Genomic DNA, 57,671 nt, shown 5'->3' on the forward strand with positions numbered 1-57,671 from the left:
GAAATCTTGCAATCCATAGCGGCTGTTGTTGCGCACAACTACCCCTGGCTCATAGCGCACTATATCGCGAATATCTTGCACTAAGTTGCGATCCAGATTCTGCCGGGTAATGACGGTAATGTTGGCAGGAGCATCTTGCAACTTGCGGGGGGTTCGAGTTCCAGTAATGGTAATTCGCAAGCGACCATCGTCTTCGGCTTCACCTTCGGCTTCAGTTGGGTCGAGGAAAACTTGAGCGAGAGTGTCGCTCCTGGTCTCGCTTGGCTCGATCTGGCTCAGGCGAGGAATTTGTGCTTCATTTATTTGTGCTTCAGTTACTTGTGTTTCGTTCATCGGAGTCGATGCTGGATGAACCACAAATTCGGGTGAGCTATCGCGAGATGCCAAGGTTGATGCAGCAACGGATGCCGTATCGCCTGAGGTCAATAATGGGCTTGAGGCAGCGTCAGAGAATGCTTTCGAGGGCGATCGCCCCTCGGAAGATACAGCACCGCCAGGAACAGCAACAAGAATAGCGGTGAAGCTCAACAGGAAACTAGAAATCGTAAAACAATAGTTCATATGAATGGTAAGAACAATGAAAGCGTGAATGCGTGTGAAATCAGTAAAAAAGACAAGCAGATGTGAGAAGCAGAACAAACTTGAAGATTGGCGCATGAAGCGATCGCAACCATCGCCAAAACGCTTTTTTACGGCTAAGTCAGCACGGTGCGATTGGACAAATTTGCAAACCTACAGGGGTATGCAACACACACACCTGCACTCCAAAAACCTGACTGAGATGGCCAGGGGTGAGCACTTGCTCTGGCGTACCTACCGCCCACAGCGTGCCGCGCTTCAGCAGAGCAATGCGATCGCTGTACCGCGCCGCCAAATTCACATCATGGAGCACAGTAATGATGGAAAGTCCCTGCTGGTTTAGCTGACGCAGCAAGTCCAAAAGTTGCAGCTGGTAGTGAATATCCAGGTAGGTGGTTGGCTCATCCAGCAGCAGTACCGTAGGATTTTGGGCCAACGCTAGCGCCAAAAAGGCTCGCTGCCTTTCGCCGCCAGAGAGCTGGTGGACTGGGCGATCGCTCAGCGTTTCTAATTGAGTTTTGGCGATTGCCGCATCGATCTGCTGCCAATCTTCTGCACTGGGCTCAAGCTGCCACCACGCCTGATGGGGCGATCGCCCCAAACTTACCAGCTGTCGTACTGTAAGCCCCTCTGGCAAGGGATGATGCTGGGGCAACAGCGCCATGCGGCGAGCAACGAACTGGGGCGGCTGAGAATGAATTGCAGCCCCGTCTAGCCAAACAGCCCCCGATTGCAGCGGCAAAATACGGCTCATGAGCTTGAGCAGAGTAGATTTGCCCGAGCCGTTGGCCCCGACCAAACTCAACCACTCACCAGCCTCGAGTGACAGGTCAACATCCTGAACAATCGGCAAACTGCTGTAGCCGCCCGTAACCTGCTGCGCCGCCAGGGATGGGTTAACCACAGGCTCAACTGACATCGCTGCGGTTTGCCAGCTCGGGTGAGAAACGGAGGTATTGTGGGCGCTCATCCCATCCCTCCTAGCGATTGATTTTCCTTGCGGCGGTACAGTAGCCAAATGAACATCGGCGCACCCAGCAGGGCTGTTACCGCACCCACCGGCAATTCCACACTGCCCAACCGAGACATTAAATCTGCAAGCGTGAGCACCCAGGCTCCACCCAGGGCCGATAGCGGCAGCACCCAACGATGATCGGTACCCACCAAAAGGCGCACCCCATGAGGCACCACCAGTCCTACAAATCCAATCAACCCGCTAATGCTGACGGCACAGGCAGCCAGCAGCGTGGCACAACTGCCAATCAACAGGCGCGATCGCCCCAGCGACACCCCTAGCCCCACGGCCAAATCATCTCCCAAGCTCAGCAAGTTCATTTGGCGAGACAGCAACCCACCCACCACCAAGGCCAAAGCCATGTAGGGAAACACAACTCCCAATTCCGCCCAGGTTCGTCCGTTAAAGCTACCAATCAGCCAGTTGAGTGCCTGCTGAATTCGCCCATCATCCGACAGCAGCAACAGCACCGTCTGCAACGCCCCAAACAGCGAATTCACCGCAACGCCGGCCAAAATGAGCCGCTCTACCGCAATTCCGGTTGGGGTGCGCGCCAGCAGGTACACGAAAACCGTAGTAAGCACGGCCCCAAGCCATGCAGCGGCAGGCACCCAGGGCAACAACACCCCAAAGGCAACCAGCACCACGACCACCAAGCCCGCTCCAGCCGAAATTCCCAGTAAAAAAGGAGACGCCAAACTGTTGCGGAGTAGGCCTTGCAGCAGTGCGCCCGACATCCCTAATGCCGCACCCACCGTCATTGCGATCGCAATGCGAGGAAGACGTAGATCCCAAATGATTGTTTGATTGATGCTGCTGCCCTGTCGCCATAGCGCTTGCCATATTTCGGTGAGGCTAAGCGGAACAGAACCATAGATGAGAGCGATCGCAGCGGTACACACCATCAACACCGTTAGCAGAAGGGTAATGCGAACGTTATGGGTGATGGAGAGCGATCGCCAAAAAGACTTCAACGTGAATGAACGGGTGATGGTCATAAATCAATTTCCATAGGAAATGAGAGCCCCCTCTCAAGAGAAGTACTCAATACTCGATCATTGGTGTACCAATACCTAGAAAACCCCAGGGTTTCCGCAGGCCAATAGACCCACTCAATATGGAGCAGGTAGGTTGCGCCTAAGAGCAACACTCCAAACGCAACATCAGCAGGTCAGTCCTAGAAAGCAACTGACCCATGCCATGTAAAAACTCGTATCCCAACTCAAACGGCTTGAATCAATCTTGAATTCGAGCTTGAAATGGGCAACTGAATTCAAGTGAGATTTTATAACTTATTGAGATATATTTGCAAGAAGAGCATTTAGAATTACTTTAAATTGATACTGACTCTCAACTACGAGGGAGATGAGGGAGGTTAAATTTCCGTCGGCTCCAAAGTGAAGGGATCGCAGTCGGTCGAACTCGCGTCACGTTAAGATAGCCTTCGATAGCGTGACACAGCAGGCCACAGGTATGAAAAAGCGGCGCAAACAGCAAAACAGAAGATTCATTGCTGTGGTAGTAGGTGGAGCAGCGATCGCGCTCATTGCAGGCGGATTTATTGGCTATTTGTTATCCGATCGGCAGGGCGTTGGCGATGTGAAGATGCCGCCCGGAGCCGATGTACTGCCACAGGATGTGGTGATGGCGGTCTCCGTAGCGACCGATACGACACAGTGGCGGCGGTTGCGCGCTCTGGGTACCCCCGCATCGCGGGCTCAGCTTGAGGCACAAGTCGCGCGGTGGCGCGATCGCTTCTTTACTCAAAATGGCGTGGACTATCAGCAAACGATTGCGCCATGGGTTGGCTCGGAGATGACCCTGGCGATGCTGCCATTACCCGACGATGCAGCGGTAGAGGCTCCAACGCCGCCCCCCACTGCCGAAACTCCGGACGCCGAGGACGATGCAGCCCCTACAGAAGAAACAGCCCCTACAGATAATTTTTTGGCCTTAAATGCGCAAAGGCCCATGGTGATGGTGTTACCCATTGCCGATGTTGAGCAAGCCCAGCAACGTTTGGCCCAGATCGCCCCAGGCAATTCCCCACCCCAAACCCGGGAGTACAAGGGCATTGAGGTGCGCGAATTTACAGGCGTGGGCGATCGCACCACTGCCGCAGCGGTCATTGAAGATCGGTACGTGGTGCTGGCTACAGAATCGCAGGCCATCGATCAAGTGATCGACCACTATCGGGGGGCGCCTCCGTTAGAGCAGGTGCCAACCTACCGCGAAGCATTTCGCGACATTGCCACCAGCCAATCGGTCGCGCGAATTTATCTCAATGGCCCACAGGTCAAGCAGCTTGTGAGCGAAAATTCTGCCCAGCCTGCCCCACTGTTGGGATTGAGCCCCATTCAGCGCAATCAGGGTGTGGCGTTGAATATTGCCCTAGAGCCAGAGGGATTGCGCATTCGGGGTATGGGCTGGCTCCCTGTGGATTCCGACTATCGCTATTCGGTCGCAAATCGGGCAGGGGAGTTGCTGTCGCTCTTGCCTAGCGATACGCTCATGGTGGCAGCGGGTGGCAATTTAAAGGAATTTTGGGAAAGTTACAGCCAGCTCCCGGTGGTCAATCCGCGCAATCCATTCAATCCCAATACGCTGCAAGAGGGACTGCTGGCCACCACGGGCCTTAACCTCAATCAAGACCTGCTGAGCTGGATGGATGGAGAGTTTGCGATCGCGCTGGTGCCAGTGAATGCCGGAACTCCCGAAGCACAGACCGGGTTTGTGGTTGCGGTCGAGTCGAGCGATCGCGCCAATGCCGAAAACACGCTCAAGCGATTGGATGACACCATGGGCAATCGCTACCGCTATCAGGTCAGTGCAGCAGAGGTAAGTGGCCAGCCCGTGGTGAATTGGGTATCGCCGTTTGGCTCACTGTCGGTGACTCACGGTTGGCTCAATCAGCGTACAGCCTTTTTGGCTTTGGGGGCGTCGATGGTGAATACGCTGCTGCCCACTCCCCAAACACCACTTGCTAGTAGCGAGCTGGTAGAAACGACGCGATCGCCCGACCTACAAGCTAATAATGGTCAATTTTTTGTCGATCTGGAGCGGTTGCGGGCCTCGGGCGATGCGCTGCCGCTGCCCCAACTGCCACCCGAAGCCGATGCCCTTTGGGAAGCCATGCGTCGCATTGGGGTGACTGCCGCTATCCGCAGCGATCGCACCACCCACTTCGATATTCGCATTCTCATGCAGCGTCGAGGCAACGCATCCTAAACCAACGTGAATTCGGAATAAGCTGGAAAGCCCATTTTTGCGTGGGCAATGCCCACGCAAAAATGGGCTTTTTCAAAGGTCGCGCGACGCGCGACCTTTGAAAAAGCCCTTAACCCGAACTAACGTTAAATAAGAAAATAAGAAGCACAACCCAAATACAAGCAATAGCAGTCGCCCATTAGGGCTAGGGTAAATTCCAAAGGCGAACATCGTTGAAGCCTCGGCCTGTAGCAATCATTCGCCAGTCCGATCGCACCGTAAAGTGATCCAGCGGTACACCCTGCCCAGTGAAAATCTTGATCGCTTCTCCCCGGTTCAGGTCCCACTCCATCAGCCGACCGTGGGAATCGCTGCTGAGCAGGAGTTGCCCATCACCCCTGACGGCTAGCCCATTAATAAACCCCTTATGGCCGCTCAGCGTTTGCTGGATGGCTCCATCGGCCACATTCCAAATGCGAATGAGCTTATCCGTGCCAGCCGCAATCAGCCCAGCCCCATCGGGAGAGTAAATAACCGCATTTAAGGGGCCAGTATGCCCCGAATAGGTGCGAACCAGTTCGCCCGTATCGTGGTTCCACACCAGGATGTCTTCGGCGGTGCCTGCGGCGGCAACCGTTCTAGACACCGGGTTGAGGGCGATCGCATTAATAAACCCGTTGTAGCCCGTCAGCGTGCGTACAGCCTCGCCCGTAGCAATGTTCCAAACGCGCACCGTGCCATCTGCACTACCGCTCACCAGCAGCCCATTGGGGCTAATCGCCACCGCATTCACCGGACTGGTATGCCCCTCCAACGTGTGCAGCAATCGGCCCGTCGCCATTTCCCACACCAAAATGCGGTTATCGGCTCCAGCACTGGCCAACAGTTGCCCGTTGCCGTTCAGCACTAGCGCATTGACGTAGCTTGTATGGCCTTTGAGGATGCGCAGCGCCTCCCCCGTTTGCCGATTCCATACCAAAATCGTGTTGTCGGCCCCAGCGCTAATCACCGTTTGCCCATCGGGGGTAAAGATGATGTGGTTGACAAAGCCCGTATGCCCTTTCAGCTCTGCAGCCAGCGTCAAGGGTTCTTCCTGCACAGGCTGAGGAGCGACCACGTCTGGCGTTTGTCGGGTGTAGAGCTGCCAACCGCCCCAACCCGCCAAGGCCACAAACCCGGCTGCTAAACCTGCCCACAATCGGCGATCGCCCCAGCCCAGGTTGCCCTGGGGCACCGTGTGCTGCGGCTCGGGATAGGTAAGCAATTGCTGAATCGTTTGCACGCCACCGTTCGTTTGCGCACGGCTAACTTGGCGGTTGGTGTGGCCTTGCTGACTGCGATGACTCGGCACCGACCTCTCCTCAGTGGTGGCCGGCGACACTCCAGGCACCGTCGAGGGAATGGGATAAATGCTCTGCTTGATTTGCTCCAGCGTGGTCAAAATTTCCTGGGTATTTTTGGGCCGCTGGGAGGCTTTGGGAGCGATCAGACGATCGATGAAATCTGCTAGCTCGGGTGAAACATGAAGCGCCAACTGCCGCCAATGAAACTCATCATTCAGCGAGTCATACACGTCGGGATCGGTCGGCTGTCGCCCCGTTAGCAAAAAGATGAACGTCCACCCCAACGCATAAAAATCGGATTGGGGAACGGCTTGCCCTTTTTCCTGTTCGGGTGGGGTGTAGCCCGCCGAGCTAATGCGCGTCACGCCTGCCGAGCCACCCAGCTGAGCCAGATAGGTGTAGGTCATTTCCCGCACAGCCCCAAAGTCCACCAGCACCAGCTGCCCGTTCGATCGCAACATGATGTTTTCGGGCTTGATATCGCGATGAAAATAATTTTGCTGATGTACTAAATGCAGGACATTGGCGACTTGTTCTAGCCACTTCAGCGCTTGCTTTTCGCTAATGGGATGGTTTCCCTGCTGCCGCATCCATTCTTTGAGGTTGGGGCCGTCAATTTTTTCCATCACCAGGCAATGCAATGGTTCGGCAGCATTGCGAGGATAAAACTTGAAGTAGCCATCGGCCTCGACGTAGGGCACTCCCGAGGCATGCAAATGGCTGAGTACCCAGGCTTCTTGCTCAAATAGTTGAATTGCTTTGGGATTTTGATTATGGGCATCCTTCAGCACTTTCAACACTTTGGGGCTGCTGCGCTCGTAGGCTTCGTACACTTGGCCAAAGCCACTCTTGTTGTTGAGCAGGCGCATCACCCGATAGCGATCTTGCAGCACCAAATCCGAGCCACAGCTTTGACAAAAGCGGCTGCCATCGTTTCCAGCGTGATCGGGTTGTTCACAATTGGGATTGATGCAGAGGCTCATAGAAGCAGTAGGTAGTTCCCTGAGAAATCGACGGCATTTCCCTCTTTAGAGGGATTGGATGCCTCGCATCTATCAGCATACTCCTTCCCTGAAAAGAGCGAGGCATACCCTTCGCCCTTCATCGGAACAAAGCTGCTCCAGGTGGGATGTGACTGGGGTTGTGCAGGATCGCGATCGCACGTCAGCCTCGTTACACTCCTTAGTAGTGGAGCGTTGCTGAGTCGTGGAGCTTGCCGAAAAGAGGCGCGAACTCATGGCGAGTGGTTGAGCATAATGGATGAAGAGTCTGGTCTTGCAATGGTTGAGATAATGACCGAAACGGGTGGAAACATGATTGGGCATGCGCCAGGGCGATCGCACCTGGGGTTTCAGCGTGACTGGAACTGGCGGGGATGGCGAGTGCGCTACACCTTTTTGCGTCCGGCTCAAGGACTGGAAGCGGGTTCGTATCCCGTGCTGTTTTTGCATGGGTTTGGGGCATCACTGAGCCAGTGGCAGGCTAACCTCAAGCCGCTGAGCCAGCATCACACCGTGTACGCCATGGATTTATTGGGATTTGGCGCATCAGAAAAAGCGCCCGCCGCCTACGAGACAAACCTGTGGGTAGAGCAAGTGTATGAATTTTGGCGATCGCTCATTCGCACACCCATGATTGTGGTGGGGCACTCGTTGGGGGCGGTGGTGGCACTAGCTGCCGCCGCCAAATATCCCGACATGGTGCAGGGGCTGACCTTGCTGACCCTGCCGCCCGCCCGCCAGGAAATGCTCTCGGGTCGCATGATGAAACTGGCACTGGGTGTGGAGGGCTTGTTTGCCACCCCGCTGATTCTTGGCCCCGTGTTTGCGCTATTTCGCAGTCCCAAACTCATTGGCTCTGTGCTGCGCAGTGCGGCCTACCACGATCGTAGCTTTGTCACCGATGAGCTAGTGGATAGCTTTATAGCTCCCATTTTGGATAAGGGATCGTCGCGGGTGTTTTACCGCTTGGCCAAGGCGCGCACCAGTACCACCTACACGCCAGCAGTGCGATCGCTCTTGCCGCAAATTCAGTGTTCCATCCTGTTGCTGTGGGGCGAGCAAGACAAAATTGTGCCCCTGGCCCAGGGCAAAGATTTTCCTCGGCTGAATCCCAAAGTCACGCTCGTGACGCTGCCCAACGCGGGTCATTGCCTGTACGATGAATGCGCCGACCGGGTCAACCAGAAAGTTTTGAGCTGGATTGCCACGCTGGATTTCAACACTGAAATTTAATACTGAAAATCAACACGGGGCTGGGCGATCGCCACCCTGCCAAATCCCGATACAAATTCCCAACACGAATTCCAATCCTGCCGCCTACAATTTAGCTGAAGTGTGGAAGGAGCAAACGGCGTGAAGTCATTGATGCGGCTACCGTTGGGGATCTTTGCGGGAATCATTTACCCACTGCGGGCCATCGGCGTGTTGATTCAGCACCCGCGACTGCGCAAGTACGTGTTCATTCCCATGCTGGTGAATGTGGTGCTGGGCTTTACGCTGTACCTGGGGCTGTTGTACTGGGGGCTGAGTCTGGTCAATGCGATCGCCGCCGACATTCCCAACTGGCTGACCGAAACGCCCCACTGGGCCATTCATATACCCGATCTGCAATTTCCCGACTGGATGACCCACGCTCCCGGCTGGCTCCCGCATTGGAATGTGACGTTGCCGCAGTGGCACATCACGCTGCCCAATTGGGTGCCGCGCTGGCCTGACACTTGGGCGTTGCCCCGTCCAACACTGCCCGATTGGTTGTCGCAAATTCCCAACTGGCTGGCGATCGCGCTCATCTGGCTGATTCGGGCTGTGCTGACGCTGCTATTGCTGATTGTGTTGGGGTTTGTGCTGTTGCAGTTTGGCGTGCTGCTGGGTGCACCCTGGTACGGCAAGCTGTCGGAAGAGCTAGAGCAATTGCAAACGGGGCAAGTCACCATCATTGAGGTGGGAGTAGCTCAGGATATTCGTCGGGCGATCGCCTATGAGTTGAAAAAGCTAGCCCTGGGAATTGGCATTGGTCTGCCGATGCTGCTGTTGAACCTGGTTGTGGGAATTGGTACGGCGATCGCCACGCCCATTAGCATTGCCACAGCGGCCACCCTGGTGTGCATGGACTTTTTGGATGGGGCACTCGAACGGCGACGGCTGCGCTTTCGCGACAAGCTCACGGTCATTGCTAAAACGTTACCCGCCAGTGCCAGCTTTGGGTTGGCCTGTTTGGCACTGGTTAGCATTCCCCTAATCAATCTCGTAGCGATTCCCATTTGCGTTGCAGCGGGAACGCTGTTTTTCTGCGACTGGGTGTATCCAGATATGTCGTTCATCTCAAGCGCAACCGATGCCCCAAAACTGCCAGAAGGAGGCGATCGCCCAGATTAAGCTCAGGCTTTGCATCGAGCTAGTTCAATGACAAACCCAGAGCCTTGGCAGGGTCAACAAAACAATTTGGATTGAGATTTTAGATTGAGATGTCGTCCCAGTGGCGAGATGTGAAAGACTGGTGAGAAGACTGGTTGAGTTTGCAACGATTGGTTTGATGTACGCGATTGATTTTGGCACAAGCAACACCGTCATCTGTCGCTGGAACGCTGCGACGCAACAGCCCGAAACGATTTCTCTACAAGGTTTATCGCTGACTCAGGCACAAAATCCGCCGCTGGTGCCTAGCTTGCTGTACGTGCAAGATGCGATCGCACCCCACGTCATCGCCGGGCAAACGGTGCGCGATCGCGGCCTCGATCTCAGTCAAGATTCCCGCTTCTTTCGCAACTTTAAGCGCGGCATTGGCACCGAGGTGAGCGGCTTTTTGCCCGAACTCGATGGCCGCACGGTCGGTTTTGAAGATGCTGGACAGTGGTTTTTGCAAACGGTGATTCAAGCCTTGCAGCAGCAAGATCCGTCTTGCAACGCCCTAACCATTACCGTTCCAGTCGATAGTTTTGAAGCCTATCGCCTGTGGCTGTCCCAAGTGTGCGACACCCTCAACATTGAGCAGGTGCGGTTGCTGGATGAACCAACAGCAGCAGCGCTGGGCTATGGCCTAGAGCCCGGTCGCACCATACTCGTGGTGGACTTTGGCGGCGGCACGCTGGACTTGTCGCTCGTGCAGTTAGAAGCCAGCGCCTCTGGGGCCAAGCCCGTGGGCTTTTTGCTCAAGTGGGGCCAAAAAACGCTCAAGGAATCGGCCCAGCGGCCCAAAGTCGCCAAAGTGTTGGCCAAAGCAGGCCAAACCCTCGGTGGCTCAGATATCGATAACTGGCTGGTGGATTATTTTGGGCAAACGCAGGGTTTGGCAGCTTCGCCACTCACGCTGCGTCTGGCAGAGCGGTTGAAAATCCAACTATCGCAGCGCGAATCAGCAACTGAAGCCTATTTCGATGATGAAACATTGGACAGCTACGAATTGCAGTTGGATCGCGATCGCTTTCAGTCTTTGCTGCAAGAGCACCAATTCTTCAGTCGGTTAGATGAATCGTTGACCCAGGTATTGCAACAGGCACGGCGGCAAGGCTTGGAACCAGAGGATATTGATGCCGTGCTGCTGGTGGGCGGTACGTCCCAAATTCCAGCGGTGCAGCAGTGGATTCGCCAACACTTTGCCGAGGAGAAGGTGCGATCGCACCAACCCTTCGAGGCGATCGCCCACGGTGCTTTGCAAATTGGTCAGGGCGTGGAAGTTAAAGACTACCTCTATCACAGCTACGGCATACGGTATTGGAATCGGCGCGACAATTGCCACAGCTGGCATCCCATCATTAACGCGGGCCAACCCTATCCCATGGAAAAGCCCGTCGATCTGATTCTGGGGGCTTCCCTGGAAGATCAGCCTAGTATTGAACTGGTGATTGGCGAACTGGGTGTAGAAACGAGCCGTACCGAAGTGTACTTTGAGGGCGATCGCTTAATCACCCGAAGCATCAGCTCAGGGCAACCCACAGTTAAGCCGCTCAACGATCGCGATGAAGGACGCAGTATCGCCAAACTCAACCCGCTTGGCAAGCCCGGAAGCGATCGCATTAAAGTCCAGTTTCTCGTCGATGGCGATCGGTTTTTGCGCATTACCGTAGACGACATTTTGACCGGGGATACCCTTGTTGAAAACCAGCCCGTTGTGCAACTCAGCTAACCCCATCTCGACATCACCTGATAGCCTGATTCCAGCCGTAACAAACATTCGGTCTAATCAGCCAAAAAGCCCATTTTTGCGTCGGCAGTACCCATGGGAAAATGGGCTTTTCTAAGATAGGACTTACGCACTTCGTACGAAAAACCAAGGGGGTTAAATGATGTTTGAGGCGCTAAGCGCCTCAAACATCATTTAACTGCGTAAGTCTGTAAGGGTTGAGCGGCACGCAAGCCCAAAAAGCCTTGAACTGAAGCCAACGTTAACAAGCCTCTTTTGAAAGAGGTTAAGCGCTACATGGCTGCTCGTCAGGCTGATTTATGGCTCTAGCTGCAATAAAAAAATAGAAACATTTGCTACAGTCTCTATCTAAATTGCGATGTTTGCGAAATATCTGCCGGATATGGTGAGAATTAGGAATAGGCGGCGGTAAGGCAGCGCTGAAATCTTTGCCGTTTGGTGCTGCTCTCTGCAACGCGGATCATGCTCAGTGATCTGTCAGGCAATTTTTACTGCGCAACATTGGCTTATCGGTAACCTTCAGAGCAATCCACAGGTTGATGGTCACGCCGTGTTGATGCGTTTTTTTGCAACGCCTTTCTTGTTTTGCCCCCTTAGTTCATCAAGACACGATAGAGGTAGCTATGGACACCCGCTGGCTAACTTACAAACAGTTAGAACTGTTGCCCGACGCATGCCTGCTAGAACCGAAATATCCTCCAGCCCCAATTGTGCAATGGATAGAGCGACTTAAGCGATCGCTCTCTGCTCGGTTACTAGCAGGCGAAGAACCCGCCATTTGGTACACCCGCGATCATCAAGGCACATTGCGCTGCCACATTTTCGATCCCAGCACGGGTCACACATCACAAATTCAGTCAGATGATGAGTTTTGGAAATGGTTAGCAAATCGATTTCCTCAACCGAAGTCAACTTAAAAACACGCCAAGTTGACATAAGATCTTCCCCTTCAATCTAAAGTTCTGACCGCTATCGAATAACCAGCTAACGACAAACCGTTTTATTGTTTTTCGCTTTCAATGCAAGTCATCACTGAACGCCTTTGTATACGTCCGTTGATGCACGATGATATTGATTGGATTCATTTCCTGTGTATTCAAACTCACGTTAAAAAGTATTTGTTTGACAACCGTACGGTATCTCGCAGCTGGGCAGAGGTAGCGATCGCCAATAGTCAACTCAGCTTCACGCGCGAACGGTTTGGATTGTGGCTGTTGTGCCGGCTCACAACTCTGCGACCTCTTGGCTTTTGCGGGTTTTACTATTTTTCTGCGATCGCAGAACCTCAGCTCATTTACGTCATCCATCCGTCCGAGCAAACTCAAGGGTATGCCACCGAAGCTGCCCAGGCAGTTGTGCAATACGCCTTCTCAACCTTGAGGCGCGATCGCCTGTTTGCCAACGTACATGGGCAGAACTTAGCCGCTCGACGCGTTCTGGAAAAATTGGGAGCTCAAATTCAGCAGCACCCTGCAGCATCCCAGCCCAATCCCCATCTTGTGCAGTACTCCATCTCCCACACCGATTGACCATTGAGCCTGTGAGCAGTTGATCCCAGCAATTCTGTTTCCAGGGCAATTTTCAAGCCGCAGACCCAAGCGCCCTGCGTAGAACTCAGATTAAAAAATGTTACCGTTATGGGTGAACAAGTTTGCACACCAACCCTATGCCTGCGTTTCGACTCATCATCGGAATTTTTTTTGCTGCCATCCTGTTGCTAACCGGGCCGTTGCCAGCACACGCTGCTAGCTCTGCCGCCATTCGCGCGATTGACGATGTACAGCCCACCTCTCGCGACTATTCAGGCCAAAGTCTCGTCCAAGCAGAATTTGCCGATGCTCGTTTAGAAGAAGCTAACTTCAGCGGTGCCGATTTGCGAGGAGCTGTGTTTAACGGCTCCAACTTAAAAAATGCCAACCTGCACGGCATCGACTTTAGTAACGGCATTGCCTATATCACCAATTTTTCGGGCGCAGACCTCACCGATGCCGTGCTAACCTCCGCGCTCATGCTCAAGTCCAGCTTTCGCGATGCCAAGGTGGATGGTGCAGACTTCACCGATGCCGTGCTCGATCGCCAACAAATTGTTGCCCTGTGCAAAACAGCCACTGGCACCAACCCCATCACCGGCGTAGATACTCGCGAGTCGCTAGGTTGTTCCTAACTGTTATTCCTAACCGTTGCTCTTACCTTGTCTGAATCTATGACACTCATCACCGTACGGCCCGAGGGATTGTATTGCGAGAGGGGAAACTTCTACATCGATCCCTGGCGTTCGGTTGAGTTGGCTGTCATTACCCATGCCCATTCTGACCACGCGCGATCGGGGTCTCAGCGCTATATTGCAACCCACATTTCCGAGGGAATTTTGCGCAAGCGCTTGGGCGATGATGTCAATTTGCAGGGCGTGGAATATGGCGAAAGCCTCAAGCTTGGCGATGTTTGGGTATCGCTACATCCAGCCGGACATGTGCTGGGCTCGGCACAGGTGCGGGTCGAGTGCGATGGCGAGGTATGGGTGGTATCTGGCGATTACAAGCGCAATCACGACCCAACTTGCGAACCGTTTGAGGTGGTTCCCTGTGATTCGTTCATTACAGAGGCAACGTTTGGATTGCCCATTTACCGATGGGATAGTGGGCCAACGATTTGTCAACAAATTGTGGACTGGTGGAAGGGCGATCGCGATCGCCCTTCCCTCCTTTTTTGCTATGCCTTTGGCAAAGCCCAGCGAATTTTAAGCGAACTCACCCAATTTACCGATCAGCCGGTGTACGTACATGGGGCCATCCATGCGTTAACCGAAATTTACCGCAACGTGGGAGTGCCCATGGTCCCCACAATTCCTACTTCGGACCTGCCGCGCAGCCACAAGTTCAACGGCGACCTTGTTCTGGCTCCACCCTCTGGCCATCGCTCATCATGGATGAAGCGCTTCAGTCATCCTCAAACAGCGTTTGCATCGGGTTGGATGGCCGTGCGAGGAGCCCGTCGCCGCCGAGGCTACGAGCGCGGGTTTGTCCTGTCGGATCATGCCGATTGGCCAGGATTGGTCAACACCGTGCGCGAAACAGGAGCCCAAACAGTCTATGTAACCCATGGCCAAACGGATGTGTTGGCCCGCTATTTAACCGAAGTGTTTGGGATAAACGCAATGCCATTACGAACCCTATTTGAGGGAGAAGGAGATATTTAGGTAATGGTGAAGAGTGCATCAGCTCTGGGAAGTTTAAAGCAGAGTTGATACTTGTGTAATTTTAATGCGTTACCTCAATGGGCTGCAGTCGAGCCATTTAGAGTTTCAGGTTATAGTGACGTATAAAGTTTTACCAAGCATTGCCTCTCATTTCCATACCGTCACCGAATGACTGCCGAACTTCCTTCCGATATTTCTAAAGTTGTGGCTGACCGCCAGACTGCTTCTGTGGATCGCGCAAGCAGGCTCAAGGTGCTGCCTTATCATGTGCTACGTCGGTTAACCATTGGCACCAAAATCGGGCTGGGCTATGCCTTGGTGCTTGGCATGGCAACCTTTGGAAGTTTAGCGGGATTGGCGGTTGGGAACCGAATTCGCTCCCAAGTAGCGGCTCAGCAGGAGCTGTATTCTCAACAAGAAAAGCTGACCAGCGACCTGCAAATGGCTCTGCTCGAAATCCGCTCTCGCGAGCAGCAGCTAATCCGACTCATTCATAATCCTAGACAATTTCAGTTTGAATATTCCTCAATCAAGTTGCGCATCGATCGCGCACGATTGCTTATGGCAGATTTTGAGGAGTTTGCCACTCGCAATCCAGCATCAGTTCAGGATAGCGATACCACCACGTTGGCTCAGCTTTTGCAAAATCGCAGGGCCGTAGACCAATATTTGAGCCAAATCGAAGCCCTACTCACTCAGGCGTATACCCTTGACGACGATAGCGACTTGGTTAATGTGCGCTTACGGGAACAGCAGCTATTTGAAGCGTTTTACCAAAGCCCAACGGTCCTAAAGCTGGATGAGTTCTCGCAACGGCTGAGCCGCGTACGAACCAGTATGCAAATTTTGGAGGATCAAGCGCTTCAAGATTTGGAAGCGGCAGAACTGCTGCGGTTGCACATTGTCTTGGGCAGCGCGATTGTCTCGATTGCTCTGTCTATTTTCATGGCCATTTATATTAGTCGGGCGATCGCCTATCCGCTCATTGCCACCACCCGCGTTGCGCGCCAAGTCACCAGCGACGCCAACTTTGATTTGCAAGCTCCCGTCACGACCCAAGACGAGGTTGGAGTCTTGGCAGATTCTCTCAACCGCCTCATTCAGCGAGTAAAGCACCTACTGCAAGAACAGCAAGCCGCCGCCGAAGCCCAGCAACAGTTACAGCGGCAGCAAATGATTCAAAGCGAAAAGATGTCGAGCCTGGGCCGTATGATGGCTGGCGTTGCTCACGAGATCAACAACCCAGTCAACTTTTTGTATGGCAATTTGGATCATGCCAATCACTATGTTGCCGATCTGCTCGATTTGCTGCGGTTATACAAAGCCGCAATGCCCAACCCTACCATGGCAATTCAAACCAAGACCCATGAAATGGACTTGGACTTTTTAGAAGAAGATTTGCCCAAGTTGCTGCAATCCATGAAACTAGGAGCCGATCGCACTCGCCAAATTGTGCTGAGCCTCAAAAACTTTGCTCGCATGGATGATGCGGAACCCCACTCCGTTGACTTGGCCGCTTGCTTGGACAGCACATTGCTGATTCTGAACAATCGCATCAAGCAAAAAGTAACGATCGTTCGCAATTACAATAGCGTTCCAGCCATTCAAGGCTATAGCGGCTTGCTGTATCAGGTTTTTATGAATCTTTTGAGCAATGCTGTGGATGCGTTGGATGAGAGCCAAGCCTGCTCTACCACTCCCGCCAAGTTGGCAGATGCACACTTACCACCCTGCAACGCCAAAATCGAAATTACCCTCAAGCACGACACAAACTGGGTCACCGTCAGCATTGCAGACAATGGCTGCGGCATTCCAACGGAAAAAATGGACCGCATCTTTGAGGCGTTTTACACCACAAAGCCTGTCGGCATTGGCACAGGGCTGGGCCTATCCATTAGCCGCGAAATTATTGAAGACAACCACAAAGGCAAAATTACCTGCCGATCAACTCCTGGCGAGGGAACCGAGTTTCGCATTCAGCTACCTAACGTCAGTTCGGGTTAACGGCTTTTTGTGTACGGATTGTGCACACAAAACGGGTGTTTCGATTCCTCAAGAACAGACATTACTGCCATGTGCTGACCGCGCGTAGATCCTCGGGAATAGTGGTATCCGTCGGAAACTCCAACGTAGTTTCTCGCAGACCTAAGTACCCAGAGTTTGCAAAAGATAAGAGCACACGCTGCAAAGCGACCCACACCTCGGCATCAAATTCCCAATCTCGCTCATAGGGTGCATGGGCGGCGATCGCCTTCAAAGCCCAAAAGTAGCTGTTGCGGACAATCGAGCCTTTCTTCTTGTATTCGGGTAAGTCCTCTTGCTGGACGTATAAGATATCGTCTTCGATACGGGCTTTCACAACACGTTTGTACCACGCCAAAACAGAGTGCGTGTGTACTAATTTAACCTAACCAGTTCACATCGTCCACCAAAGGAGCCGATGGAGCAGAAGAGGGCGGGCGTTTCTCGGGAACGGGTTGCGGACGAATCGGTTGCGGAGACACCACAGGAGTTGATTTAGAGCGGGCGGACGGCTCTGGAATATGGCCCATGGCAACCTTAGGATTGCGGTTCAGCTGTTCAGCCGCTATTTTCTTTTGCTGCTGTTCCCACCGTTGATAGGCATTGCGCTCAGGCTTAATTACCTTTTGCACAATCCACTCAACGGTTTGCTCTTTTACCCAACCGCGTGCAACCACCACCTCGCCAAACTTCATACCCGTTGCACGTTGATCATTCAGGGCTACATCCACCTGATCGGTTGTAATCAAGCCAGCCTCTAGCAAGTACCCTCCCAATCGCTTGGGCTTAGACGGGGCAGCTACAGCCGAAATTTGGTAGCGATCGCTCCTATCTCGCATGGTTTGCCCAATTCCTACTTACAACAGTTGATATACGGATGTAGATGATGTCTACTTCATCACATCTTCACTCAGCCAGCCGTGCTTCAGGAACATTTGCGATCGTAGAAAAATCGCTATCCCTGGACTCTGTATGACAGTCGTAAATGTTTGCTTTTTTCTTTTCAGTATATCAACTGCTTTACTAGGGCTTCACAAACAGCAACGGTTCTGCGTAAATTTACCCCTTAACCCCGCTACTGGTTTCGGTGGGAACAATGTAGCGCTGCATCACCACAAAAAACAGCAAAATTGGCGCGATCGAAATCACAGAACCCGCCGCAATCAGTCGCCAGTCGTCGCCCGAAAAGGCTCCGGCCAGCTTCGCCACACCCAGCGGCAACGTGTACATTTCCGGCTGATCGAGCAAAATCAGCGGCCACAAAAAGTCACTCCAAGACCCAATGAACACAAAAATGGCCAGCGTTACCAAAGCAGGACGCACCGCAGGCAGCATGACATGCCACCAAATGCCCAGTTCCGAGCAGCCATCCATACGGGCGGCTTCTTCCAATTCTTTAGGAACGCCTTGGAAGGCTTGCCGCAGCAAAAAGATACCAAACGCTGAGGCGATCGCCGGAAAAATCAGCCCCAGGTAGCTATTTCGCAATCCCAACTGCACCGCCAAAATGTACAGCGGAATCATCACGATTTGAAAGGGAATGAGAATGGTAGCAACTACCAGACTGAACAGAATTTCTCGACCGCGAAAGCGAAGCCGCGCCAATGGATAGGCCGCCAGTGAGCAAAACACCAGATTAAGCGTGACCGTGAGCAGGGCGACGAGAGTGCTATTGAACAAATAGCGGCCAAAGGGATTGGTGTTCCAAACCTGAACAAAGTTTTGAACCGTGGGTGCTTGCGGCAAAAACTGGGGCGGAAACGTAAACAGGTTCTCGCTAGGCGATTTGAATGCCGTGCTGACTAACCACACCAGCGGTAGCAGCATGACAAGCGCGATCGCCCCCAGCAGTAGGTAAATTCCAGCCGTTTTAATCCAGGTTTTTGTCACGGTCATCTGCCTACTGCTTCTACTTACACTTGATGGGCCATCATTGGCTCTAGGGTTACTGCCGATGTCGGCTGAGCTGATTCTAAGTTTACGGCGTTGGCTGGGCCGAGGAGTCAATTCCCTTCACCCATACATTCATGCTGGTAAGTGAGATCGGGCCAAACTGAGTTGCCAGGGCCACATCTGCCGCATCACGCCCATAGGCAATGGCAATGCGGTTGCCTCGTGGTTCCGGCTGGGTAGCATCGAAGGTATACCAGCGATCGCCCACAAACGCTTCAAACCAAGCGTGCAAATCCATCGGCTCTAGCTGATACAGATAGCCCACCACCATGCGAGCTGGAATGTTGAGGCTGCGGCACAAGGCAATGCCCAAATGGGTAAAGTCTCGGCACACGCCAACCTGACTTTCTGCCGTATCTGCCGCAGAGGTAGAAGCGTCGCTCGTCCCATATTCATATCGAACTTCGGCATGGATCCAGGCTCGAATGGCCTCGACCTGTGCATAACCGGGCGATCGCTCTGCCACAATTTGCTGCGCCAAACTGCCCAACATATCCGACTGGCAGTATCGGCTTGGCAGCAGAAATTGCAGCGCGTCATTGGGCAAGTGTTCAACGCTTACATAGGGCGCATCTGGTTCCACATCAATGGTGTCGCTGGTTTCTACGCAGGCCAGCGTATACACCTGAAACCGCCCCGCTGGCGCAATCATACGTTGGCACAGGTTGCCGTAGCTGTCGGTGTATTCCACCACGGGCACCGTTGGCTCTAGCTGATACTCTTCTCGCATCACCCACTGCCCCACGCCACTGCGAGGCCGCAGCATCAACACTAAGGGAGATGCCTCCTCGGCTTCAAACACTAACTGACATCCGGCTTCTAGCTGCATAAGGGGGTGCTCGGTACGGCCCAACTGGGTTCATCAATGGTCTTCATCGCTGTAGCCAACTCGCCATCACAGCTACGGCTCAACAGGCAAAGTTTGGCCAATTGTCATCATAAAGGGGAACCATCAACAGACAGTTCCCCCTGAACAACCAAACGAGAGTTTAGACCACCATCAGCTAGCCACCCACAGAGGCGACTTCATCATGCTGAGGGTGCAGCGATCGCCCCGTTTGCAAGCTGGCATAAAGTCGATTCAGCGCATTCATATAAGCCTGAGCCGACGCCACAATAATGTCGGTGTTGGCCCCATGCCCTGAGAAGATGTGGTCGCCATGCTTTAACCGAATGGTCACCTCGCCAATCGCATCGATGCCTGCCGTTACCGACTGCACCGAAAATTCGATCAGCTGGTTGGGAATATCCACCACGCGGTTAATCGCCTTGTACACCGCATCCACTGGCCCCGTGCCAATAGCCGCATCCGTGAGCTCTTCGCCATCGGGCGTGCGCAAAATCACGGTAGCAGTAGGCCGAGCATGGTCGCCACACGACACATGCACATGCTCCAGTCGGAACAACTCGGGCACTTGCTGCGCCTCGTCGTTGACAATTGCCTCCAAATCCCAATCGGTCACTTCCTTCTTCTTGTCGGCTAGCTCCTTAAAGCGAAGGAACGCGCGGTTGAGCTCCTGATCGGCCAGCTCATAGCCCAACTCCTTCAGGCGAGTGCGGAAGGCGTTGCGACCCGAGTGCTTACCCAACACAATTTGGTTATCGGTTAAGCCAATGGACTGCGCATCCATGATCTCGTAGGTGAGCTTGTGCTTCAGCACCCCATCCTGGTGAATGCCCGATTCATGGGCAAAGGCATTGGCCCCGACAATCGCCTTGTTGGGTTGCACCAGCATTCCCGTCAGGCTAGAGACGAGGCGCGAGGTCTTGTAGATTTGGTGGGTATCAATGTTGGTCAAGGGTTCTTCCGAATCAACCGGACGGCCTAAGAACGGGTTGTAAAACTGGCGACGCACGTGCATCGCCATCACCAATTCTTCCAACGCGGCGTTTCCGGCCCGCTCGCCAATGCCGTTAATGGTGCATTCCAACTGGCGCGCCCCGTTCTTCACTGCTTCCAAAAAGTTGGCCACGGCCAATCCCAAGTCGTTGTGACCATGGACGGAAATAATGGCCTGGTCAATGTTGGGAACGTTGTCTTTGATGCCTTTGATCAACGCACCAAATTCGCTGGGGGTCAGGTAACCCACCGTGTCGGGAATGTTGATGGTGGTAGCACCTGCGGCGATCGCCCGTTCCAACACCTGATACAAAAATTCCGGATCAGACCGCCCTGCATCCTCCGGCGAAAACTCCACATCATCCACAAATGACTTGGCATAAGCCACCATTTCAGGTGCGATTTCCAACACCTCTTGGCGGCTCTTGCGCAGCTTGTACTCCAAGTGAATATCTGACGTGGCAATAAAGGTGTGAATTCGAGGCTTGGCAGCAGGGCTCAATGCTTTGGCTGCGGTTTCAATATCTTGCTTGGTGGCGCGAGCCAATCCACAAATGGTGGGGCCATCGGGAGTACCCACCTGAGCTGCAATCTTTTGCACCGCTTCAAAATCGCCCGGACTCGCAAACGGAAATCCAGCTTCAATCACGTCCACACCCAGTCGTGCCAGTTGACGCGCGATCGTCAGCTTCTCGTCTACATTCAGCGTGGCGCCGGGAGACTGTTCTCCATCTCGGAGGGTCGTATCGAAGATGATGATGCGTTCTGGCTTGGATGGTGTGTTCATGGCATGTTCACAAGAGATGTATTTAACAGCTAAAACAAGATCACCTGCCAATGGACAGGTGATGATGTCTCATGATTGAGCAATTTTTGCCAGGAGAATTCCCCCAGCTGGGTTAATTGCTATTTTAAGACGGAGTTAGCGGATTCGGGGAAAGAGGTAGGGGCTAGGGATTAGGGTGTGGAGGCTAGAGTTAGAAGAAAGAACTTCCGCCTTCGGCAGAAATCCAGACCCAAGCTCTCCCAACTCCTGCATCTTCCGTCTAGTTCCTAGCCCCTAGCCTCTAATCCCTCCCTAAGGATCTACCTTCTCAATTCTGGGGCGAATGTCGTTCAGATCAATATAGCGATCGGTGGCATTGCGCAGTTCGCGAGCAATCATTCCTTCCGTAGAAACAACGGTGATATGCGTATTTTTCGAACGGAGCAATTCAATCGCCCGTTCAAAGTCTCCATCGCCGCTAAACAAGACAACGCGATCGTATTGATCGACGGTATTAAACATATCAACGACAATTTCAATATCTAAATTCGCCTTTTGAGAATACTTGCCAGAATTGTCGTCGTAGTATTCTTTCAAAATTTTGGTGCGAACGGTATACCCAAGGCTAATCAGTGCATCGCGAAAGCCTCGCTGATCTTGGGGATCTTTGAGGCCGGTGTACCAAAAGGCGTTGATTAAGTTAGTGTCGGGCTGTTCGTTGCGAAAGTAATCCAGCACTCGTCTGGGGTCAAAAAACCAACCATTTTTTTGCTGGGCATAGAACATATTGTTGCCGTCCACAAATATGGAGAGACGGTTCATTACTGTCATAAAGGGTTAAGCCTAAGAATTTCGCTGGAGCGTTTTATTAAGTGTTTTGAGTATAACGAAGCTATGTGTAGTCGGCAGAGAGCTGGCGATCGCCATCACCGTTTTGCCTCAAGATATCTTTCTCAGTCTCACCTCCAAATATATGGAAAACCTATGAGTTTCTGTTGTCGAAAAGATTGAGAAGAGGTGAACTTATCGTTTTTATAGATTCTACAGATAGGAGCACCAATCACTCCAGCTACCAGGATAGAGTTTTGTGTTAGAAACACCAGCCAATTCCAGAGATAGTAGATTGACACAGGCGGTCACTCCCGAACCGCAATACACAATCAGTTCAGATGCATCTTTTACCGTAGCCCAGCGTTGCTGTTGTGCCTCAGGCGATCGCACCCTTCCAGCATCATCCGTAACCTGTTGCCAGGGATAGTTCACAGCCCCAAGAATGTGGCCTGCCACCGGATCAATCGGCTCTCGTTGGCCCAAATATCGCTCTGCTTCGCGAGAATCGACCAGCACCACACCTGGCAAGTCTTTGCGCGATCGCACCTGCTCAATATCCACAACCATATGAGACTGCACCTGGGGAATAAACGTTCCAGGCTGTGGTGTTGACGGCTCACTTGTCACTGGGCAACCCGCCGCCTGCCACGCCCCAAAGCCCCCATCCAGCAGAGCAACCTGGGTATGCCCCATATAGCGCAGCAACCACCAAAACCGAGCCGCAAAGCCAAATCGAGCGTCATCATAAGCAACCACCCAGGTGCCATTCGAAATTCCGGCGGCAGCCAGCTTTTTTGCCAACTCGTGTGGGTCTGGCAAGGGATGACGGCCCCCATGCACCTCCACTGGACTAGACAAATCGCGGTTAAGGTCAAAATAGACCGCTCCAGGAATGTGTCCAGCGTGATATTTCTGATAGCCCAACGCTGGATCGGCCAGGGAGAATCGGCAATCGGCGATCGCCACACCCGGATGCCCTAAATAACCCCGCAATTCATCTATCGATAAGATTGGTGAATGCAATGCAAGCTCCGCCATATCTACAAATCTCTAAAAGTTCGATAAAAATTGTCAGCCTACCGCAACTCACAGCCTGGCTAGGCCCGTTTGCCCAGAATCAAGTGTCCAGAATCAAGCGCGTAGCATTCTCGCGGCTCATCCCCTTAGGTTGAGTGTACGCAAGAGTTGTCCCTCGATACGCCATTTTTTTTTGGCTCAAAAGCGTTCGGAATCGCGGGAATACGTAAATTTATGAAGAACTGCAGTATCAAAACAGGGCAATTTTTCAGAAAATCGCTACTCTGAGAAGATGGCTTCGTATTAGTAGCTGGGTTGGTTTTAGAGCAATGCTTCTAGGCATCTAGCTTGAGAGTTGACCAAGTCTCAAATTTGACTCAGCATTTATTTGACAGGGGTAATCTTGATTTAAACTACTCACATCAAGTTTTATAAATAAATACTCAAATTTAAATTTTGACTAACCTTAAATCCTTGTGTTCCTGGAATGTTTCGTTTTGCAACGGGCATCTCCGTAAAAAACCGGATTCCCCCCGCCTAGTCTCATCAACATACTGAAGAAACGTTCACTCTGAGTAAACTGTTGAATGTTTTTGGGCATCATCACTAACAGTTGGTTTGAATTAGCAAAACGCGAGCATGATCCATCAACCTTGCAGATTGATGAGGTGAAAACTTCCCCGTGAACGGCTTCGAAACAGACAGACCTAAGGTTCTAGTAGTGGATGATCATCCCTCAAGCCGGATGACAGCCGTCGCGCTGTTGTCGGTTGAGGGCTATGACGTGCTGGAGGCTGAAAGTGGCACAGCCGCTTTATCTTGCGTTGTGGAGTCCGATCCGGATCTCATCCTGCTGGATGTCATGATGCCGGGTATGGATGGCTATGAAGTTTGCCGCCAGATCAAGCAAGACGACCAAACCCGCCTCATTCCCGTGGTATTTGTGACCGCCCTCAACGATCGTCGCGCCAGGCTCCGAGGGATTGAGGCAGGAGGCGATGATTTTCTGTCCAAGCCGTTTGATCAGCTAGAGCTATCTGCGCGGGTTAAGTCGCTGATTCGGCAAAAGCGGCTCAACGAAGATCTAGACCATGCTGGTCAGGTGCTATTTTCCATTGCTCGAACGATTGAGAGCCGCGACCCCAACACAGGGGACCACTGTGAGCGCCTCGTTTCTTTGGGAAAGGCCTTTGGTGAGTTTTTGAACTTATCACGGGCTGAAATTCGCGATTTGATGTGGGGTGGCTACCTGCACGATATTGGCAAGGTTGGCATTCCCGATAATGTGTTGCTCAAAATGGATCGCCTGTCTCTTGAAGAGTGGGAAGTCATGCGTCAGCATGTGAAGATTGGAGAGCGGATCTGCCAACCACTGCGCACCATGCGGGGAGTTTTGCCCATTATTCGTCATCACCACGAGCGGTGGGATGGCTCGGGATACCCAGACGGGCTGGTGGGTAACGATATTCCGTATCTGGCGCAGGTGTTTCAAATGATTGATATCTTTGATGCGCTGACCCATGAGCGGCCTTACAAGCCGGCTCTTTCTGCCGAGGAGTCGCTGCGGATCATGGCTGAAGAGGCAGAAAAGGGATGGCGCAATCCTGAATTGATGGAGAAGTTTGCGGCATTCATTTCGGATCGAGCGATCGCTGCCTAAATGAAACCCTTCTTTTTTTCTGTGGCGTGACCCGGCAAACCTTAAACAAACCCATACAAAAACCAGCACCGAACCGCGATATACTCCCTGATGACCTGTAATCAATCGATCATCAGTATGGTAGCGGTAGCAATTCTGGCAGCCGGTAAGGGCACCCGCATGAAGTCTAACTTGCCCAAGGTGCTGCATCCCCTGGGCGGGCGATCGCTGTTGGCTCGGGTGTTAGAAAGCCTGACCTCCATTCAGCCAGAACGTTGCCTTGCGATAGTCGGCTATGGAGCCGAATACGTACGCGCAGCCATGACCGACTATCCCAATCTGGAATTTGTTGAGCAAATTCAGCAGTTAGGGACAGGCCATGCGGTGCAGCAGCTATTGCCCTACTTGCAAGGCTATGAGGGTGACGTGCTCATTTTGAATGGGGATGTGCCACTGCTGCGACCCGAAACACTCCAGCTTTTGCTGGATACGCATCAGAAACAGGGCAATGCCGCAACCATTTTGACGGCCCAGCTTCCAAACCCGAAAGGTTATGGCCGCGTGTTTTGCGATGGAAACAACATCGTGACGCAAATTGTAGAAGACCGCGATTGTAATACGGCCCAAAAGCAAAACCGCCGCATTAACGCCGGGGTTTATTGCTTCCGCTGGCCAGATTTATCTAAGGTGTTGCCGACGCTGCAATCCAATAATGATCAGCAGGAGTATTACCTCACGGATGCAGTGAACTTTCTACAGCCGGTGATGGCGGTGGATGTTGAGGACTATCAGGAAATTTCGGGCATTAACGATCGCCTGCAATTGGCCGATGCCTATGGCGTGTTACAACAGCGCATCAAAGAACGATGGATGCGGGCAGGGGTCACTCTCATCGATCCTGATACCATCACCGTTGATGACCAGGTTGTGATTGAGCCAGATGCGATTATCGAGCCACAAACCCACTTGCGAGGCGCAACCCGCATTGGCACGGGCTGCCGCATTGGACCAGGAACCATGATTGAGAACAGTGTAATTGGCCCAAACGTAACTGTTTTGTATTCTGTCATTAGCGATAGTGTGGTGCAGGCCGAAACCCGGGTGGGTCCCTATGCCCATTTGCGGGGTCATGTTGAGGTGGGAGAGCGCTGCCGCATTGGCAACTTTGTCGAGCTAAAGAACACGACCTTGGGCGATCGCACCAAAGTAGCGCATTTAACTTACCTGGGTGATGCGACATTGGGAACGCAGGTTAACGTGGGCGCAGGAACCATTACAGCCAACTATGATGGTTATCAAAAACACCGGACAGTCATTGGCGATCGCACCAAAACAGGATCGAACAGTGTGCTAGTCGCCCCAATCACCATTGGCGCAAATGTGACGATCGCAGCAGGCTCGGTACTCACTCAAGATGTAGGGGATGACAGCTTAGCGATCGCCCGAGCGCCCCAATCGGTAAAACCGGGCTGGCGCCCCAAGCATTTGCGCGAAACAACCTAACAGCAGCAGTACCAGACAGAAACAGCACAGGGCTGAAACTGTCCCATGCCGTTTGCAAAATTGGCCGAACCTGATAGATTTCTTTCCATGGGTGTAGGTTGTCTCAAATTGCCTTGGTTAGGATAGCGAGCAAGATACATCCCTTCACAAAGGGCAACAAACTCGGCGGTGCATCTGCTGAGACGGTTCACTACTTCAGGAATTGGTTGAAATTTCGTTCCCCACACACTTAAGCCATCGGGTTCAATCGATAAGCCCCGAATGGGCATTGAATTGTGTGGGGAACAAAATCAGGCTCTCTGTTCTCAAGGATGCTGTTGCCTCCTTGAACCCGTTAGAGCCATTGAGTTAGCAAGATTGGAATCAGGGAACGGAGCGTTTGAGCCAGTAGCACTTGGTGTTGCTGTGTTGAGCCATCTAGCTTTTGGGCAATTGCGAAGAACCATCAGGGTCGAGATTGTCAGCGGAGCTAACATCCAGGCCGCTGGCTAGTGCAAAACGGCAGGCAAGCGTTAAAGCGGAGAACAGTAAGGCGATCGCCCTACTGACCTCCCTATTCCTATACCGATAGAACTTACGCACCTCATCCGAAAAACCAGGAGGTTGAATGATGTTTGGAGCGCTTATCGCTCCAAACATCATTCAATTGCGTCAGTCCTGACCGAATCTTCGGGATTGGTCAGTTCATCGATGGGTATCGATTGGTGCTGTCGTGAATGTGGAGACCGCTGGTTCATCCGCTTCTTGACTTCAACGCGATCGCACGTTGATGCAGGGTGTCGCGATCGCACTGGGGATCTCGAACGTTTGCGAACTTCGCCAGAATTCATTGGAACCCTTGCCCCGCAAGCAAGTCCAAGACAATACCGCCTGCTTTTGCGCTTTTGGCGCACCTTCTCCGCGACCAAGTCTCAACCCTTTTCTATGACGCAACGATCCCTCAGCCATATGGATGTTCAGCCGTCGTCAGCTTTACGAACCTTCAGCCCTGCTCAGTCGGTGTCTGCTTGCAGTACCATCAGCGTCTTGCTCGATGCCATTCCCATCCCGGCGGCTATCGTTCGTCAGGCGGATGGCCGCATCTTGCACAGCAATTCTGCATTTGTGGAGTTTTCAGGATCGGGAAAGCAAGTGATGCTACATTCGTTGCTCGATTTGTGCGATTACCCGACCGATCGGCAGCAGCTTCAGGCAGCGTTGGCCCATGCTCATCCACAGCAGCTTCAAGTCCAGTTGCGATCGCTCAGGGGTGGGCTGCAGGCGGTTGATCTGTCGATTCAGTCGCTGGAAGATCCCGGAAGCGTCTTAGTCATGATTCGGCACATGCCAACCCCACCGCAACCCGAGCCTGCCATGACCACCCCAACACCGCAACTCCCCGTCAATCTCGCTTCGGCTCGACCCGAAACCGAGCTTGAACCTACAGCAGAGGTAGTTCAAACCCAGGCGGTAAACCAGATCTTGCAGGCCATTCATCAATCGCTGGATTTGGGTTCTATTTTTACGGGTGCAACAAAGGCGATCGCTCAGATGCTAGAGGCCGATCGCGTTACGGTTTTGCAATATCGACTGGAGGTAGAGCCAGCGGCAAACCATTGGAGAAAAGCGTGCATCTACCCACCCATTCGCGATGCCTATGCAGCGGCGGACTTGGTGATAATCGATGAGCAGGGTGAACTTGTGGAGGCCATGAAGCAGGCCAATATCCTGATGGCTGCATCGCCGCATTCTAGCCATGAGCGGATGCATCGAGCATTCGTGGGCAATTGGCTGCTAGTTCCCCTGTATGAAGCTGCACCCAAATCGGGCGATCGCACAGGTAAAACGACCGTGTGGGGTGGCCTGGTTCTAGAGCGAGATCCAGCCAGATCATCCTGGCAACCTTGGGAAATAGCAAGCGTGCAAACGGTGGCCCATCAGCTGAGTGTGGCGATCCATCAGGCCAATCTGTATCGGCAGGTAACGCTGCTCAATGCTGAGCTAGAGCGGCAAGTGCAAGCTCGCAATGTGCAGCTACAAGCCGCAAATGATATGGAGGAAACCCTAAAGCGCATTACCGACAAGGTGCGAGATTCGCTGGATGAAGACCAAATTTTGCAAACAGCGGTGCAAGAGTTGGCGATCGCGCTGGGTGCCCATAGCTGCAATGCCGCCCTCTATGACTTGGGGCGTGACACCTCCACCATTCGGTACGAATACACTACATCGGGATGTTCGTTTCAAGGGCAAATCACTCGAATTACCAATTTCCCCCACATCTACGATCAGTTGCTCCAAGGACTGACCTTTCAGTTTTGCTCCATGTTGCCCAATCCGGTGCGGGGCCGTGTGGCGATGCTGGCTTGCCCCATCCAGGATGATCAGGGCGTTTTGGGCGATCTTTGGCTCACGACTCAACAGTTTTCTGCCTTTAGCAAAGAAGACCTGCGTTTGGTGCAAATGGTGGCCAGTCAATGTGCGATCGCCCTACGGCAGTCGCGGTTGTTTCAGGCAGCACAGGCCCAAGTCGCCGAACTAGAACGGTTAAATCGGCTGAAGGATGACTTCTTAAGCACCATTAGCCATGAGCTGCGAACCCCCATGGCCAACATTAAAATGGCGATTCAAATGCTAGAAATTAGCCTGAATCGCGAAGGTTTACTGGATATAAATGCCGATAGCGATGAAAATGCACCCGCGATCGCCCGCTACTTCAGCATTTTGAATGAGGAGTGTAGCCGCGAAACCAAGCTGATTAACGACCTGCTGGATTTGTCAAGGCTAGATGCCGAGGCCAAACCACTCACCCTCACCACACTCAACCTTTACGGTTGGGTTCCTCACCTCACAGAATCCTTTGTGCGACGGGCTCGCGAAGCATTCCTGCATCTTCAGATTGATCTACCACCTCAGCTCCCGACTTTAACCACCGACCTAACCCTGCTGGAGCGGGTGCTAACCGAGCTGATTGATAACGCCTGCAAGTACACGCCAGCAGGTGGAACCATTACGCTTGCGGTTAGAGAAGGGCTGCGGGCAGAAACCTCCGGCATCGAGATCAGCATTATCAACACGGGGGTAGAAATTCCCCAAACCGAGCTAGCCTACGTATTTGATAAGTTCTATCGGTTACCCAGTAGCGATCCTTGGAAGCATAGCGGTACAGGGCTGGGGCTAGCCCTGGTGAAAAAACTGGTGGAGCATTTAGGCGGCGAAATTTCGGTAGAAAGTGCCGATAGCAAAATCGAGTTTTGTGTCTTCTTGCCGGAACTGAGACGAGTGGCTCCGTTGGTGAATCTTAGTCTCCCTACCGATGCCTAAACCTGCCCCACCCAACGGGTATGCACACTTGCAGGAGAATCAGCCTCTGAACCCAACCCACAAGACAAACACGTTAGATTCGGTGGGCTTGCGTTGGCGTCAGGGCTGACACTACAACAGCGCCAGCCCTGATACTCTGAGTACAGCAGCTTAGGAATTGAAGTCAAGCAGCAGATGCAACCTCACATTTCCTACACCCTGCGATCGCTAGACATACTGAATGTAGGGCTGACTGAGGTTGAGGCTGCCCACTCCTTGCACCACTGCAATCAGCTCATTCGGCTGATTGATGGCCTTCCTCAGGTAAATCCCCACCGCAGTGGGGCCAAACCCTAATGCGGTTACGCTACCCGTCACATATTGTTGTGCGGTTCCTCTTAGCCGAATCTTATCCAGTCCCGTTTGAAAATCGGAGATCCGGGCATAGTCATTATTGCCTGCGATCGCGTTGTTCCCGTTGTCATAATAAACGCGCGTTGCGTCACCGAGAACAAAGATATCAGCGCCAGCACCACCAATAAACACATCCAGTTCACCAGCACCGGGCAACGCAAAAGCAGGAGACGGTCTCACGCCCACCAACACATCGGCTCCATTTCCACCCACTAATGTATCGCTGCCCAAACTGCCCTGGAGGATATCGTTACCGTCACCGCCCTCTAGGCGATCGCGCCCATCCTCTCCCAACAACGTATCATTGCCAGCGCCGCCAAATAGAGAATCATTGCCCAACCCTCCATTCAGCAAATCCTGATCGCCTTCACCGTACAGGACGTCATTATCATTCGCACCTAGCAACGTATCATTGCCATTATTGCCGTAAAGAATGTCAATTCCAGCACCGCCATTCAATACGTCGTTGCCAGCACCGCCAAATAAGCGATCATTCCCGGCCAAGCCTACAAGCGTGTCATTGCCGCCCAATCCATTAATTGTGTCGTTACCAGCCCCACCAACTAAATTATTTGGCTGATCTGTTCCCACAATCGTTTGCGTCAGGGTCAGTTCGTACTGAGTCGAGCGATTAGAAAACAAAGGCTGAACCCGAATGAAATAAGTACCTGCTGGCAGTGGTTCAAAGTAGCTACCGCTAGCACCAGACGAGCCATTAATAATTTCACCGCTATCCACAAGGCCGTTAAAGTTGGCATCAAAAATTAGGTCTACATCCACAGACTCAGAGACACCTAAAAAGCCAACGGTGAGGTTGCTGTTTTGGTTGAGCGTAAACCTGTAAAAGTCCGCTCCATCCAAAACACCAACATAGTCCTTAAGGACACGGCTTCCAGAGAGCGCCCCCAGATTGAGAGCCTGATTGATCGTGTTGCCGGGTTGAGGCGCCACATTACCAGGACGAACAGTCGAGGTCAGCGTCAGTTCGTACTGAGTTGAGCGATTAGAAAACAAAGGCTGAACTCGGATGAAATAGGTACCTGTGGGCAGTGGCTCAAAGTAGCTGCCACTAGCGCCATTCGAGCCATCAATAATTTCACCGCTATCCACGAGACCGTTGGAGTTGGCATCAAAAATCAGGTCTACATCCAAAGACTCAGAGACCCCTAAAAAGCCAATCGTAACGTTGCTGTTTTGGTTAAGCGTGAACCTGTAAAAGTCCACCGTATCCAAAACGCCAACATAGTCCTTAAGGACACGAGTTCCGGAGAGGAGGCCCAAATTAAGAGCCTGATTGATGGTGTTGCCGGGCTGAGGCGCCACATTACCAGGGCGAACAGTCGAGGTCAGCGTCAGTTCGTACTGAGTTGAGCGATTGGAGAAAAAGGGCTGAACTCGGATGAAATAGGTGCCGGTTGGGAGTGGTTCAAAATAGCTGCCGCTAGCACCAGACGAGCCATCAATGATTTCACCACTATCCACGAGACCGTTGGAGTTGGCATCAAAAATTAGGTCTACATCCAAAGACTCGGATGCACCCAAAAAGCCAACGGTAAGATTGCTGTTTTGGTTGAGCGTAAACCTGTAAAAGTCCACCTCACCTAGGACGCCAACATAGTCCTTGAGGACGCGAGTTCCAGAAAGTGCCCCCAAATTGAAAGCCTGGTTGATGGTATTGCCGGGTTGAGGTGTCACATTACCAGGACGGGCAGTCGAGGTCAGGGTCAGTTCGTACTGAGTTGAGTTATTGGAGAAAAAGGGCTGAACTCGGATGAAATAGGTACCTGTGGGCAAAGGTTCAAAGTAGCTGCCACTAGTGCCAAATGAGCCATCAATAATTTCACCACTATCCACGAGACCATTGGAGTTGGCATCGAAAATTAGGTCTACATCCACAGATGCAGATGCACCTACAAAGCCAACGGTAAGGTCACTATTTTGGTTGAGTGTGAACGTGTAGAAGTCCACTCCATCGGTTGTTCCTACAAACCCTGACTGGGTATAGTTGCCAGAAAGGATACCGACTTGATTGGCTGTTGCAAGGGTGTTGTCGTTTGGTGAGGGCATAAGTTTGGGAGTAAGTTTTGAGAAGAGCGAAAGACACCTACGAACATGAATTTGAATCATTAGTTTTCAAATTCATGTCATGACTAAGAGATAGAAAAGGCGATTGATGTGAAATCCTGTGAGCCTACACAACATGTATTTCCAAAAAAATCCAATGTAAGATTCTTTTGCAATACCCAGCCTTTAAAGAAGCTGTTTCTCAAAGATTGGCTCAAAATGTGTTCGATAATCTCTTCGATTCAATTCCATTTCCGCTTTTTAAGGCTGAATAGCTTTCTGATCTCATGTGATTTCATCAATATGAAAAAACAAGACTATGAGAATTGCTGTGGCATTGCAGCAAACTAGACGCACAAGATTTGCGGGTTTATCTAAGCTATATCTCTCTTTTTTGCCATCAAGTATTTTTACTTAATTTAGCGATTTTTGGAGCTAAATTATTCTCTAGCTTCTCCAAATTTATACCATTGACTGTCGGGTTCAATCGAAAATTCCCTGAAAGAAATTTAGCTTTTGATTACAACTTGGCAGTAATTATGAATTTTCCGTGAACATTTACACCGAACACCGAAAGAGCAAAAGCATCCTTTTGGGAACTATTTGGAACATATAGATGTCAACTAAACGTCAACAAAAAGAAGCGGTTGTCTAAGTTTGTAATGCCCCGAGCAGCTTTTTCCGGAAGGAAAAAATCCTATTAGTAGAATGTTTAGGGAAAGAGTTCTAAAACTGGCAGGAGCATTCCCCCATGCAGGCCACTGAACGTGCTGTCGATTTGCGATCGCTTGGACATCAGTTAGAGACGTACCTCAGTAAGCGCCAAATCACGCTGGGGGTACGCTGCGCCCTCCAGGATGAGCGGCTCATTATTGTCGGGCACCATCGGGCCGATACTCCGTTGGAGCCGGTGCAAACGTTGCGGTTGCTTCAGCGCTTGGTCAAGGCATTGCATCCGGCGATCGCCCAGCGAGTGCAAATGTATTTGCGCAAGGCCGGGGAGCAAACGCCCTATGCACGATGCCACTTTGTCTTACAATCTCCCGAGTTGCGGTTGGTTCCCGGTACGGTTTCCCAGGATGAAACGGTGCGATCGCCAGCGAATCCTGCGGCTTCGCTGCGAGTGGTCGATGCTGTACCCCAGATGGGAAACCATCAGTCAACTCAAGAGCCCACATCCAATGGAGTGGATGTGGCAGATGCGGCCAGTAAGGGGCTGTGGAATGTTGCCGAGTGGGATGAAAAACTCACCATTATTGGCGGATTGAGCGTCATTGGGCTGGCGATGGGTGGCTATACGCTGGCTCAACCCTGCGTGCTAGGAGATACCTGCAGTGAGCTGCAAACGGCCACGGTGCTACAGCAAGAGTCGTCTCAGATTCTAAAAACAGCGGCGAGCCAGCAGGATTTGATCCAGGCTCAAGCTTACTTGCAGGGAGCGCTGGGGCTACTGGAAACGGTTCCTCAATGGTCGGGGCGATCGCCCGAAGCACGCCAGCTATCCACCGACCTTACCCAACAGCTTGAGCGCTTAAATGCGGCTTTATCAGCGGCCTCGCTCGCCCAAACGGCCTCCCAGCAAAGCCAGGTTCCCCTGTACGATGCAAGCAGTTGGGACCGAGTGTTGGGATTGTGGCAGCGGGCAATCCAGCAGCTAAAAACCATTCCCCAAGACAGCAATTTGTATCGCTTTGCCCAAACCAAACAGGCAGAGTACGAGCAACGTATGGCCCAGGTTCAGATGCAAATGCAACAGGAAACCGAGGGCCGCAAGTTACTGTCTATCGCTAAGCAAGAAATTCAGCTTGCCCAAGCCAAACACGCCCAAGCCAAAACCCCCGAGGACTGGCAGCTGACTCAGGTTGCGTGGCAGGTTGCCCTCAGCCGTTTGCAAAACATTCCTCAGCAAACGGTTGCAGGCATGGAGGCCCAGCGCTTGCTGGATGCGTACGGCAAAATTCCCAAGGATTTGGGCGATCGCCTCCAGGCCCAGGTTTCAGCCATGCAGTATGCGGCATCCAACCATTCCGCTCCGGGCAGTCAAGCAACTCAGGGTGGTCAGGCGGCTACGGTGAATCCCTACAGCAACGATATTGATGCAATGCTGTCTCACTTTTTGCCACCGCCACCGTCGATTCCTCAGTGAACGCTGAGAGCACGACAAAGCACAGGCTGTCGTATAGCAAAGCCATATGACAGCCTGTGGTGGAGACCCATTCAGTTGATGGTGCATTCCGTGATGGTGCGATCGCTATCACCCATGCTTCAACCCGTATTGCGCATTCCAGCGGCAATGCCATTAATCGTGAGCAGTGCGCCCCGCAGCAGCTCGCCTCGGCTGTAGCGCGAGCGAATTACCCCCGAAGCCGCCTGTGATTTGTGCTGGCGCAAGCGCTTCAGCAGCGACACCTGCAAAAAGCCAAGAGGAACAATAGTGCCATTGCGCAGCTGAACTGATTTTTGCAAGTCGGGATCGCCATCGAGCAACCGTTTGTGGCCAGCGATCGCCAACACCAATTCTCGAGTCAGGTGATACTCGCTGGCAATTTGCTCAAACAATCGTTGGAAGCGATCGCGATCCTCGGCATGACTGAGTTCATGCACATAGTACTTGGCGATCTGCAAATCCACCTTGGCCAAAGTCATCTCACACTTAGAGATCACCATCTTGAAGAAAGGCCACTTGTAGTAGAAATAGCGCAGCAGCTTCAGGTTCTCTTCGGGAGCTTCCGCCAAAAATTCATTCAGCGCCGTGCCAACCCCATACCAAGACGGCAGCAAAAACCGGGTCTGAGTCCAGCTAAATACCCAGGGAATGGCTCGCAGGCTGCCCAAATCTTTTTTGCCACCACGCCGCGCCGGACGAGAGCTAATTTGCAATTGGCTAATTTCTTCGATTGGCGTGACCTGATGGAAGAAATCAACAAAATCAGGCTGTTCGTAGATCAGCGCCCGGTAATGAGAGCGCGATCGCGACGCCAGTTCTTCCATAATTTGGTGCCAGGGCTGAATATCGTCAAACCCGTTGCGCAACAGACTCGCCTGTACCACCGCTGCCGTAATGGTTTCCAGGTTGTACAGGGCCAGTTCTGGCAAATTATATTTCGAGGCCAGCACCTCGCCTTGTTCCGTAATCTTAATTCGGCCATCAATACTGCGGCCCGGTTGCGCCAAGATAGCCTCATACGCGGGGCCACCACCGCGACCGACCGAGCCACCGCGACCATGGAAGATGCGGATGGCCACGCCATACTCCTCGGCAATCCGCTGCAAAGACTGCTGAGCTTTGTGAATTTCCCAGTTGCTACTCAAGAAACCAGAATCTTTGTTGCTGTCGGAATAGCCCAGCATGATCTCTTGGAGCGATCGCAGCTGAGTATCAGCAGGTACGTCATAGCCACCCGCTAAATAAGCCCGGTACAGCGGCAGTTCAAATAGCTCTCGCATCACCGCTGGAGCCCGCAGCAAATCTTCCACCGTTTCAAATAGCGGCACAACCGCCAAATCTCCCGTACCCTTGCTGGGATCGTAAAGACCCGCCTCTTTGGACAGCAGCAACACCGCCAGCAAGTCACTAACGTGATGGCTCATGCTAATCACATAGGTTTGGCAAATCTCTGGGCCAAACTCTTGGTGCAGCTTACGCACCATACGGAACGTCGCAATGATTTCGTTGGCTTTTTCTGAAAAGGGCAACTCAGTGGGGATCAGTGGCCGACGCGTCTTAAGCTCTTGTACAAGCCAAGCCGTACGCTCTGCCTCACTCATGTCGTTGTAAGGCTTGGGCAAAAGCTGTAAATACTCCACGATTTCGTGCAGCGTGTCGGAATGGCGCGAACTTTCCTGGCGAATGTCGAGATGGGCCAGGTTGAAGCCATAGATTTCCACCTGGCAGATCAGATTCTCCAGATCCCGACATTCCAGCCCGGTTTCCTTAAGGTTGCGGCGAATCAGCACCAGCTCATGCAAAAACTCCTTACCCGATGCATAGATCGTTGCCGGATTAATTTCTGGAATTTCGCTTTGGAAGCAGTCACCACTGTACAGTTTGAGGCTACGCTCCAGTGTATTTTCCAGCCGCTTTTGAATAAACGATAGCTTGAGGCGATACGGCTCCTGTCGATACCGAATCGAGAGCTGTTCGTACACCTCGGGCATTTGAGCCTGATCCTGCTCCAACGACTCCAGCAAATCGGGCAGCACATCGCTCCAGTGCAGCGACAGACTCAGCAAATCAATCAAATGCCGAACGGACTGAATGTACTTTTCGAGAACCAGGTTGCGCTGGTAGCAGGCCGTTTTCCAGGTAATGTCGGGCGTGACGGATGGGTTGCCATCGCGATCGGAACCGACCCAAGAGCCAAACTGACAAAAGTCGAATTTGGGCGGAGTGAGCCCTGGAAACGTGGTGTGCAATGCCTTACGAAAGCGCTGATAGAGCTGGGGAATGACATCAAACAACACCTCCTGGAAGTAGTGCAGGGTGTAGTCCACCTCGTCCAGCACGGTGGGCTTGAACTGGTGCAGTTCGTCGGTACGCCACCACAGGCGAATCTCTTCGGTCAACTGTTCGCGCAGCATTTCTGCTTCCCAGGAGGAAGAGAGTTCGGCTCCGCTCAGGCTTTCTTCGACGAGATCGAGTTGACGCAAAATTTTGGCAATGCGACGCTGCTTATCGCGGATGGTGTGGCGCACAATTTCGGTGGGGTGAGCCGTAAACACCAACCGGATATCGAGATTGTCGATGAGTTGCTGAATTTGCCGAGGAGGCACGTTGAGATAGTTCAGCTTGGGAAACAGCCCCTGGAATGTGCTGGCTTCGCGAGTGGACAAAGCCACATTGTTTTGCAGGCTGCGCTCCAAATAATCGGTATGCAGGCCGTTGCCCTCCTCCGACTCGGCGTTGTTGGCTGCTTGATGAATGGCCAAGTTGTCGTAGGAGGCGCGATATTGCTGCTGTTGGCCTCGCTGCTCGTAGTGTTGCTCGACGATGTTGATGAGCTGGAAGTACAGCGCAAAGGCACGCGCCGCCCGAATGGCATCGTTGAGGTCGAGATTTTCCACAAGCTTGAGAACACCATCGCCTCCTTCATCGGCGGCTTGGCCTTCGGGAGAAGACATGGCTCGAAGCTGACGCAGCAAATCTACAAGCTGCTGACCGCATTCTTGCTGCAACACCGATTCCCACAAGTCTTCCACGATTCGAAGGCGATGGCGCAGGAACAGATCGGTTGATGAGGCGGTGGTGAGATCTGGCTCTGCGGTGGATGAGGTTGTGGTGCTAGAGGGAAAGGTGTCGTCTGATGGGTGGAGGATCGAGCTCATGGTCTTCCCGGCAATTTTATTCGATAATTCTAGGGTTTTTTGGATACAACGCGTATGGCAAAAGCGCGGTTTGAATTCAAAAATAAAGCTTAAATTTTTTGATGTCGTTTGGGGAGATGCGTGGGAAACACGGTTTTGGTTGGAGAGATGCTGTTAACCATAGGTGTGGTGTGAATGTGAGCGAGGTGAATGTAAATGACAGCGAGGTGCAGTGAGTTGGACAGAAGAGAGGGTGTCTACAATTGATGGTATTGGGAAGCGCTGAAAACGAGTGCCTTTGAGTGTTTTTCTTTAAGTCCGCGGGACAAAAGTTTTCGTCTGAGGGACAGAAGAGCGATCACACCTGTTTGCGAAACGGCTGAAACAGTTTAACGGATTGCGTTTGGGGTTTGGGCGTTGTTAGGGAATCGGTAAACCACCACGACATGAGAATTGTTGCCTATTCATACATCGAACCGATGTTCGAATCTGTACCGAATGCTTCAGTGTGGGGTCAGACAGTGGATCGGGTCTATCAGGATTTGGGCGATCGCACCCAAATGCAGGCATTACTACAAGACTGCCGCACCAACCCACCAGCATACGTTTTAGTTCAGCAGCTTAGCGATTTGGGTGATACAGCCGAGGCCATGAGCGCTCATTTGGCAGAGTTAGAAGCCCTGGGTGTGAATTTGATTGTCCTGGATGAGCCGATTGAAGAATCGCCCAATGAGAACATTTCGCCTGTGCGGCGATCGCACCTGCTGCAATTCATCCACCAACTACAATACAACCAGCGCAGCCACCGCATTCGCAAGGGGCATGCTCAAAACCGAATCAAAGCGTTACCGCCCCCAGGCCGAGCGCCGTACGGCTATCGCCGAGGCAAAGATCGATATGTGGTCGATCGCACAACCGCACCTGTTGTGAAGGCGTTTTTTGAGCATTTTTTGCTGTATGGCTCACTCCGGGGCAGTGTACGGCATTTACAGCAGAAGTACAACAAGCGCATCTCCGTTTCGACGGGAAAGCGCTGGCTCACGAGCCCGGTGTATCGGGGAGATCTCGTCTATCAAACTGGGGATGTCGTGCCCGATACCCATGCCTCAATCCTATCGCGGCAGGAGGCTGCCCAAGTCGATCGGCTACTGCGCCGAAACCGCAAACTGCCGCCCCGCAGCGCCAGTGCGCCGCGATCGCTCGCCGGATTGGTGCAGTGTGGCACGTGCCAATCGGGCATGACCGTCACTCGCGTAACCGCACCTCGCCGCGAGCAGGAATATCTCTATCTGCGGCCGATGCAGTGTCCCAATCGCCCCAAGTGTGGCGCACTCCCCTATCACCAAATCCTGAACCGCATTATTGACCAAATTTGCGATGAACTGCCCCGTGCCGTCAACGGAGCAGACCTACCCGATATCGATCTGGTGAAACAAGCGTTGGAAAGGGAGATTGACACAAAACAGCACATCCTCACCCAGCTTCCCAATCTGGTAGATACGGGAGTACTGGACCAAGAAACAGCGGATTTGAGAGCTTACAAACTGCAAACTGAGACTGCTGCGCTCCAGGCGAAGCTGTCACAGTTACCACCAGTAAACTTGCAGGCGATCGCTCAAGTTGTCTCGCTCCAACAGTTTTGGCTTGACCTGTCAGAGTCGGAACGGCGGTTCTACTTTCGAGAGTTTATTCGGCAGATTCAATTCATCCGAGAGGGCGATCGCTGGGATATTCGGCTGGAATTTATCTTTTGACTGGCACGGCCAACCCTTGATTGCGAGCTGATGGCCTGGGAGCTGATTGAGAGGAGTTCATGCAGCCCTGATTTTAAGTGGCTGCACGAATCGATCGCGCTAGCCCGCTGCTTTACAACCAATAATCCACTGCCTCGCTAAAAGGCACCCAATAGCTCATCCAGCGCATCCAAAGCTTCGCAGCTTGGAGTTGCTTCGGGTTGGCGCACAGGGCGGGGTTGGCTCTTGGGCGGCGGCGCAGCTTCCGGTGGTGGGGCGATCGCCGACATCCCTGACATCTCAGGTTGGCGACCTGTCAAATACTCATCGGCATAGCGACGAAACACCGCTTCAACCGCCGCGCGCGCATTTTTCAAGCCCCATTCATGGGCGATCGCGCTAGCCTTTTCTAGCACATCAGGACTCAGTCTTACTTTGTTGTCATACATAGCTGCGTATCGCTCGACATCAAATACAACCCACGAACATTGGCAAACTGCGGATCACCCATGACGGTAAACAACCGATGGCCACCCAGTCGCTCTGAAATGAGATGAGTGCTGCCCCCCGTCACCAAAAATCGGGTCACCCTGGGCATATACGGCGTGTACTGAGCCCGCACCGTTTGAAAAATGCCCTTAAACCACTGCTCCAGATGCTCGTCCAGCCATTCCTCCCACGACAGCCCCGTATCCGCATAGCTGTGACCATGTCGGAAACCATCCATAATCAGGCTGGGGTCGGCAGTGGTTCCCAAAATCGTGCTGAGGCGTTTGTCAAAGCTAATGGAAACGGCGAGTTCATAGGCTCCACCACGATCCATCACATTTTCGTCAATCACCTCGCCATCCTCATCCACTAAGCGTGTGAGCCAGGTGCCGCCGCCAATATCCACCACAATGGTGTAGCCCGTACCAGGAATAAGGCCAAGCTGCTTGGCATAGCGGTACGCGCCCATGCCCTCGCGCTCCACTTCCACCTGCTCCACCATGACGCGGTAATCCAGGTCGTTGCGGCGAAACTCGTGCATACCGAGTAGCTGCTCCCGAATGGCGCTGGCATTGCGACCCGGATCTGGCGTGGAGGCATACACCTGAAGCACAAACTCGGTTTGACCATTCCACGGCTCCAGGCAGGCATAGAGGTGAATGCGCGATAGCTCCACTTTGTTTTCCACCACGGTTTGCTGCTGGCGGCGATATTTGTAGGCTTGTGCGCCAAAGTGGTAGCGGCTCCCATCCGGCAGTTCGATGAGGGGCGAGGCATCGGAATAGCTAACTGCATCGCGCCCTTGGGGTAGTTGGTACCGCACAGAGCGGATGGCTTTGGGATGCCCCACCCCATCAAAAAACTTGAGATCGTAGTTGCCTGCATCAAGGGCCAGGACGCGGGTTCCGGACGAATTCGGTTGGGCTTTACTCGAACGTCGGGCTCTGGTACCTATAGTCATAAGTGTCTCGTTGTAACCGTCTGGGCAAATCCGTCCCCAGTAGTACACGAGTACTATAACATTTTGACTGAAAAGAGAAAGGGGCGATCGCCTTCTTTGTCCTTGTTCATTGATTGGAGAACCCGCAAAAAGCCCCATTGCATCTCGCATTGGGGCTTTTTTAAAGAAGTTTAAAGTGGGTACCAATGAAGACAGATGGAGACGGGTGGAGACGGGTGGATGCAAATGGGGACATATGGCCCATCGTGTTCGCCCAATGACGAACCTGATTCGCTAAGGCGAGAGCCGCACCACGGCAACATTGCAGGATAGGTTCTATGGCAATTGGTCTAAACAGCAGAGTCGACAAATCGCTAGGGCAGAAATAGGCCCGCTTCGGTGCAAATGCCCTGGAGTGGGCGATCCCAAGGATCGTTGGGCAATTTTGGCACCCGAGCAAACTCAAACACAATGCCCACAGTTGGCTTCGAGCGCCACTCTGGTTTTGCCAACATGCGATCGTAAAAACCGCCGCCATAGCCCAACCGATAGCCCCGCACATCGCAGGCAACAGATGGCACCAAAATCAGATCCACATCCTGCGGACGAATGACAGGAGCAGAAGGATGCGGTTCGGGGATGCCGTATGCGCCCTTTTGCAAAGGAATGGAGCTGGAAGGCAACCACAGGTGCCATTCCAGGAATTTTTGGTCGATGCAGCGCGGAAATCCGAAGCGCTTACCCAATCGCCACAATCGCGTGAGGTCGGGCTCGTTGCGAAAGCTGAAGTACACCAAAATGGTGCGGGCTTGCTGAAAGGTGGGCCAGGTACGCAAATGCTCACAAATGCGATCGCTTTTTTCTTTCCATATCTCAGGATGGATAGCCTGCCGAGCTTTCAAGAGCGATCGCCGCAGGTCGGCTTTGGTGGGTTGAATTGAATTGGACTGAATATCCGTTGCGCTCACAAATCGTTGCTAAAAGTAGTGGTTGCCAAACGGGGGTGAATGGAAACAGTTGGCTTATATCAGGGTACAGAATGCCGACCCATTCGGCGCACATTCATGGGTGCTGGGTGCGGGCTTTGTTTCGTTGAGTTGGCCCCTTGCAATATCCCATCTAAAATTCAACGGCTTGCGTCAGTCCCGATTTAGTTCTGCGGGTATTGGTAGCCGAGCCATGCGAGTTCAACCAACGTTAGCTCGTACCAAAAGTTGCCTGCACCCTGCATCGCACTCAGGCGATCGCGGCAGCGTCCACTGCCCAGCAAGCCACAGGCCCAACTCAGCAATTCCTCTTGTGACAGAGAGCGACCGTCGGGGTCGTACCAAACGGAGCCGAACTTGGCGGTGCGCCCGTTGGGGTAGCTCCACGACGAGCCCGAGTTGGCAGATTGCCCGTTGGGGTAGTTGTAGCTGTTGCCAAAAGTGGCTGTTTGGCGATTGGGATAGCTCCACGACGAGCCCAATCGGGCCACCTGGCCATTGCTCCATTGGGGAATGCCGCGACTGTCGCCAAATCCCTGGCATACGGCCAACTGCCGACTGCTCACCTCATCGCTTAGTCGGCCAAAGGGGTCGGACATGTAGGCTAGCCGTGCCATCACAGTCAGCGTGGTGCAATCGCTGGTGTTCTGTGTGGGCAGGGCATCCGGGGGAAAAGGCAAGCTGCGCGGTTCATATCGGCGATCGCGATCGCGCCGAGGAATCGGCAGGTAGATATCAATATCAGGCCGAATGATAATTTGGCTGAGGTGCAGGGTGCGGGGTGTAGATGCCTCGGATGGAAGTGAAGCTGCAAGCGATGGTGAAACGGCAGCACTAATCTGAAGACTCATCACGAAGAACAGACCGACATTGCCACCCCATGCCAATCCATGCCGAAGTACCGTCAAACCATGCATCGCAGTATAAAAAGAAACATCCAAGTGTATATCCATGGACGAAATTCCATGGCCGGAGTTCCAAATGGCGGCGCGTTACCAGCTTCGGTTTTGCTTTGAGTACGGGTCGGGAGTATGTTTGTGGAGCGGCAATGAGACGGCAATCGCCCGTTTTGGCTATGCGGTAGAACCAACGGTTTTACCAATGCCGCTGGAATTGGTGGTGCGCATGGAAGAGTTGATTGCTTGGTACGATCGCCGTTTGGATTGGGACAACCCGCCAGCGATCGCGGCCGATTGGGATAAGGCAGAAGAAAAGCGCTTTCAACAAGCGGCAACCCATTTGCTAGAGAACGTGCGATCGCACTTAGGACGAACTTATGCGATCGCCGATGAGCGTTCAAAATTTGATTAATGCAAAAGTCATCGATTGGGTGAATGTTGCAAGTTTTTATCGGCTCAGCACGCCAACCGTCTGGAAATTTGGCCCAAAGCCGTTATTTCCATTGCGCTTTCACGGGTACTTAGGGAGATATGCCGTACGTGCCCCGAATCTTGGCCTGCTCTAAAACGGTTGGGGCCGGATCTCGTTCAACCGAAATGAGCCCCAGTGCCTTGAGATCAGCTTCCACCATGATTTGTACCAACTGCTCAAACGTAACCGAAGGAGCCCACCCCAGCTCTTTGCGAGCTTTGGAGGCATCGCCCATCAACACATCCACCTCGGCAGGACGCAGATAGCGCTGGTCAAAAACAACATAGTCTTGCCAGTTGAGATTGACATGCCCAAAAGCCAGCTCCAAAAACTCTTGCACAGAATGGGTTTCACCCGTTGCAACTACGTAATCATCGGCTTGGTCTTGCTGCAACATCAGCCACATGGCTTGCACATAGTCTTTGGCATAGCCCCAGTCGCGCTTGGCTTCCAGGTTGCCCATGTACAGCTTTTGCTGTTGACCCGCCACAATGCGGGCGATCGCGCGGGTAATTTTGCGGGTGACAAACGTTTCGCCCCGACGCGGCGACTCGTGGTTAAACAAAATGCCGTTACAGGCAAACAGTCCATAGGACTCGCGATAATTAACCGTTTGCCAATGGGCATACACCTTGGCACATGCATAGGGGCTGCGAGGATAAAACGGCGTCGTTTCTCGCTGGGGCACATCTTGCACCTTGCCGTACATTTCGGAGGAACCCGCCTGGTAAAACCGCACTTGATACCCTGTGCGGCGATCGTAATCTCGAATCGCTTCTAACAATCGCAGCGTGCCCATGCCCACCGTATCGACGGTATATTCAGGCGCATCAAAGCTCACCCGCACATGGGACTGGGCTCCCAGGTTATAGATTTCCTGCGGCTTTACCTCTTCAAGAATGCGGCGCAGCGTAGTGCCGTCGGTTAGGTCGCCATAGTGCAAAAATAAGCGCGCTTGCCCCTGATGTGGGTCAACGTAAATGTGGTCAATGCGGTCGGTATTAAAAGTAGAGGTGCGCCGGATGATGCCATGCACTTCGTAGCCTTTGTCCAATAGCAGCTCGCTCAAATACGAGCCGTCTTGCCCTGTAATTCCAGTAATTAACGCTCGTTTGTGATCTGGCATGTCCAATCCTTAGCGGGCCTGAACGGGGCAAATGCCTCAAGCTTTGGCTTCTAACCTGATGAGTCTATCACCCTGGCTAAGCGATCGCCCAAGCTAACCGTGTGACGCGCTACCGTGGGAATATAATCATTGATCCAAAATAGTGCTGGACTTAACGCTAAGTCCCAATCGTTGACTGAACAATTCGCATCTGGTGCCTGGAGAGGTTGTAGACGATGTTGGAAGCTTATCGAATTCATGTAGAAGAACGCGCCAAACTGGGCATTCCTCCGCTGCCGCTGGATGCAGAGCAAACGTCTCAACTCTGTGACCTGCTGCAACATCCGCCCGCTGGCGAAGAAGAGTTTTTGCTGCATCTGCTGCGCGATCGCGTTCCCCCCGGGGTGGATCAGGCGGCTTATGTGAAGGCGGGGTTCTTGACGGCGATCGCCCAAGGCAGTCTCTCTAGCCCCCTCATCTCTCCCAAGGAAGCAGTGGAACTGCTGGGCACCATGATGGGCGGCTACAACGTGAATTCCCTCATCGAACTGCTGAAGTCGGAGAATGCGGAACTGGCAGAAACGGCGGCGATCGCCCTCAGCAAGATTCTCCTCGTCTACGATGCCTATCACGATATTGATGAATTAGCTAAATCGGGCAACCCCTACGCCAAGCAAGTCATGGAATCCTGGGCCAGTGCTGAATGGTTCACCAGCCGACCAGAACTGCCTGAGGCCATCACCGTCACCGTCTTCAAAGTAGCTGGCGAAACCAACACCGACGACCTCTCTCCCGCACCCCACGCCACCACCCGGCCCGATATTCCGCTCCATGCCACCGTCATGCTCGAAAGCCGCATGGAAGACCCCATCGGCACCATTGCCAAGCTCAAGGAGAAAGGGCATCCCGTTGCGTATGTGGGCGATGTGGTGGGAACTGGATCCTCCCGGAAGTCCGCCACGAACTCGGTGCTGTGGCACATGGGCGAGGATATTCCCTTCGTCCCCAACAAGCGCACTGGCGGATTCTGCCTGGGTGGCAAAATTGCGCCCATCTTCTTCAACACCATGGAAGATTCGGGGGCACTGCCCATCGAGTGCGATGTCACCCGTATGGAAACCGGGGACGTCATCACCATCTATCCCTACAAGGGCGAAATCACCAACGAATCGGGCGAAGTCATTTCTACCTTCAGCCTCAAGCCCGACACCATTCTGGATGAGGTGCGTGCGGGAGGCCGCATTCCCCTGCTGATTGGCCGCACGCTCACGGATAAGGTGCGCGCAGCCATGGGTCTTGAGCCCAGCCCTGTTTTCACCCGTCCGCAAATGCCCGCCGACAGTGGCAAGGGTTTCACCCTGGCGCAAAAGATGGTGGGCAAAGCCTGCGGTCTTCCCGGTGTGCGGCCCGGTACTTACTGCGAGCCCATGATGACTACCGTTGGCTCGCAGGATACGACTGGCCCCATGACCCGCGACGAGCTGAAGGAATTGGCCTGTCTCGGCTTCGGGGCCGACTTGGTGATGCAGAGCTTCTGCCATACCGCCGCCTATCCCAAGCCGGTGGATATCAAAACTCATCATGACCTGCCGGACTTTATTAATCAGCGGGGCGGTGTTTCCCTGCGTCCGGGCGATGGCATCATCCACTCCTGGCTGAACCGCATGCTGATGCCGGATACGGTAGGCACAGGCGGCGACTCCCACACGCGCTTCCCCCTGGGAATTTCCTTCCCTGCTGGCTCTGGCCTGGTGGCCTTTGCAGCAGCCCTTGGTGTCATGCCGTTGGATATGCCGGAGTCGGTGCTGGTGCGTTTCAAGGGCAAATTGCAACCGGGTGTGACGCTGCGGGATATTGTAAACGCCATTCCCTATGTCGCCATTCAGCAGGGCAAACTCACGGTTGCCAAGGAAAACAAGCAAAACATCTATTCCGGCAAGATTATTGAAATGGAGGGACTGCCCGACCTGAAGCTGGAGCAGGCCTTTGAACTGACGGATGCTACCGCAGAGCGATCGGCGGCGGGCTGCACCATCAAGCTCAGCGTCGATACCGTTGCGGAATATCTGCGCTCGAACGTTGCCCTGCTGAAGAATATGGTGGCGCGAGGCTATGGCGATGCGCGTACCATTCTGCGGCGGGTGGCCAAGATGGAAGAGTGGCTGGCCAACCCTTCACTAATGGAGGCCGACGCGGATGCCGAGTACGCCGATGTGATTGAGGTGGATCTGGATCAGATCACTCAACCTCTGGTGGCGGCACCGAATGATCCAGACAACATCAAGCTGATGTCGGAGTGTGCGGGCGACCCGGTGCATGAGGTGTTTATTGGCTCCTGCATGACCAACATTGGCCACTACCGCGCCGCAGCAAAAGTGCTGGAAGGAGCAGGTCAAGCCAAGGCTCGCCTGTGGATTTGTCCGCCGACCCGGATGGATGAGAAGATGCTGCGGGATGAAGGCTACTACAGCATTTTTGCGGCTTCGGGTGCGCGGTTGGAAATGCCCGGTTGTTCGCTATGTATGGGCAACCAGGCCCGTGTGGCAGATGGCACCACGGTGTTCTCCACCTCAACCCGCAACTTCAACAACCGCATGGGTAAGGGAGCGCAGGTGTACCTTGGCTCAGCGGAACTAGCGGCAGTCTGTGCATTGCTGGGCAAAATTCCCACGGTGGAAGAGTACCTGGCGGTGATGGCCGATCGCGTCAATCCCTTTGAGGCTGAACTGTACCGCTACCTCAACTTTGACCAGATCGTTGGCTTTGAGGATGAGGGCCGTGTAATTCCCCTGGAAGAAATGCCCCGCATTGAGGACATTTTGGGCATGCCCACCGCCAGCGCTCGCTAGTTAACGGTAAAACTGAGCCTGCTACAACAATGGCTTGTGGGCTTGACTCACGAGCCATTGTTGTATAGCCGTATGAATTCTAAATAGTTGCGATAAGATGCGTGGCAACTCCAAGTTGGAGCTTTGTAAAAATGGCAAACCGAAAACGAAAGTGGATTTACGCGCCATCCAAAGCGAAACAGCCCAAGCCAAAGGTGCCAGAACCGACCAAAGCACTCATTCAGCAGCAATTTGATGAATTAATTGAGTCGTGTTACAAACCCAGGTACCTGAATCCGCCGAGACCCGATTCATCCTTTTCCTCTCTTACGGATATTTTTGGTAAGTGGTACCGCAACTATTTCTACATTTGCGGCATGCATACCAGGTCTGAGGATGACGAATCATCTCAGACTCAGGAGTTCCGGTTTGCTCGCTATGAATACGTTGGGCCGGATCAATTCAATATCGCCTACATGCGGCATACAGGGCAGTGGTGGCAAATTGGGAGCGATCGCACCCTAGAACAATGTCTACATGAAGCAAGAATCAACGAAATCCTGCATCCCTTCAGCCTATAGATTAAAGACCTCACAGGCTTCACCGTGGATCGATAACGCGCTCAGCTTTAGGTGAAATAGTCAAATGTGGGCGTGGGACTTTGTCCAGGCTGTTCGGCTGAGTTGGGCGATCGCCAGTGAGTTCCCCCACCTCGACGGCGCTCGGGAAACTCATCCCGACGCTCACCAGCATTCGCAATATTGAGGCTAGCGGTATAGGGCAATGCAATGCCTAGCAAGGCCGTGAGAACGAGCATCGTCAACGCACAAGGCGACAGAGAAAACTGAATTAAAAGCGATTTCATAGACATTGTTGACGATAAGCGGGTTGCAGTAATACACGTAGGCATTGCAGCGACAGAGTGCAATTGAAGCAGAACTACCAAAACATGCACGACTCAAGCGCGGCGGACTAGGTAAGGAAACGTACCTTTATATACCGGGGGTGATCGTCCAAACAACTGAGCTTTGAGCAAGAAAGCTGCTTGTCATTAGGTTGTCCTAATGGGGGAAAAGGACTACCTGGGGCAGGCTGCTGCCAGTAGAGAGGGTGCAACGGCTAGCAGGAATTTCAGGGGATGCGAATTTGGCCTGTTTTATTTTTTACATACATACAGAAAGCTCTAGTAGGGTACTTGGGCTTCTTTATACAAGTCTTAACTTTTGGTATTGTTTTTATGTGGTGATAGTTTTTTGGATAGCAGAGTTATCCATTCGAGGAACGCTAACGGCAAATTCTACTGAAGTTTGCAACCCTCAATTTGGGCCAAACAATTTGCTCTAATGAACGCAGCAACTCCTTAATGAAGGCGGTCGGTTATGAATAGTTTGCGAAAGCTAGCGATCGCACCATCCATCTTCGAACTCAAAATCAGAATGGCCACGCAAAATTCAGTATATTTGCGGAAAGCTTGACACAGCAGTCATTGTAACGGCTGCGCTTGAAGCTGCAACAGAGAGGTTCCACAGCTGAATTCGTACCAGCTATAGAGTCAATCTTGGCTTTGATGTTGTTGGGTAGAGCATCTTAGCTAGAAGAATGAAAAGAGCTTTCAACGGAGTTAGGGTATGAATTGAAACAGTAGAAACTCTTATTTTTGTACTGTTTCATCTTCATTCAAATAAGAACTAAACCGTCATCGAAAGATCTGTATTTCTGTAGGAATGATTCCTCAAAGTTGAAAGGCAAACAGAATTGCAGACTCCGATTGAGCCTATCAACAGCATGATTTAAAGAACGTCAGTATGGTTCGTAACGTTCAATGGATCTCCGTGAGTTGTTGTATGCAGTGCCACACAACAATTCACGCCTTCAAAAATGCATTGATGTAAGAAGTCCAATAATTCACGTAGGCAACCTAATCGGCCACAGCCATCGGTGGATGCTGTGCCAACACTCGCTTCAGGTATTGCCCCGTATACGAGCCCTCGACCTCGGCAACCGTTTCAGGAGTTCCTTTCGCAATGATTTGACCACCGCGATCGCCCCCCTCCGGCCCCAAATCAATAATCCAGTCCGCACAGCGAATCACATCCAAATTGTGTTCAATGACCAGAATGGAATTTCCCATATCTGCCAACCGCTGCAACACATCAAGCAGCTTATGCACGTCATAGAACGACAGCCCCGTCGTTGGCTCATCGATCAGATACAAAGTCTTGCCCGTCGCCCGCCGCGACAACTCCGTTGCCAGCTTTAACCGCTGTGCCTCACCCCCCGAAAGCGTCGGAGCCGTCTGCCCCAGCCGCACATAACCCAAGCCCACATCCACCATCGTTTGCAGCTTCGCCGCTGCCTTAGGAATGTTGATGAAGAACTCCAGCGCTTCCTCTGCTGTCATGTTCAAAACATCAGAAATGGATTTTCCCTTGTACTTCACCTGCAAGGTTTCTCGGTTGTAGCGTGCGCCTTTGCACACCTCACACTGCACATACACATCCGGCAGGAAGTTCATTTCAATCACGTTTACGCCCTGGCCACCACAGGCTTCGCAGCGGCCACCTTTCACGTTAAAGGAGAACTGCCCCGCCTTATAGCCTCGCGCCTTTGCCTCAATCGTCTCGGCAAACAAATCGCGGATGACATCAAACACGCCCGTATAAGTTGCCGGATTTGAGCGAGGCGTGCGACCAATGGGCGACTGATCAATCACAATCGCCTTATCCAACACATTCAATCCCGTCATTTCCCCCAACTCTTTGGGGAACGGCACCTTGTGACCAAAGTGATGCTGCAATGCCGGGTAGAGCAACTCGTTTACCAGAGTCGATTTCCCCGAACCAGACACCCCCGTAATGCAAACAAACTTGCCCAGGGGAATTTCTACCGTCAGATCTTGCAGATTATTGCGGCAAGCATGAAGTAAGCGAATGGCACAACCGTTTCCCTCTCGCCGAGCCAGTGGCGTGTGAATGACCCGGCGACCCGACAGGTAGGCTCCGGTTAAGGATGTTTCGGCCTCCAGTAGGTCATCGAACCCACCCTGCATGACAATGTTGCCTCCGTGAACGCCCGCACCGGGGCCAATATCCACTAGGTAATCTGCGGCGCGAATGGTATCTTCGTCGTGCTCTACCACAATCAGCGTGTTGCCCAAATCGCGGAGACGAGTCAGGGTGGCCAGCAGGCGATCGTTATCTCGCTGGTGCAGACCGATGCTGGGTTCATCCAGCACGTACAGCACGCCCGTCAAGCCGGAGCCGATCTGCGTCGCCAGCCGAATCCGCTGCGCTTCCCCACCGGAGAGCGTCATAGCGGTTCGGTGCAAGGTCAGGTAGTCCAGTCCCACATCCAGCAAAAATTGCAGACGTGCCTTAATTTCCTTGAGTGCCAAATCTCCAATTTGCGCCTGCCGAGGCGATAGCTCCATGGCATTGACTCGATCCAAGCACTCGCGAATGGAAACCCCGGTCAGGTCGTGGATGCGAAACTGGCCTAACCGCACGGCTAGGGCTTCGGGCTTGAGGCGATCGCCCTTGCACACCTCACAGGCTTGATCCACCAAATACTGCTCTAGCTTTTGCTTGTAGGTGTCGGAGCTGGCCTCGCGATATTGCCGATCCAGCATGGGCAACACCCCTTCGTATTTGCGGTGGTAGCCCTTATTTTCGCGATAGCGGGAATCCGATTCGATGTAGATTTTTTCCTCGGAGCCATGCAGAATCACATGCTGCTGATCGGGGGTAAGCTTTTCCCACGGGGTTTGCAGCTCGAAGCCAAACGCCTGCCCCACACTGTACAGCAGCGAAAAGTAGTAGGTGTTGTCTTTGTCGGACCACGGGGCGATCGCCGCATAGACCGGAAGTTTTGGATCGGGCACCACCAAATCGGGCGAAAAGGTGCGCAAACTGCCCAAACCATGGCAATGAGGACAGGCACCGTAGGGCGAATTGAAGGAGAACAATCGGGGCGATAGCTCCTCCATCACCGCGCCATGCTCAGGACACGCAAAGTTTTCCGAGAAGATGAGATCCATCTCTTTCTTCTTCTCGTCCGTCTCTTCTTTACTGCCATAGCGTCCGGCAGGTTCCGCCGCCATGTGGGGCAGCACCGCCAGCTGCAAATCGGGATTGGTGGGAAACTGCACCACGTTATCGGTTTCGGGCAGGGTGGCGTTGATGATGGCAATCCCTTCCGATCGCTTCAAGCAGGTGGACAGCGAATCCACGAGCCGCTCCTCAATACCCTCTTTTTTGACCAGCCGATCCACCACGATCTCCACATCGTGGAACTGGTTTTTGTCGAGTTCAATGTTGTCGGTGAGTTCGCGCACTTCCCCATCCACCCGCACCCGCACAAAGCCCTCTGCTGCCAAGCCCGACAGCAGCTTCTTGTGGGTGCCCTTTTTGCCGCGCACCACCGGAGCCAGAATTTGGAAGCGGGTGCGATCGGGCAGAGTCATGATTTTGTCCACCATTTCGTCGATGCTCTGGGGAACGATGGAGCGATCGCAAATGGGACAGTGGGGTTTACCGGCGCGGCCATACAGCAAACGCAGGTAGTCGTAAATTTCGGTAACGGTGCCGACAGTGGAGCGGGGGTTGTGGGAGGTGGATTTTTGGTCGATGGAGATGGCGGGACTCAAACCCTCGATCGCATCCACATCGGGCTTATCCACCTGGCCCAAAAATTGCCGCGCATAGGCACTGAGGGATTCCACATAGCGGCGCTGTCCCTCGGCAAAGATGGTGTCGAATGCTAGCGAGGATTTGCCAGAGCCGGATACACCCGTAAACACGATCAGCTTGTCGCGGGGAATCTCTAGATCCACATTTTTAAGATTGTGCTGACGTGCACCCCGAATGCGGATGCAGTTTTCGGGGTCGATGGCGATCGCTTTTCCCGCCGATTTTGATTTGCGCTTGGAACCAACCGATTTGCCATTGCCGTTCGCAGCAGACGATGGCAGCGCATCGCTCAGCGAAACGTCGGGATTGGATGTGGCTTTGCGGGAGCGGGGTGGCATAACGGGCGATCGCCAGGTCAGTAACACATCTTAACGATTGTAACGTTAAACCCAAGAGTCCAGACAGAATCTAAGGTTCTGCCCTTGTGGGTTCCACGCAGCTCAGTTGCAGGCAGGCTTTGTGAACCCGCAAACCGCCTGAGCCAACAGACTTCATGGACACTTTACATACTGGCCCGTGTTTCGTGCGTAAAACCCGAACCCAGGCATGATGCAATAGACAGGGCAATGGCGATCCAACAGAGCGATTGCGCAGGGTAATCGCGGCCTTTGTGCAGGGTTGGCCTGCTCACCGCGATGAGCGATCGCACAGAACTGCATCTACCAAACACACCAGATGCACCAAAGCATTCATCTGCCCTTTAGAGGACATCTGAAAAGTGCCGGAAGCTCCGTGTATTGCCCTCACCCCTTGTGTTCCCCTCTCCCAAACTTGGGCGAGGGGAAAGGGTTTGCAGCTCCCCTTCTCCCAAAATTGGGAGAAGGGGCTGGGGGATGAGGGCTATTTTTTGACTGCTCAGACATCCTCTTAGTTTACTGTGAATCCACCAATATTAGTACAAGTGTTTTGCCAAGTGCTTTGTATGGAGTTTTGCATCTGGAGCATGTTTTCTGGCCGAGATGAAACCCTGAGTAACGAACCATTCAACCATTTGGGAATTTGGTTTTTCTCAGAATCATGACAGTTGCATCAGTTGTATTGCAAGGATAGTGAAGGATGAGACGATTATTTTATGTGGCGCTCAGCGTCATCACCTGTGGGCTAATGTTGTTAGGGCAACTGATGGGTGCAGAACGCAGCCTCGCTGACGATGGCTACCCGCCGTATTTGGGGGATGCATCGATTGAAACGCTTAACAATATTCGCCGCACGATCGAGGCCAGTCGTCAGGCTCAAGCAGCGATCGCCTATGGCAGCTCGGTCATTAGCGCTACAACTTCCATGGATGCTGGAGAGGCCGGAGCCGCGATCGCCGTCTGTGCCATCACGCCCGAAAATTGCTCCCTCGATCCATCGTTGCAGGCCGAGGCGATCGAAGGCATTAGCGACATTGTGCAAGGTCGCGTTGGCCACCACATTGACTCACGCATCATTGATGGTGACCCGCTGTTTGGCAGTTCCCCCATGAATGACCAGGAACGAGACTTTTGGGAAACCATGCGCGACGCGTTGGAAAATCCCGAAGATTTTGCCGATTTGATGCGGGGCAGTGGGGCCAGCCACGGCGACCCACACATCGTCACCTACGATGGGTTGCGCTACGGCTTTCAAACGGTGGGTGAGTTCATTCTGACGCGCTCGGTGGATAACCTGTTTGAGGTGCAGGCGCGGCAGTCTCGCTTTCCGGGTCGGGATCTGTCGCTGAACACAGGGGTGGCGATCAAAGTGGGGGGCGATCGCATCACCTTCTACACGCAAAACTTTCCCGATGGCAACACCAGCACGCCTTTGCGAGTGAATGGAACACCTGTCACCCTGACGGATGATGAGCTGCGGCTACCGACGGGCGGCAACGTTCGGCGCATTAGCCCCACGCGCTATGTGGTCGCGGGGCCGGGAACCGAGGAAGTGACCGTGGCGATCGCACCTCGTGAGGAATTCCCGTTCCTGAATGTGGTGGTGGATGTGCCCAAAACCACGCCCGATCTGGCGCTGTACACCGGCATTTGGGGTAATTTTGATGGGCGTGCTCAGGATGATTTGCAAACGCGCAATGGTCGGGTGATTGAACCCCAATCCACCTATGGCGATGTGAGCAATGTGCTGTCGAGCGTGCTACCCCGCTCGATTCCGCTGCGAGAGGCCGAAACGCTCTACTTTGAGCAAATGCACCGGGAGTTTGGGGATAGCTGGCGTATTAGTCAGGCAGAATCGCTGTTTGACTATGCACCGGGGCAAACAACAGCAACGTTTACGCTACGGGGATTCCCCAGTTCGTTCCTGTCGTTGCGATCGCTCACTCCCACCCAACTGCGCGGTGCTGAGCAGGTTTGCCGCGATCAACAGGTTGACCCGTTGTTCCTGGAAGGCTGCATCTTTGATGTTGGTGTGACCCAAGATTCTAGCTTTGCCCAGGCCGTAGGCAATTTGGTGCTGAACCGAGTCACCGATCGGGTACTGGATGAGGTGCAAGATCGCATCCCGGTTCCCATTCCCGGTGGTCGCCCCAGAATCCGCCTTCCTTTTTAGTCGGGTTCGTTTAGACATCTTAGAAGGGGAATGATTTGATTTATTTTCACCCTGTTTGGGCGATGTGCCGTGAGTAATGCCGCGACACACCGCCCAATTTTGTCAGTTTTGAAATCTCTTCGTCGCATTAAAATTTAAGGCACAGCACCAAACATGACGTGTACGTAACCCTTCAGCCGCAATAAAATTCAGTTCGCCTTCTACACCCATGAGTGAAACCGATATTCTGACCCGAATTGCCCGTGTCATTAATCCATCGGAGCCAGTGCCACCCGGCGATCCGACCTATGTGGATTGTGACGATGAGCGCGGCGATACCAACGTGATTGACGACTTGGGTGTCGAAATCTTGCGAGGAGAGGATCGCACCTGCCAGCTTTACTCCGGGCACCGAGGTGCGGGCAAATCGACGGAGTTGCTGCGGCTGAAGCAACATTTAGAAGAAAATGGCTGCTTTGTGGTCTATTTTGCCGCTGTGGGTGAAACAGAGGATGTCGATCCAGAAGATGCTGAGTATACCGACATCTTGTTTTCCTGCACTCGGCATTTGCTCACTCAGCTAAAGTTGGCCGATGCGAACCCCGTTATTGGTTGGTTTAGAGAACGATGGCAGCGCTTGCATGAACTCGGCCTAACCAGAATTGAAGTGCAGGATTTGAATGTCGAGGTTGGAATTCAGGAAATTACCAATCTGAGTACGACGATTCGAGCTGTACCGTCAGAACGGACGAAGATCCGAAACCTGGTCAATCCAGATACCCCATCGCTTATCCAAGCCCTCAACGATTTCATCGAAGACGGAAAGCGGAAACTGCCTGCGGGTAAGACCAAGCTGGTGATGATTGCCGATAACCTGGATCGGATTGTGCCTGTATACCGCGACGATGGACGCAGTAACCATGACGAAATTTTTATTGAACGCAGTGGCCAATTGCGCGGGCTAAAGTGTCATTTGATCTACACCATTCCTGTTTCGATGGTGCATTCCAACCGATCCAGCGATTTGCAATCCGTCTATGCGTGCAATCCGCGCCTATTGCCCATGGTGATGGTGCGAAACCCAGATGGCACCATTCATAAGTCTGGTTTGGCGCGAATGAAGCAGCTCATTTTGCAACGCATTCAAACAGTGCTGCCGGATGCCGCGTTAGAAGAAGGGATTTTTGAGTCTGCCGAGGCTCTGGAAAAACTTTGCCTGATGAGCGGCGGCCACATGCGCGAGTTGTTTCTGCTCATGAAAGAAGCCATAAACCGCAGTGACAAGTTGCCAATTTCTAACCGGGCTGTGCAACGAGCCATTACAGAAACTCGTGCCACCTACCGCCCCGTGCCGCAGCACAACGAATGGCATCTACTGGCCAAGGTTGCTCATACCCACCGCATTGAAAACGACTCGGCGTATCGCAATCTCATGTTTCGGCGGTGCATCCTAGAATATCGGTATCTGGATGATGAGGATGAGTTGTGTCCGTGGTACGACGTGCATCCCTTGCTGAGAGGAGTGCAGGAATTTAAGGATGCGATCGCCCAACTCCTTCAAGATATTGAAAAAGAGCAGAAACCTGGCGATGACTAAAGCGGTAATTGACTGGGATAGTGACCTGCCACCCGAACCGGAAGAAGAATACCAGGCGTTGCAACGAGCGATTCGCCGCAACCAGGGGTTTGGGCTGCTGTTTGTGCAATGTTCCCCATCTATGGGAGCGCATATTATCGGGCGGTTAAGGGAAGACGTGCCACAGAAGCGCATGGCAACTCTGGAGTTTACAGAAACCATCCTAGACGGCAACCTCTACCGGGAAGTCAAAGCCTTTTTGGCACAGCAGAGTGCAGTTGATGTGCTGTTTATTCAGGGGCTAGAGCACTCGCTGTATGCCTACGAAGACACGAAGAGACATTTGGGCTGGACAGAAAAGGAGGTGCGCTCCTATAGCTGGAAGGGTGTTCCACCCGTGATGGTGAACCTGAACCAACAGCGCGAAAACTTTCGCGACAGCTTCCAAAACACTTGCTTTGTCTTTCTCATTCCGCCATTTGCTAAAAACTATTTAATCCATCGCGCTCCAGACTTTTTTGACTGGCGATCGGGCATCTTTGAATTGCCCGTTGACAAAGCTGATCTGCAAATTCGCTCGCTGTCCGCGTATGGAAACTACGACGAATACCTCAAGCTTACCCCTGCTGAACGAGTTCAAAAGTTGGCAGAGTTGCGCAACCTGATTGATGACCCAAACCAGACTATAGACCGCAAAGCAGGTCTGCTATTTGAGCAAGGCAATGTCTTTGCTGCCAATAAGGACTATGAGGAAGCGATCGCCGCCTATGACCAAGCCCTTACTCTCCAACCCGGCGACCACGAAGCGCTCAACAATAAAGGGAGTGCGCTGTTTAACTTAGGACGGTATGAGGAGGCGATCGCCGCTTATGACCAAGCCCTTGCCATCCAACCCGACGACCACGACGCGCTCTACAACAAAGGGATTGCGCTGAGTGACTTAGGACGCTATGAGGAGGCGATCGCCGCCTATGACCACGCCCTCGCCATTCAACCCGACGACCACGAAGCGCTCAACAACAAAGGGATTGCGCTGAGGAACTTAGGACGCTATGAAGAGGCGATCGCCGCCTATGACCACGCCCTCAACATCAAACCCGACAAACACGAAGCGCTCATCAACAAAGGGATTGCGCTAAGGAACTTAGGACGCTATCAGGAGGCGATCGTTGCTTACGACAAAGCACTTGCCATCAACCCGGCTTATGGAAGCCCCTGGTATAACAAAGCGTGTTGCTACGGGTTGCAGGGCAAAGTAGAGCCAGCCGTTGAAGCTTTGAGCCGAGCAATTGAACTGAATTCCAGATATCAAGAAAAAGCAAAGACGGATTCAGGTTTTGATGCCATTCGGAATGATGCTCGCTTTCAAGCATTGCTCATAGATTCCGCACAAAATTCGGATTGAGCGAGCTGAACTGGGAAGGATAGAGGAGAACCGCGACACACCCCTACCTCCATCCATTCAGGTACTTCCCCATGCAGTACACCTCCCCCCGGTTTGTCCTTGCCGTGTTTTGTAGCGTGAGTGCCCTGTTGCTGGGAAGCTGTAGCATTAGCTTTGGCCTCCGCCAGCGCGTCCTTTCCCAACGCGAATGCATCGAGTGCGATCTCAAAGGCATCGACTTCTCTAGCGAAGATCTGTCTGGCGTCAGCCTCGTCTACTCCGATCTTAGCGGAGCCAACTTCAGCAACGCCAACCTCACCGGAGCCAAGCTCAGCAGTCCGCCTTCCCTGTTTGGCAGCGGCACCACCCGCCTCACCGGAGCCAACCTCAGCAACGCCAACCTCACCGACACCACCTTTGAAGGCAGCGTGCTAGAAGGCGCAAACCTGACCGGAGCCAACCTCACCAACGCAAATCTGCTGTCCGCCAACCTCAACGGGGCCATTTTGCGCAATGCCACCTTCAGCGGGGCCAGAATCGGCGATCCCCGTCGCGTTTCCATGATGGGAGCCGACCTCAGCGGCACCAACTTGAGCAACCTGGATCTGAGTCAACTATTGCTAAAGGATGCCAATCTAACAGGAGCCAATCTGCAAGGGGCAAAGCTGCGCTATGCCGGAATGTACAACGCTAACTTGACCGGAGCGAACCTGAACGGCACCGACTTTACCGGAGCTACGCTAGGGCGAGCCAATCTAACCAATGCCAGCCTTAACACCGCCATCATTTGTGAAACAACCTTGCCCAGCGGCGAATACTCGTTTCGCGACTGTCCCGAAAAAAGCCCCTGGTGAGCTAGCTATGCCTGAAGGCATAAATTTGCCTCAAAGGGAAGATGGGATCAGGAGCCGACAAGGGGCGATCGCTTTTCATCAGCCCAACATGCTGT

At 53.0% G+C, this 57,671-nt stretch carries 42 protein-coding genes (2 of these 42 cut by a window edge); 22 read left to right on the forward strand and 20 right to left on the reverse strand.

The annotated features are described in order from the left end of the window. The 3 genes from ACQ4M4_RS06335 to ACQ4M4_RS06345 all read right to left on the reverse strand — a co-directional run. Positions 1–561 carry the 5' end (the start) of a TonB-dependent hemoglobin/transferrin/lactoferrin family receptor gene (locus ACQ4M4_RS06335; RefSeq protein ID WP_430683632.1) on the reverse strand. It extends 1,965 nt beyond the left edge of the window, so 561 of the gene's 2,526 nt are visible here — the first part of the coding sequence; it begins with the start codon at positions 559–561; its stop codon lies beyond the left edge, outside the window. Positions 562–700: 139 nt separating this feature from the next. Next, entirely contained in the window at positions 701–1,549 is an 849-nt protein-coding gene (locus tag ACQ4M4_RS06340) for an ABC transporter ATP-binding protein (protein ID WP_430683633.1), read from the reverse strand. After that, positions 1,546–2,592 (reverse strand): FecCD family ABC transporter permease, encoded by a 1,047-nt coding sequence (locus ACQ4M4_RS06345; RefSeq protein ID WP_430683634.1) that lies wholly within the window; start codon positions 2,590–2,592, stop codon positions 1,546–1,548. The genes ACQ4M4_RS06340 and ACQ4M4_RS06345 overlap by 4 nt, the downstream gene beginning before the upstream one ends. 475 nt (positions 2,593–3,067) lie before the next feature. Here ACQ4M4_RS06345 and ACQ4M4_RS06350 point away from each other — a divergent pair, with 475 nt between their 5' ends. Further along, on the forward strand, positions 3,068–4,822 hold the full coding sequence (locus ACQ4M4_RS06350; RefSeq protein ID WP_430683635.1) for a DUF3352 domain-containing protein: 1,755 nt from the start codon (positions 3,068–3,070) through the stop codon (positions 4,820–4,822). A 184-nt stretch (positions 4,823–5,006) separates the two neighbouring features. On the opposite strand, the gene ACQ4M4_RS06355 is transcribed toward ACQ4M4_RS06350, so the two are convergent. Beyond that, entirely contained in the window at positions 5,007–7,127 is a 2,121-nt protein-coding gene (locus ACQ4M4_RS06355) for a protein kinase domain-containing protein (RefSeq protein ID WP_430683636.1), read from the reverse strand. A 273-nt stretch (positions 7,128–7,400) separates the two neighbouring features. On the opposite strand from ACQ4M4_RS06355, the gene ACQ4M4_RS06360 reads away from it, so the two are divergent. The 8 genes from ACQ4M4_RS06360 to ACQ4M4_RS06395 all read left to right on the forward strand — a co-directional run bounded on the left by ACQ4M4_RS06360 (position 7,401) and on the right by ACQ4M4_RS06395 (position 16,486). Further along, positions 7,401–8,378 carry an alpha/beta fold hydrolase gene (locus ACQ4M4_RS06360; RefSeq protein ID WP_430683637.1) on the forward strand — a complete coding sequence of 326 codons (978 nt, stop codon included), beginning with the start codon at positions 7,401–7,403 and terminating at the stop codon, positions 8,376–8,378. A 120-nt stretch (positions 8,379–8,498) separates the two neighbouring features. After that, positions 8,499–9,521, forward strand: coding sequence for an EI24 domain-containing protein (locus ACQ4M4_RS06365; protein ID WP_430683638.1), 1,023 nt, complete (start codon positions 8,499–8,501; stop codon positions 9,519–9,521). 157 nt (positions 9,522–9,678) lie between these two features. Next, a complete protein-coding gene (locus ACQ4M4_RS06370; protein ID WP_430683639.1) occupies positions 9,679–11,268 on the forward strand; it encodes an Hsp70 family protein in 1,590 nt (529 codons plus the stop codon). Between the two features lie 641 nt (positions 11,269–11,909). Beyond that, complete coding sequence (locus ACQ4M4_RS06375; RefSeq protein WP_430683640.1) at positions 11,910–12,203, forward strand: hypothetical protein; 294 nt, start codon at positions 11,910–11,912, stop codon at positions 12,201–12,203. A gap of 102 nt (positions 12,204–12,305) precedes the next feature. Further along, positions 12,306–12,815: a GNAT family N-acetyltransferase gene (locus ACQ4M4_RS06380; protein WP_430683641.1), complete on the forward strand. Its 510-nt coding sequence runs from the start codon at positions 12,306–12,308 to the stop codon at positions 12,813–12,815. Between the two features lie 137 nt (positions 12,816–12,952). Further along, positions 12,953–13,450, forward strand: a complete 498-nt coding sequence (locus ACQ4M4_RS06385) for a pentapeptide repeat-containing protein (RefSeq protein WP_430683642.1) — start codon at positions 12,953–12,955, stop codon at positions 13,448–13,450. Between the two features lie 39 nt (positions 13,451–13,489). After that, positions 13,490–14,482: a ligase-associated DNA damage response exonuclease gene (locus ACQ4M4_RS06390; protein ID WP_430683643.1), complete on the forward strand. Its 993-nt coding sequence runs from the start codon at positions 13,490–13,492 to the stop codon at positions 14,480–14,482. A gap of 168 nt (positions 14,483–14,650) precedes the next feature. Beyond that, positions 14,651–16,486 (forward strand): ATP-binding protein, encoded by a 1,836-nt coding sequence (locus ACQ4M4_RS06395; RefSeq protein ID WP_430683644.1) that lies wholly within the window; start codon positions 14,651–14,653, stop codon positions 16,484–16,486. Positions 16,487–16,547: 61 nt separating this feature from the next. On the opposite strand, the gene ACQ4M4_RS06400 is transcribed toward ACQ4M4_RS06395, so the two are convergent. From ACQ4M4_RS06400 to ACQ4M4_RS06430, 7 genes are all read right to left on the reverse strand, one after another. Then, positions 16,548–16,841 (reverse strand): hypothetical protein, encoded by a 294-nt coding sequence (locus tag ACQ4M4_RS06400; protein ID WP_430683645.1) that lies wholly within the window; start codon positions 16,839–16,841, stop codon positions 16,548–16,550. A gap of 43 nt (positions 16,842–16,884) precedes the next feature. Beyond that, entirely contained in the window at positions 16,885–17,343 is a 459-nt protein-coding gene (locus tag ACQ4M4_RS06405) for a hypothetical protein (protein ID WP_430683646.1), read from the reverse strand. Positions 17,344–17,563: 220 nt separating this feature from the next. Continuing rightward, on the reverse strand, positions 17,564–18,400 hold the full coding sequence (locus tag ACQ4M4_RS06410; RefSeq protein ID WP_430683647.1) for a carbohydrate ABC transporter permease: 837 nt from the start codon (positions 18,398–18,400) through the stop codon (positions 17,564–17,566). An 82-nt stretch (positions 18,401–18,482) separates the two neighbouring features. Further along, on the reverse strand, positions 18,483–19,286 hold the full coding sequence (locus ACQ4M4_RS06415; protein WP_430683648.1) for a transglutaminase domain-containing protein: 804 nt from the start codon (positions 19,284–19,286) through the stop codon (positions 18,483–18,485). Positions 19,287–19,461: 175 nt separating this feature from the next. After that, positions 19,462–21,084: a 2-isopropylmalate synthase gene (locus tag ACQ4M4_RS06420; RefSeq protein WP_430683649.1), complete on the reverse strand. Its 1,623-nt coding sequence runs from the start codon at positions 21,082–21,084 to the stop codon at positions 19,462–19,464. A 291-nt stretch (positions 21,085–21,375) separates the two neighbouring features. Beyond that, positions 21,376–21,894: an NYN domain-containing protein gene (locus tag ACQ4M4_RS06425; protein WP_430683650.1), complete on the reverse strand. Its 519-nt coding sequence runs from the start codon at positions 21,892–21,894 to the stop codon at positions 21,376–21,378. A 210-nt stretch (positions 21,895–22,104) separates the two neighbouring features. Beyond that, positions 22,105–22,932 carry a sulfurtransferase gene (locus ACQ4M4_RS06430; RefSeq protein ID WP_430683651.1) on the reverse strand — a complete coding sequence of 276 codons (828 nt, stop codon included), beginning with the start codon at positions 22,930–22,932 and terminating at the stop codon, positions 22,105–22,107. 700 nt (positions 22,933–23,632) lie between these two features. Between ACQ4M4_RS06430 and ACQ4M4_RS06435 the strand changes: the two genes are divergently transcribed. The 3 genes from ACQ4M4_RS06435 to ACQ4M4_RS06445 all read left to right on the forward strand — a co-directional run bounded on the left by ACQ4M4_RS06435 (position 23,633) and on the right by ACQ4M4_RS06445 (position 29,353). After that, the gene (locus tag ACQ4M4_RS06435) at positions 23,633–24,571 is read left to right on the forward strand and encodes an HD domain-containing phosphohydrolase (RefSeq protein WP_430683652.1); all 939 of its coding nucleotides are present in this window, start codon (positions 23,633–23,635) and stop codon (positions 24,569–24,571) included. A gap of 117 nt (positions 24,572–24,688) precedes the next feature. Beyond that, positions 24,689–26,053 (forward strand): bifunctional UDP-N-acetylglucosamine diphosphorylase/glucosamine-1-phosphate N-acetyltransferase GlmU, encoded by a 1,365-nt coding sequence (glmU, locus tag ACQ4M4_RS06440; protein ID WP_430683653.1) that lies wholly within the window; start codon positions 24,689–24,691, stop codon positions 26,051–26,053. A 924-nt stretch (positions 26,054–26,977) separates the two neighbouring features. Then, complete coding sequence (locus tag ACQ4M4_RS06445; protein WP_430683654.1) at positions 26,978–29,353, forward strand: ATP-binding protein; 2,376 nt, start codon at positions 26,978–26,980, stop codon at positions 29,351–29,353. A gap of 207 nt (positions 29,354–29,560) precedes the next feature. On the opposite strand, the gene ACQ4M4_RS06450 is transcribed toward ACQ4M4_RS06445, so the two are convergent. Continuing rightward, positions 29,561–31,813 carry a pre-peptidase C-terminal domain-containing protein gene (locus ACQ4M4_RS06450; RefSeq protein WP_430683655.1) on the reverse strand — a complete coding sequence of 751 codons (2,253 nt, stop codon included), beginning with the start codon at positions 31,811–31,813 and terminating at the stop codon, positions 29,561–29,563. A 748-nt stretch (positions 31,814–32,561) separates the two neighbouring features. Here ACQ4M4_RS06450 and ACQ4M4_RS06455 point away from each other — a divergent pair. After that, complete coding sequence (locus ACQ4M4_RS06455; RefSeq protein WP_430683656.1) at positions 32,562–33,956, forward strand: hypothetical protein; 1,395 nt, start codon at positions 32,562–32,564, stop codon at positions 33,954–33,956. A 119-nt stretch (positions 33,957–34,075) separates the two neighbouring features. Here ACQ4M4_RS06455 and ppc read toward each other — a convergent pair whose 3' ends face one another. Beyond that, on the reverse strand, positions 34,076–37,135 hold the full coding sequence (gene ppc / locus ACQ4M4_RS06460; RefSeq protein ID WP_430683657.1) for a phosphoenolpyruvate carboxylase: 3,060 nt from the start codon (positions 37,133–37,135) through the stop codon (positions 34,076–34,078). 458 nt (positions 37,136–37,593) lie between these two features. On the opposite strand from ppc, the gene ACQ4M4_RS06465 reads away from it, so the two are divergent. Beyond that, positions 37,594–38,868, forward strand: coding sequence for a recombinase family protein (locus tag ACQ4M4_RS06465; protein ID WP_430683658.1), 1,275 nt, complete (start codon positions 37,594–37,596; stop codon positions 38,866–38,868). Positions 38,869–39,005: 137 nt separating this feature from the next. On the opposite strand, the gene ACQ4M4_RS06470 is transcribed toward ACQ4M4_RS06465, so the two are convergent. From ACQ4M4_RS06470 to ACQ4M4_RS06485, 4 genes are all read right to left on the reverse strand, one after another. Further along, on the reverse strand, positions 39,006–39,296 hold the full coding sequence (locus ACQ4M4_RS06470) for a hypothetical protein (protein ID WP_430683659.1): 291 nt from the start codon (positions 39,294–39,296) through the stop codon (positions 39,006–39,008). Beyond that, the gene (locus ACQ4M4_RS06475; protein WP_430683660.1) at positions 39,278–40,297 is read right to left on the reverse strand and encodes a ParM/StbA family protein; all 1,020 of its coding nucleotides are present in this window, start codon (positions 40,295–40,297) and stop codon (positions 39,278–39,280) included. The genes ACQ4M4_RS06470 and ACQ4M4_RS06475 overlap by 19 nt, the downstream gene beginning before the upstream one ends. A gap of 353 nt (positions 40,298–40,650) precedes the next feature. Next, complete coding sequence (locus ACQ4M4_RS06480; RefSeq protein WP_430683661.1) at positions 40,651–41,244, reverse strand: 5-formyltetrahydrofolate cyclo-ligase; 594 nt, start codon at positions 41,242–41,244, stop codon at positions 40,651–40,653. A 182-nt stretch (positions 41,245–41,426) separates the two neighbouring features. Continuing rightward, positions 41,427–42,215: a hypothetical protein gene (locus ACQ4M4_RS06485; protein WP_430683662.1), complete on the reverse strand. Its 789-nt coding sequence runs from the start codon at positions 42,213–42,215 to the stop codon at positions 41,427–41,429. Between ACQ4M4_RS06485 and ACQ4M4_RS06490 the strand changes: the two genes are divergently transcribed. Then, positions 42,214–42,573, forward strand: a complete 360-nt coding sequence (locus ACQ4M4_RS06490; protein WP_430683663.1) for a hypothetical protein — start codon at positions 42,214–42,216, stop codon at positions 42,571–42,573. The genes ACQ4M4_RS06485 and ACQ4M4_RS06490 overlap by 2 nt on opposite strands. A gap of 109 nt (positions 42,574–42,682) precedes the next feature. Here the strand turns inward: ACQ4M4_RS06490 and gmd are convergent, their stop codons facing one another. Further along, positions 42,683–43,759 carry a GDP-mannose 4,6-dehydratase gene (gene gmd / locus ACQ4M4_RS06495; RefSeq protein WP_430683664.1) on the reverse strand — a complete coding sequence of 359 codons (1,077 nt, stop codon included), beginning with the start codon at positions 43,757–43,759 and terminating at the stop codon, positions 42,683–42,685. Between the two features lie 215 nt (positions 43,760–43,974). On the opposite strand from gmd, the gene acnB reads away from it, so the two are divergent. Together acnB and ACQ4M4_RS06505 are read left to right on the forward strand one after the other, a co-directional pair. Then, positions 43,975–46,587, forward strand: a complete 2,613-nt coding sequence (gene acnB / locus ACQ4M4_RS06500; protein WP_430683665.1) for a bifunctional aconitate hydratase 2/2-methylisocitrate dehydratase — start codon at positions 43,975–43,977, stop codon at positions 46,585–46,587. A 131-nt stretch (positions 46,588–46,718) separates the two neighbouring features. Next, a complete protein-coding gene (locus ACQ4M4_RS06505) occupies positions 46,719–47,147 on the forward strand; it encodes a hypothetical protein (protein ID WP_430683666.1) in 429 nt (142 codons plus the stop codon). Between the two features lie 47 nt (positions 47,148–47,194). Here ACQ4M4_RS06505 and ACQ4M4_RS06510 read toward each other — a convergent pair whose 3' ends face one another. Both ACQ4M4_RS06510 and uvrA read right to left on the reverse strand, forming a co-directional pair. Next, on the reverse strand, positions 47,195–47,431 hold the full coding sequence (locus ACQ4M4_RS06510) for a hypothetical protein (protein WP_430683667.1): 237 nt from the start codon (positions 47,429–47,431) through the stop codon (positions 47,195–47,197). A gap of 1,053 nt (positions 47,432–48,484) precedes the next feature. Then, positions 48,485–51,619, reverse strand: a complete 3,135-nt coding sequence (gene uvrA, locus ACQ4M4_RS06515; RefSeq protein WP_430683668.1) for an excinuclease ABC subunit UvrA — start codon at positions 51,617–51,619, stop codon at positions 48,485–48,487. A 691-nt stretch (positions 51,620–52,310) separates the two neighbouring features. Here uvrA and ACQ4M4_RS06520 point away from each other — a divergent pair. The 5 genes from ACQ4M4_RS06520 to ACQ4M4_RS06540 all read left to right on the forward strand — a co-directional run. After that, a complete protein-coding gene (locus ACQ4M4_RS06520) occupies positions 52,311–53,783 on the forward strand; it encodes a VWD domain-containing protein (protein WP_430683669.1) in 1,473 nt (490 codons plus the stop codon). A 208-nt stretch (positions 53,784–53,991) separates the two neighbouring features. Continuing rightward, positions 53,992–55,359: an ATP-binding protein gene (locus tag ACQ4M4_RS06525; RefSeq protein ID WP_430683670.1), complete on the forward strand. Its 1,368-nt coding sequence runs from the start codon at positions 53,992–53,994 to the stop codon at positions 55,357–55,359. Next, positions 55,352–56,743: a tetratricopeptide repeat protein gene (locus ACQ4M4_RS06530; protein WP_430683671.1), complete on the forward strand. Its 1,392-nt coding sequence runs from the start codon at positions 55,352–55,354 to the stop codon at positions 56,741–56,743. Before ACQ4M4_RS06525 ends, ACQ4M4_RS06530 begins: the two co-directional genes overlap by 8 nt. 71 nt (positions 56,744–56,814) lie before the next feature. Beyond that, positions 56,815–57,576 (forward strand): pentapeptide repeat-containing protein, encoded by a 762-nt coding sequence (locus ACQ4M4_RS06535; RefSeq protein ID WP_430683672.1) that lies wholly within the window; start codon positions 56,815–56,817, stop codon positions 57,574–57,576. 7 nt (positions 57,577–57,583) lie between these two features. After that, positions 57,584–57,671 carry the 5' portion of a hypothetical protein gene (locus tag ACQ4M4_RS06540; RefSeq protein WP_430683673.1) on the forward strand. It continues 83 nt past the right edge of the window, so only the first 88 of its 171 coding nucleotides appear in the window; it begins with the start codon at positions 57,584–57,586; its stop codon lies beyond the right edge, outside the window.

It is taken from the genome of Leptolyngbya sp. AN02str (assembly GCF_050565595.1).
Classification (GTDB): Bacteria; Cyanobacteriota; Cyanobacteriia; order Elainellales; family Elainellaceae; genus Kaiparowitsia.

Bases quoted from the DNA above. Each gene is read 5' to 3' on its own strand.
- ACQ4M4_RS06340 (WP_430683633.1), bottom strand. From the start codon at position 1,549: ATGAGCGCCCACAATACCTCCGTTTCTCACCCGAGCTGGCAAACCGCA.
- ACQ4M4_RS06345 (WP_430683634.1), bottom strand. From the start codon at position 2,592: ATGACCATCACCCGTTCATTCACGTTGAAGTCTTTTTGGCGATCGCTC.
- ACQ4M4_RS06350 (WP_430683635.1), top strand. From the start codon at position 3,068: ATGAAAAAGCGGCGCAAACAGCAAAACAGAAGATTCATTGCTGTGGTA.
- ACQ4M4_RS06355 (WP_430683636.1), bottom strand. From the start codon at position 7,127: ATGAGCCTCTGCATCAATCCCAATTGTGAACAACCCGATCACGCTGGA.
- ACQ4M4_RS06360 (WP_430683637.1), top strand. From the start codon at position 7,401: ATGGATGAAGAGTCTGGTCTTGCAATGGTTGAGATAATGACCGAAACG.
- ACQ4M4_RS06370 (WP_430683639.1), top strand. From the start codon at position 9,679: ATGTACGCGATTGATTTTGGCACAAGCAACACCGTCATCTGTCGCTGG.
- ACQ4M4_RS06375 (WP_430683640.1), top strand. From the start codon at position 11,910: ATGGACACCCGCTGGCTAACTTACAAACAGTTAGAACTGTTGCCCGAC.
- ACQ4M4_RS06380 (WP_430683641.1), top strand. From the start codon at position 12,306: ATGCAAGTCATCACTGAACGCCTTTGTATACGTCCGTTGATGCACGAT.
- ACQ4M4_RS06385 (WP_430683642.1), top strand. From the start codon at position 12,953: ATGCCTGCGTTTCGACTCATCATCGGAATTTTTTTTGCTGCCATCCTG.
- ACQ4M4_RS06390 (WP_430683643.1), top strand. From the start codon at position 13,490: ATGACACTCATCACCGTACGGCCCGAGGGATTGTATTGCGAGAGGGGA.
- ACQ4M4_RS06395 (WP_430683644.1), top strand. From the start codon at position 14,651: ATGACTGCCGAACTTCCTTCCGATATTTCTAAAGTTGTGGCTGACCGC.
- ACQ4M4_RS06405 (WP_430683646.1), bottom strand. From the start codon at position 17,343: ATGCGAGATAGGAGCGATCGCTACCAAATTTCGGCTGTAGCTGCCCCG.
- ACQ4M4_RS06410 (WP_430683647.1), bottom strand. From the start codon at position 18,400: ATGACCGTGACAAAAACCTGGATTAAAACGGCTGGAATTTACCTACTG.
- ACQ4M4_RS06415 (WP_430683648.1), bottom strand. From the start codon at position 19,286: ATGCAGCTAGAAGCCGGATGTCAGTTAGTGTTTGAAGCCGAGGAGGCA.
- ACQ4M4_RS06420 (WP_430683649.1), bottom strand. From the start codon at position 21,084: ATGAACACACCATCCAAGCCAGAACGCATCATCATCTTCGATACGACC.
- ACQ4M4_RS06425 (WP_430683650.1), bottom strand. From the start codon at position 21,894: ATGACAGTAATGAACCGTCTCTCCATATTTGTGGACGGCAACAATATG.
- ACQ4M4_RS06430 (WP_430683651.1), bottom strand. From the start codon at position 22,932: ATGGCGGAGCTTGCATTGCATTCACCAATCTTATCGATAGATGAATTG.
- glmU (WP_430683653.1), top strand. From the start codon at position 24,689: ATGGTAGCGGTAGCAATTCTGGCAGCCGGTAAGGGCACCCGCATGAAG.
- ACQ4M4_RS06445 (WP_430683654.1), top strand. From the start codon at position 26,978: ATGACGCAACGATCCCTCAGCCATATGGATGTTCAGCCGTCGTCAGCT.
- ACQ4M4_RS06450 (WP_430683655.1), bottom strand. From the start codon at position 31,813: ATGCCCTCACCAAACGACAACACCCTTGCAACAGCCAATCAAGTCGGT.
- ACQ4M4_RS06455 (WP_430683656.1), top strand. From the start codon at position 32,562: ATGCAGGCCACTGAACGTGCTGTCGATTTGCGATCGCTTGGACATCAG.
- ppc (WP_430683657.1), bottom strand. From the start codon at position 37,135: ATGAGCTCGATCCTCCACCCATCAGACGACACCTTTCCCTCTAGCACC.
- ACQ4M4_RS06465 (WP_430683658.1), top strand. From the start codon at position 37,594: ATGTTCGAATCTGTACCGAATGCTTCAGTGTGGGGTCAGACAGTGGAT.
- ACQ4M4_RS06470 (WP_430683659.1), bottom strand. From the start codon at position 39,296: ATGTATGACAACAAAGTAAGACTGAGTCCTGATGTGCTAGAAAAGGCT.
- ACQ4M4_RS06475 (WP_430683660.1), bottom strand. From the start codon at position 40,297: ATGACTATAGGTACCAGAGCCCGACGTTCGAGTAAAGCCCAACCGAAT.
- ACQ4M4_RS06490 (WP_430683663.1), top strand. From the start codon at position 42,214: ATGGACGAAATTCCATGGCCGGAGTTCCAAATGGCGGCGCGTTACCAG.
- ACQ4M4_RS06485 (WP_430683662.1), bottom strand. From the start codon at position 42,215: ATGGATATACACTTGGATGTTTCTTTTTATACTGCGATGCATGGTTTG.
- gmd (WP_430683664.1), bottom strand. From the start codon at position 43,759: ATGCCAGATCACAAACGAGCGTTAATTACTGGAATTACAGGGCAAGAC.
- acnB (WP_430683665.1), top strand. From the start codon at position 43,975: ATGTTGGAAGCTTATCGAATTCATGTAGAAGAACGCGCCAAACTGGGC.
- ACQ4M4_RS06505 (WP_430683666.1), top strand. From the start codon at position 46,719: ATGGCAAACCGAAAACGAAAGTGGATTTACGCGCCATCCAAAGCGAAA.
- ACQ4M4_RS06510 (WP_430683667.1), bottom strand. From the start codon at position 47,431: ATGAAATCGCTTTTAATTCAGTTTTCTCTGTCGCCTTGTGCGTTGACG.
- ACQ4M4_RS06520 (WP_430683669.1), top strand. From the start codon at position 52,311: ATGAGACGATTATTTTATGTGGCGCTCAGCGTCATCACCTGTGGGCTA.
- ACQ4M4_RS06525 (WP_430683670.1), top strand. From the start codon at position 53,992: ATGAGTGAAACCGATATTCTGACCCGAATTGCCCGTGTCATTAATCCA.
- ACQ4M4_RS06530 (WP_430683671.1), top strand. From the start codon at position 55,352: ATGACTAAAGCGGTAATTGACTGGGATAGTGACCTGCCACCCGAACCG.
- ACQ4M4_RS06535 (WP_430683672.1), top strand. From the start codon at position 56,815: ATGCAGTACACCTCCCCCCGGTTTGTCCTTGCCGTGTTTTGTAGCGTG.